Raw genomic sequence first — 55465 nt, forward strand, 5'->3', positions numbered from 1 at the left:
CTTCTTCGTATCCCGGTGTGTTATCTTGTGCATCATTCGGTACTACTGTCACTTTCGCCGGTGTTTCCTCACTTGATCCATCCGGATATGTCACTTTCACCGGAATATCTACTGATGTTCCTGGTGTCGCATCCGCCGGTGGCGTTACTGTTACTGTTCCATTATTTGGATCTACTTCCGCTGTCCAGCCTTCTGGAACACCACCTGTTGGAATCTCATATTGACTTCCTGGTGGTATTGTCGTATCTCCTGTTTGTGGCACTGTTATCGGTACGTTCGGCTTTGTGCGTCCTTCTTCATATCCTGGTTCATGTGTTTCTGTTTGTGGAATTTCAGCAGGAATAGTTATTTCTGCTGCAGACAAATCTGTTCTCATTATCCCATTAGAATATCTATTTGCCATTTGACTTGAAGTAATTAAGAAATTGTATTTATCACTTTTATTTAACCCCAAATCATTTACAGTTGCTTGCCAAGTTTTACCTGCGTATGTTGCCGTTAGTGTGCTAGAAGCAGCATCATAACTAAGAATGACATCGTTTAAACGCTGACCATGAAATTTTCCATCATTGTAATCCGGAGCGTTATCTGCATATTGAATTTTATTAACTGGTTTATCTTTACTGCCTAAAGCATTTGTTCCAACTTGCTGCGTTGTACCATCAGCACCATTTTTAACAAATGTTCCATAGCCTATCTTAACAGCACCAATGTTAGTAAGATTATTTGTTTTATCTTTATCTAAAGGATCCGCTTTACCTCCTACATTATTGTAAGACGTATCGATTTTAAATCCAGCAGCATTTGCCATACCTCTATCTCTCAAAATACCGCCTTGATCTAAGAAATCCTGTCCACTACCTGTTGTAAAGATAAATCCCCATCCATCTGAATCAGTTGTATTCGACTGGTTATTATTTGCTACACGAAGTTTAATCCTAAAATCTTTATCAAAACTTATTTGTTGATCAAACTGCAAAGCACCCTTTGTCCCTGTATTCGGTTTTGTAACAGGATTAATAGCTGTTAACGTACCTGCATTTGGGAATTCTTCTGGATAAGTTTGGTGTACAACGTCACCATATTTTTTGAAATGTTCAGTGCCTGAAACCGTTACCATCTGAGTTGTTGTATCACCAACAGCTCTTAAAGCAGATCTATAGAAAGCATTAGATGGACTCGTACTTAAGTTTAATAATGCCGCTGTTGGTTGTTGATTCATCTTCTCTGCATATGCCTTGAGTTGTGCATAGGTAATTGCTGCTTCAGCTTCCTTTGCTGATAATACATTAAAGTTTTTTGGTAAGTTTTGAGACACTACTTCATCAAATTGCGCATCTCTTGATGTTACATTTTCATTTGTCTCACTAACATAATTACTTTCTACAGAAGTATTTAGAGGACTTTTTGGTGGATTCGTCTCCTCTGTTTCTGTATCAATGACTGTGCCATCCTCATTAGACGTTCCCTGACTTGACACTTTTGTTTCTAATACGTTATCCTTCTCAATAACATTACGCAATTTAGCATCAGTTGTTTTATTATTTTCAGTCACTTTTTCTTCTGCTGATGGTTCCTCAACTTGATTTTCGTCATTGCTATTTTCGATGTTTTTATCTTCTTTTGCTGATTCACCTGATATGTCTTCAGTTGAAGTTAATTCTTCGTTAATGACTTTATTTTCAGAAAATTTTTCTGTATTGTTACTTTCTTGAGTGGTTCTTTGCTCATCATTATTTTGTTCTTCAATGAACGGAGCAGCTTCCACCGTTTTTTCTACATCTGTATTTTGTTCGCTAGATTGTTGCGCCGCTACAGTATTCACTGAAGAATCTTCTTCATCTGAGTTTAATGAATTATTTGTGAACCCTTGTGTTTCTGCTTTTGTCTGTTCATTAATTTCAGATGCATCTGCTTGATTCTGAACACCCAAATACAGCAATGATCCAATTAAGATTGATGCTGTACCCACTGTGAATTTCCTGATGGAATACTTGTTGAGTTTGTTAGGTAAAAAATCAAGTCTTCTTGGCTTTTTAAACTTTTTCATTTCCTGAATTACCTCCTAAATAAGATTGAAACACACTTAAGTTATTGTTGTTAAAGGTATATTTTTATAAAAACAACAATTCCTAAAATATGAATCTTCTACAATTAACATTAACACCAAATCGAATATACCTCAATATAATTATTTTTTATCTTATGTTGTAGTAAATTTATATATTGTTAACTTCATCTTTTTTTGTTTAAAATCTATGGTCTATTTTTTTATTGTATATTACATTTTTATTTTATTTTATAACTGAATATCTTGTATGATTGATTATAATGAAATGCTTATAAACACTTGTCTATACAGATGTTTATAGATTATTTTTAGGTTAGCCTAACTTTTTTGTTTACAAAACCTATATGATGTGTTATCTTAAAATTGTTCAATTCGATAAACGTATATCACATGTCATTCTCTGTAATGGCTTTGCTTTTTCATAGCGATTCATCTGGTCTCAAAGGCATAACTTGAGCCCTATGCGTACACTGTGATGACCGTATGAACGATATGAAGGCTTCTCTGATATTTTCGTTTTATCATTGAACAATTCAATTAAGGCAACGTCGCATTAGCCCTGCACAACTTGTCTTAATTGATGGTGGAACGTAATGTTACTTGATATTTGTTATTGTGCGCACACTCATATCTATGTTTTACATTACAAAGTAACAATGCTGATACCTATCTCAACATTGTTCGCATTTCAATCAAATCCGTTACTTGAAGCCAAGGGTCAAGAATCATACACATATCAGTCATTCCTAAAAAGACTACAGTAAGCAAGCATTCATATTTCCCTTAATAAGTAAAAGCCAAGTTGGACAAGCTCAGCATAGTTGATAGCAGATTGTCACAACGGAAATGTTTATCCTCCATAACTAAAGTAAGATTGAACAGCAGGTATGAATCCTATTAAACAGTTGAAGATTCGCCTATGTTATCCCTCTACTACATAGAGTGAAACGATATCGACTGTAACATGTTAATATATGCCATGATATAAATTAGCCCTTGATATTGTGACATGTATTGGGTAGTTACGTTATACCCCTAAAATTGCGTAACACCTCCAAAATTACAACTTGATTCTATAGTTAAGGTTGTTGGTATAGTGATACACTCCCTTTCATCTATAGCAACATACCGACATCTTGTATCATTTTTACAACTCTAGATAATTAAAAAAATCATCTTAAAATCTTAAAACCTTTAGACCCCTGATGTGCTTCATCTCACATCAGGGGCATTTTTTGTGGTGTGGTGGGTGTCGTGTTGGTTTTGGGCATTGGGTGCGTTGAGCATTGGGTGGGTTGAGCATTGGGTGACACAGACGTTGTTTTAAACCGTTGGCCACGCCCACCATGCTCTCTTTCCTAGGGGCTGACCCTTCAACTAAATTCGGCTTGATTGAAATGAACACCTGGTTGATGCCGAATTGGATTTTGGGAGCAGTACAGAAACCTCATGTGCAACAAAGATTTCGTCGTACTGCCCCCGCAAGGCTGACTCGACTTCTCAAAAGCGAGCGCATTGAGAAGTCAGACAGCTACTGCGATAAACAGGAACCACTATTAAAAAGTAGAAATCATATTTAGATATTTATTTTATCCCTCAGGAGTGTCGCATGGTTGGTTGGTTGCTTGCCTCGGGACTTTTCTCTTTGTGGAACATTTGCTCATTTCACCCTCTGTTACATTCAGTCACCCTACTTGCCGTGAGTGGAGATGAAGGATAGCAAAGCCCCCCGTTTTAATATTCTTCCCTTTAAATTGTGAGACATCATAAAAACAGACGTATGTGAGATTTCTCCCAAACATACGTCTACTTTTGATAAATATGTGATTTAATTACTCATTGATTTGTTTCAACGGTGGCTAATCGTAGTCGCTTATTCGTATCAAGGTGATTCATGAGCTCTTGAAATTTTGATGGTCTAGGTAGGGCATCGTTGTCACCCCTTAGAAAATCACACCACTTTTTAAAATAATATTGGCATATGGTGTTGCCTCATCTGTTCGAATAATTGCTTTCGCATGGCGTGTTTGTTTTTTAAATTTTTCATGTGAAACCATTTCAAGCGTTGGAAAATCATTTTTAACTTTTTGATACAACGCTTCATTTTCCTCTACCATTTCTCGAGCTACAATGGCTTGTTCCACGACCATATGATACATAAGCGCTTCATACACTTCTTGAAATGATGGCGTGCCTTTTTTCAATGCGATATCAATACGTTTGACCCCTTCTGGAATTGGGAGTCCACAATCCGCAATAACAATTTCATCTGTGTGACCTCACCTGCTTAATACACACGAAATTTCACAGTTTAATGTGCCAAATCTATACACCTAATTCACGTTCCAAATCCGCAAAATACGGCATGCCACCTTGTGCACCCATACCTGTTACTGAATAACTTGCTGCTAAGTTGGCAAATTCAATCGCTTTAGTTAACGAATAATCTTTTTGTAATCCGACTGCCAAGGCGCCGTTAAACGTATCTCCTGCACCCGTCGTATCTTTGACCGTTCTTTTGAAACTTGGGACTTTAACGATTTGTTCGCCGTTATGATACATTGCCCCCTCCGAACCAAGTGTCACAATGAGTTTATTTGGATATTGTGCCGTGACTTCTTCAATGGCCTCACCTTTAAATAGATGCGCGCTTTCCGTTTCATTAGGCGTAATATAATGCGCTTGTTCGATGACTTTTGCAGGCACTTCACGATAAGGTGCGGGATTTAAAATAGATACAATATCATGTTGCGCGCAGTAATCTATCACATGCGCGACTGTTTCTGCTGGAATTTCTTGTTGAATCAGCACAATATCTCCCGCTTCCATACGCGCTAAGTACGGCTGAATCCGTTCTGGTGTCACATAACCATTTGCTGATGGCACAACGATTATGCGATTGTCTTGCTGTGATAATGTAATATGAGCTGTTCCAGATGATTCACCTTCAATCACTTCAATGCCATCTATTTGCACACCATTGTCTTTAAAGTTTTGTTGAATTTGCTCACCGAATGTATCTTCACCGACACAACCGATCATATGCACTTGTTCACCGAGACGTGCTGCGGCAACAGCTTGGTTCGCACCTTTGCCCCCAGGTGTTGTAAAGAAGTCCTCACCTAACACTGTCTCACCTTGTTCTGGTACCACCTGTGAAGATACCACTAAATCCATAGACATACTTCCAATGACATAAATTTGACGCATCATTGATTCCTCCTTGTCGTTTCTCTTTCTATTAATGTGACATCTAACAATGTTTTGCGTTCTATGTTGCTTTGTCCTTCAATTTGAGCGATCAATTTTTGAGCTGCGCGTTCACCTAACGTATACGCCGGTTGTCGCACAGTCGTTAATCCAGGCACCAACCATTCCGCTAGTGGCATATCATCATAACCGACAACTTGCACATCTTCCGGTACCCGCTGTCCGTCATAATTGAGCCATTTTAATACACGAAATGCAGCTACATCATGACTACAAATGACACTGTCAATGTCGTTTTCATGAACTAAACTTAAAAATTGTGCCTCAGTCATAGCTAAATCTGATATTTCAAACACTGTACAGCCCGCTTCTTGCAACACTTTGCGTGCCGTTTCATACCGCTGTTGAAATGATTGATAACTTTGATCTTGATACACAATCAACACGCGTTGGCCCTCGCCACGGAGCACCACTTCCGCTTGCAAACGTCCCCCTTGTTGATGATTGGCTTCAACACAAAAGTCATCCTTCGTCACTCGATCGATAAGTACATGCGGTCGCTCGTCACTTTGAAGCTGTTCAAAGGCATGCTCTGTCGACAGTTGAGATGCAATAATACCACTACAATGATTCGCTTTAAAAGTCGCTAAATAATTCAACTCTTTATGCTCATTCATCGCACCATTTCCAATCATAATGTGATAACCGTGCGCCATCGCTGTATCTTCAACGCCACGTGCTACTTGTGTAAAGAAAGGGTTGCTCATATCTGGTAACAGGAGACCGAGCACTTTAGATTGTTTCATATTCAAAGTCCGTGCCACTTCATTCGGTGCATAGTCTAACTGTTGAATCGCGGCTTCAATTTTAGCTTTCGTCGCTGCTTTAACATAGCCACTCCGATTCATCGCCCGAGACACAGTTGCTACCGATACCCCCGCCAAAGCAGCCACTTCTTTAATGGTCGCCATCACACACCTCCTATTATGGAAACGTTTACATATAAATTACCACGAGTTTCACAAACGTGCAATATAAAGTGTTTCATCTCTTGTTAAAACTAGGACTTCCCGCACATTAACGGTAGTATAAAAGTCATTTTCTATTCAAAAATTACTTTATTTTTTCTTTACCACAAGCACACTACTTCGCTGTTTATCACAACAATGCTATATTTGAATTAGCAGAAATATCTTAACAGTATATCCATATTAAAGAAAATAAAAAGGAGAGAATAACAATGGCAGAGTTTACATTAGGCGATCAAATGCCGAACTTTCAATTGAACGCAACAGATGGAACAACATTCGATTTTCACCAATTCCAACAAACGCATCCGAACCAATGGTATTTTGTGATTAATTTCCGTGGCTCTTGGTGCCCTGTTTGTATGGAAGAGCTCGATAGTTTAATTAAAAATGTAGGTTACTTTGAAAAGAAAAATATTCAAATCATTTTAACGTCAAATGATACAGCAGAAAATCTTCGTCAAATGGTTGAGGAAAAACAAGTGCCTTATCCAGTGCTTGTCGATGAAAACAATGATTTTGCGAATACTTACGGGGTTTATAGCCATCCAGATGATTCGATTTATGATGACCACGGGACGCACAATGAACCTGCATATTTCTTAGTTTCTGAAGATAATCGTTTACTTTATCAACAAAAACAAACAAATCCATTTGGCCGCCCAAGCATGATTGAGTTAAGAAAGATTATTCAATATATCCAAAAAAGTTATAAAAAGGCTGAATAGTAGAAAAAGAATCGTTCTATTGGAGATGTGGTTATAACTTTATTAGTAGTGTAAATAAAACTAAGGCGTAACACTTTATTTCATCACTGTATGATCACATTTTTATTCAAAGTTCAACTCCACGTATCATTAAACCACATTGATACTGCGATAATTTACTGAGCATGAAAAGAACCCTTAACTCAAATTTCAGAAGAATGTCATCATCGCATGAACCATTATGCTGAACATTCAACGAGATTTGTAATAAGTTAAGGGTTCAAAACCTCAATCGAAATCATTTTTATTAAATTCGATTAATGAACAAGACGCCGTTAAAATCATTTTGTTAAGCCTTTTCATCTCCGCCACAGTTCACAATGGTCGGCATGAGGCTGATAAATACACAACAGACGCGCTGTTTTATGACGCTCATACTGCCAAATATAACGAATGAATTCCCAACTGATAATATCTGGATTGTCTCCGGTTTGAGGATGTATTTTACTCATCACATAGCGACGGATGACACGCAAAATGCAGCGCCAACGTGAGTCTATGAGCCATATTAACAAATCTGCGCGCGCTAATCTGTCGTCTAATGTGCCTTCATACGTGCCATCCATTATCCATGCATCTGTTTTCACAATTTCAATGACATGTCGTTGCAACACCTCTGCCGGTACAAGCGTGTCGCCCTCCCATGCATAACGATCCAAATGATATGCAGGTATATGAAGCGCCTTTCCCAATTTCGCACACAACGTCGATTTTCCCGAACCCGGCATTCCTAAAATAACGATACGTCGATACATATACATCCCCTCCTTTATTGACATTTACTATTATAAACCATCTTCAACCAATGATACGCCTTCCGATAACATTTTTCATTATTAATAAAATGATTCAACACCGCACAATTCTATAGATTTGTTTCTTGTTTATCGAAAAATTCTGATTTATTTTCTAATAATCCCTTGTATTCTGATAGGAATTAAGGTAATATGTCCATATTAAAAATTGTTGGAGGTACTGTTTATGTCATTATTCTTATTGGAAACTCAAGATTTATCATTCGCAAAAACGCCAGCAGAATTAGAAGAAAAGGTGCAATCTCTTTCTGAACAAGCAGGTCCAGAATTGATTGAAGTACAAGTCACTGAAGATTTATCACACGGTTATTTTATCGTTGAAGGTCATAGCGAAGAAGAAGCGAAACAATTTTTAGAAGATGGGTCTATTCAAGTGAGCCTAGTGAAAGAAGTCCGTCTCGTCGGTAAAGATTTAGACGAAGTGAAACAAGGTGACGTATCTATCGACTATTTAGTGACTTGGAACATTCCAGAAGGTATTACGATGGATCAATATTTAGAACGTAAAAAGAAAAATTCTGTACACTATGAAGAAGTACCTGAAGTCCAATTCCAAAGAACTTATGTTTGCGAAGATATGACAAAATGTGTATGCCTCTATAACGCACCCGATGAAGATTCGGTGCGTCGTGCACGTGAAGCTGTGAATACACCTATTGACGGCATCGAAAAAATTTAACGTCATTATTGTTATGGCGTCAATGCACAACGTCACATTTGGGAGCGAGAAATGAGTAGTCAGTCAGCTATTTGATTTTAGAATATCACATACTGTCGATACCTCTTTCTCGCTCTTTCTTATCATTATAATCCCTAGTATTTTAATAATATTTAAGGAAGGGTGATGCAATGATTGAGATTAAAACGCTACATCATTATTTTGGAGAACACCATGTCATTCAAGACTTTAATTTAACGATACCTAAAGGAAAAATTGTCAGTTTTATCGGCAAAAGTGGTTGCGGTAAGTCGACACTACTCAATATTATCGGTGGCTTTTTAACACCTACCTCGGGTGACGTTGTAATAGATCAAACACGTAAGACAGCACCGTCATCGGATTGTTTAATGTTATTTCAACACCATAACTTGTTGCCTTGGAAGACGATTAACGACAATATTAAGCTCGGTTTAACGAAAGATGTATCAAATGCTGAAATCAATACATATTTATCAACGGTCGGTTTAGCACATCAAGGTACCCAATTCCCTGCCGCGCTCTCAGGTGGAATGCAGCAACGTGTCGCCATTTGTCGTGCACTCATTCATCAACCGCGTGTCGTACTCTTAGACGAACCCCTCGGCGCACTGGATGCTTTTACACGTTACAAATTACAAGATGAACTGATCAAATTGCGGACACATACCGATGCTACACTCATTCTCGTGACGCACGATATCGACGAAGCGCTCTATTTATCTGATGAAATTGTGCTTCTCGGGGATGGGGCTCAAATTCTCAACCAATATACCATTCAGCAATCTCATCCGAGAAATCGCAGTGATGAAGCATTACTATCGATTCGGCGTCAAATTATGGAAGATTTCGCACTCAATCATCATATGGCAGAGCCGGAATATTATTTGTAAAGGAGCGAAATTTATGCAAAAAAGAGCATTGATCTTATTCATTATCGCCCTTTTCATTGTTACAGGATGCACGCCAAATTCTCAAAATCACGTCAATCAAGACAAAAAAGTACTTAAAATTGGTTACCTGCCGATTACACATGCCGCGAATTTGATGATGACGAAAGAAATCAAACAGAATAATCCGAATTATGATATTGAATTAGTGCGTTTTAACAATTGGCCTGACTTAATGGATGCGCTCAATAGTGGACGGATTGATGGCGCTTCTACTTTGATCGAACTCGCAATGAAAGCAAAATCAAAAGGTTCGCCGATCAAAGCCGTGGCACTCGGACATCACGAGGGCAATGTGGTGCTTGGTCAAAACGGCCATGACTTGCATGACTTTAACAACGACAATAATTATATGTTTGCCATTCCACACCGTTATTCCACACATTATTTACTGTTAGAAGAAATGCGCAAACAGCTCCATATCGGCCATGATCATTTTCATTATCACGAAATGGCACCTGCTGAAATGCCTGCCGCACTCAGTGAACAACGGATTGATGGTTATTCTGTCGCAGAACCATTTGGTGCACTTGGTGAACAGCTCGGTAAAGGGCATCTGTTACAACATGGTAGTGATATTATGCCCGATGCGTATTGTTGTGTCCTTGTTCTACAAGAAGATGTCATTCAACACCATCATCAAGCTGCACAACAATTTGTAAGTGACTACAAAAAAGCAGGCTACCAATTAGATGATAAAGCCAAAAGTGTCGACGTTATGTCGAAATACTATAAACAAGATCGCAAAATACTGGAACAATCTGCAAAATGGACGTCTTATGGTGATTTAACAATCCAACAAGAGGGCTATGATAACATTGCACAACTCGTAAAAGCGCATCACTTGTTTGACGCCCCATCATACGACCAATTTGTAGACAACTCATTATATAAGGAAGGGTGATTCACATGACCGCCAAACGATTCAAAAAATATTTACGCCCTTTCTATACATTCGCACTCTTTTTATTACTTTGGCAATGCGTCATTTGGATTGGACATTACCAACCTGTCTTATTACCTGGTCCAGTTCATGTCGCACAAAGTATTGGCAATTTCATCATTACCGGGGAAATATTCCTACACTTAGGCATTAGTTTATATCGCTTTATCGTCGGTTTTCTTATTGCGGTGATGCTCGCTATTCCACTCGGGATTCTTTTAGGGCGCAATCGCATACTTTATCAAGCCATTGAGCCGTTACTTCAGACGATTCGACCGATTTCACCGATTGCATGGTCACCGTTTATCGTCCTTTGGTTCGGTATCGGAAGTTTGCCAGCCATTTTCATTATTTTTATCGCTGCCTTCTTCCCTATCGTCTTCAACACGATTAAAGGTGTACGCACGATTGACAACCATTATTTAAAAATTGCTGACAACTTGAACTTACACGGGTGGTCATTATACCGTGACATCATTTTCCCTGGCGCATTCAAGCACATCATGTCAGGCATTCATGTCGCAGTGGGTACGAGTTGGATTTTCTTAGTATCAGGAGAAATGATCGGCGCGCAATCAGGACTCGGCTTTCTCATTGTCGACTCACGCAACATGTTAAACCTTGAAGATGTGTTATCCGCCATCTTTTTCATCGGTATTTTCGGTTTTCTGATCGACCGTATCATTAGTTATTTAGAAAGTCTGATTTTAAAACGCTTTGGAGAATCTTAATCAATAAAGGAGCTACACTATGACAACGATTGAAACTTTAATTGAACAAGAATTGAACCCTTACTTAGTCGAAATTGATAACGGACAATATTATGCACAGCCATTCATTCAACATTTATTTGAAAACGGCCATTTTTCAAAAGATAATCTAAAACAAAATGCGCAAGTCGTTGAAAAAGTGGCCTATTCATGCCTGACAACAGCGTTTTGTTTATGGTGCCAACTCGCCTTTTCAACGTATTTAAAACAGGCACAACAAGCGGCATTACACGAAGATTTACAACAACAAATTTTATCCGGCCAAGCTTTAGGCGCAACAGGCTTGTCTAACCCGATGAAGTCGTTCAATGCATTAGAAACATTCAACTTAACGCATCACTATGAGAGCGACCAATTGATCGTGAACGGTAAATTGCCAGCAGTAAGTAATATCGGCTATGACCATTATTTCGGTGCTATCTCACAAAATACTAAGACGAATGAACTGGTGATGTTTATTTTACAAGCGAATACAGATGGTCTCACACTTGAAGAAAAAACGAATTTCTTTGGTGTCAATGGTTCAGCCACTTACAGCATTATATTCGACAACGTAGCAGTACCCGAATCACAAATCATTACGAAAGACGCTGAGAAATTTGCGGCAACCATTCGCCCACAATTCGTCGCATTACAGATTCCTATCGCATTAGGATCTATTCAAAGTTCGCTCGATTTAATCGATCAATTTTCAAACGCACAAAACGGCATTAATGCGTATTTGGAATATGATGTTAAAAATTACAAAAAACAGTTTGAAACGTTACGTGAACAATATTATGCGTTATTGGACAAGGCACAAGGTGATTTAAACGATCATTTACTCGAAGTGATTCAATTAAAAAAAGCGTTAGGTTATTTGTTACTTGAAGTGAACCAAGCGTCAATGGTGAATGGTGGTTCCCGTGCCTATTCACCCAAAGCTCCACAAGCGCGTAAGTTGAAAGAAGGCTTTTTCTTTGCGGCACTCACACCAACATTGCGTCATTTAGGAAAACTGGAAGAGACACTTCAGATGACGTAAACAATTCAAACGCGTCACCCAATCAAAAGTGAAATCACCCTTTTACAAAATAATACTTTTCCTCGGGTATGCCTCAGGTCCCCCTCATTTGTTTGACTATCATACAAAAGTGTGGGGGAGTTGAGGCAAGTCTTTTGGAAAATGCAGACCAAAGGAAGTCGTATCCCGTGAAGCAAATATAAGGTTCAGCAATTTGTAATACTCCAGTTTTTGTACAACAATGTATGCATCATTGTGCTCCCTCCCGTCCTTCCAAAACCTCTTATTTAACATGTCGCATACGATGTTCTATACTAAGTACATATCAAACTTACTTCTATTGCCGACAAAAGGTGGTCCTATTTATGCAAGAAAAACTTTGGTCAAAAGACTTTATCTTCATCACTTTGATCAACTTTTTAATGTACATGATTCACTATATGTTGATGGTTACAGTGACAGTCTTTACCATTCATGAATTCCATGCCTCTGAAAGTATCGGTGGTCTCGCATCCGGTATTTTCATTATCGGTATGTTATTGGGACGACTCGCATCCGGACGTATAGTCGATTCGCTCCAACCTCAAAAAGTGCTCGTTTATGGCGTTATTTTTTCAATTATTACAGTGGCACTTTATTTCGTGATTCAAACACTCTCACTATTATTAATTGTGCGGTTTATCCATGGTATCGCATTTGGTTTTTCTTCTACAGCGACAGGTACGATTTCTTCACGTATTGTACCGGAAGCACGTAAGGGTGAAGGTATCGGTTACTATGCTTTAAGTGTGACAACTGCTTCTGCTGTCGGACCGTTTTTCGGTATTTTATTCAACCAATCATTCGGTTTCCGCTCCATTTTTGCACTCAGTTTAGGAGTGATCATTGTCGCATTTGTTCTTGCACTTGCCTTGAAACCATTACCTAAAGTAGAAATATCTACAGAAAGCGAACCATTGAAAGGCATTCGCGCATTTATTCAAAAAGATGCGATTCCCGTCTCTTTCGTCTTAGCTGTCATTGGCGTCGCATATTCAAGTGTCCTGTCATTTTTATCTGTGTATACAGAATCGATAAATTTACCGACTGTCGCGAGTTACTTTTTTATCGTGTATGCAATCACCTCTTTTATCACACGACCTTTTACAGGGAAAATCTTCGACCAACGCGGACACAATGCCATTATGTATCCTGTCATTGCTATCTTCGCGATAGGACTTTTCATATTGAGTAGCGCGCAAAGTACATGGCTCATCACGCTGTCCGCTATATTTATCGGTATGGGTTACGGAACGATTGTGCCAAGCGGTCAAGCTATCGTCGTACAACAAGCACCGCGTCAAAATGTAGGGCTTGCGACATCGACATTTTACATTTTCTTAGACTTCGGTGCAGGTTTCGGTCCATTTTTATTAGGCTATCTCATTTCATCATGGGGCTTCCGTGCACTTTACATTGCGATGGCCGTATTAGCACTTGTCGCACTCGTAATCTATTATTTCGTACACGGACGCCATGTCGCACAACATTCAAAATAAACATCAAAGGACTCGCCATTCAATGGTTGAGTCCTTTTCATTTGGAAGACCGTTTTCTCTTCAATCTTACGTTTCCATTCCTATACCGAATTGCCCAATTGAAAATTTTTTCATCTCCCATGTAAACGACTGAAAACAGTGTGGCCACTCAATTTATCATACTTTAAAAATTGTCTAATCTTTGTCTATTGTCTGAAAATACAAATTTTTTATTTTTACAATCATTGTAACTGTGTTATATTTCATGTAAGGGCTTACATAAAAAGTGTAAAAGGAGGCTCTGCAACATGAAAATGTGTACATGGGCAGCGATTCCGTCACTTGTTAAAACGGGTGATGTGATTGGTTTGGCCGCACTGACCGTTTCCAACTTGCCCGCAGCACTACTCTCATCGTTAATTGAACATTACAATCAACATCACGAACCGACACAATTGACGATGATGATGGCGAATGACATTAGTAGTCGTGGTCTGGCAACCGAATTAGATGACTTTGTTGAGCGGCACATGGTAGACCGTGTCATTATGAGTATTATGACCGCTTCTCCTCGCACAGCTCAAGCGATTAAACATAATGAGTTGGAGGCGTACTTTTTACCTCAAGGGGTTATCGCAACACACTATCGTCAAACGAATGCGATTACGCCAGGTGTCATTACAAAAATTGGTTTGAATACCCATATTGATCCGCGCTATCAAGGTGGGCGCGTCAATGATAAGACGACTGCATCCCTCGTCTCATTTTTGAACATTGATGGCGAAGATTTTTTGCATTATCAATTACCACCATTAGATGTCGCATTACTTCGAGGCACATACGCGGATGAACAAGGCAATATTTACATGGACGAAGAAGCACATCTCGGTGAAAGTTACAGTTTAGCGCTCAATGCAAAGTCCAATGGTGGCACGGTCATCGTACAAGTCAAAGCTATCGTTGATAAAGGTCAACAAAATCCGAACCACGTGTATATTCCTGGATCACTTGTCGATTACGTGTACGTCGTTGAAGATACATCACAGCATCGTCAAGTTGTCCAAACGATGTATCAACCAACGTTATCCGGACAGGCACGCATTGACATCATACCTGAGCCGCCACTCCCGTTCAACGTCCGAAAACTGATGTTGCGACGTGCAGCCCAATTTTTAAGTGTTGGGGACACGATGAGTATCGGTTACGGTATCAACAATGAATTGACAAACCTTCTGCATGAGGAACACGTCAATGATTTGGTTCAGCCGATTATGGACATTGGTATTTTCGGTGGTTTTATAGGTAGTCGTGAACATTTCGGGATGAATTACAATTCCGACGTGCGCATGCGTCACGAATTAACGTGGGACTATATCTACAACGGGGGTGTCTCAATTGCATTAATGAGTTTTGCGGAGGTCGACCAACATGGCAACGTCAACGTCTCCTACTTCGGCAATCGCATGAATGGTTGTGGTGGCTTTATCGATATTAGTCAATCTGTACAAAAGCTGATTTTGACCGGCACACTCATCGCAGGCGCCAAGCTCAGTATAGAAAACCAACAATTGTCCGTAGTAGAAGAAGGTCATACACAAAAGTTTGTTGAGACAGTGAGTAACATTGATTTCAACGCATCGTACGCCAAGTCATTACATCAAGAAGTCTTTTTCGTCACAGACCGCGCTGTATTCGAACTGCAAGAAGACGGCCTCACCTTGATAGAAGTGGCACCAGGGCTAGACATCGAGCAAGATATCATTGCTCAAATGGGCTTTACACCAAAAATTTCACCACAATTAAAAGAGGTAGATCCCACGATGTATCAAGCAAAATGGGGGCAATTACGACAGATGATTCAGTCAAACAGAATAGTATAAACAAGGGGGTATAAAGAGATGAACTTCGATTGGATTAAAACGCGTGCAGATTTTGATGTGGAGAAGCCTGCAGTCATTGATCACCTTAAAGGGACACAATGGTCATACCAACAGCTGAATATTCGTGCAGATCATATGGCACATTATCTGACAAAACAAGGCATTCAAAAAGGCGATGTCGTCGGTGTCCTCGCACCAAATGATGTCGCATTATTGGATTTACTGTTCGCCTGCTTCAAAACGGGAGCTGTTTTCTTACCGATTAACTGGCGTCTCAATCCTAAAGAAATTGCAGCAATTGTCGAGGATTCAACTTTGAAACTATTGTTTTACGCTGAAAAGCATTTAAGTTCACTGAATGAGGTTAACCCAAAATACTTGCATATGGATATTGATTCCGATGCGTATAACCAAATTGTTGACCCCTCACAACATTCTGTATTTAAAGCTATTAACGTAGAGTCAACCGACCTTGCCGCTTTAATTTACACAAGTGGAACAACTGGCGTACCTAAAGGGGTCATGTTTTCGTATGAATCCTTCGTGCATAATGGTGCCAATATTGAACTGACATATAAATTCAACTCAGACTACCTCACTATTATTTCAACTCCGATGTTTCATGTTTTAGGTTTTAACGATACAGTGTTACCGACTCTAATGGCAGGCGGCACGCTCGTCTTACAACGCTATTTTAATGGAGAAGAACTTAACAACATGATTGCGCAATATCACCCAGACTTTCTCATTATGATTCCAACAATGTATTACAGCACACTGACACAAGACAATTTCAATCCAGAACATTTTAGAGCTATGAAATATGTGATTCAAGGAGGATCGCAACCATTACCGAGCATTCAACAAGCATTCAAAAAGCACGGCATCAACATCATTAACGGTTATGGTCTCACTGAAGCACCGCTCGTGTTGGTTAACACGCCAGAAAATGCCCGACAAAAACCTATGAGCATCGGAAAAGCAGTGATGTTTGTCGATGCGAAAGTGTTAGATGATAACAAAAACGAAGTCGGACTTAATGAAATTGGTGAACTAGCCATTCGCGCCAAAAATGTCACACCTGGTTATTGGAATAAACCTGAGGAAACGGCCAAAATTTTTCACAATCAGTATTTACTGACTGGTGACTTAGCTAAAAAAGATGTAGATGGTGACATTTTTATTATCGATCGTAAAAAAGAATTGATTATTACTGGTGGCGAAAATGTTCTTCCATCAGAAGTTGAAAATGCACTCGCGGAGCATCCACTCATTGATCGCTGTGTTGTCGTCGGTTATGAACATCCGAAATACGGCGAGTCTATTGCAGCAGCGATCATTTTAAGAGAGCAACCTGAGGACTATGTTGACCAACTCGACCAACATATGCGTGAGCGATTAGCTGGATACAAAGTGCCACGTATGTATTTACCGGTCACACACATGCCACTTAATTCAACACAAAAACCAGATAAATTAGCTATTACGAAAATAATGAATGACAAAGCACAGCAACAAACATCTGAGCAATAATCAGCTCATCATATCACTATTAGGAGGTTTACTTTTATGACTACAGATAAAAAAACCACATTAAAACAATTGTATCCTGAAGATATTTTAAGCATTGCGAAAGGTTTAACAGACGGTGAAGTGGCATTATTACAGCAACTCAATGACCTATTAGAAAGTAAATATCGTCAAGACATCAACCAACATTGGATCGATGCGACGGTGCCTGAAGACTATTTTCAAGATATTGGAAACTTGAACTATTTTACAAACCCACTTCTTTATCAAGGGCGTGAAGAAGCCAAAACACCGAGCCAATTGTTTCAATTTTTCATGTCATATACGATTGCACGCTTTGATGTTTCTTTAGCGACACTGCTCGGTGTACACCAAGGTCTCGGTCATAATACATTTTTATTCGGGGGCAGTTCAGAACAAGTCGCAAAATACGTGCCTAAACTTCAATCTCATGAATTACGCACATGTTTTGCCTTGACTGAGCCCAATCATGGTTCAGATGTCGCGGGGGGACTTGAAACAGTCGCTGAACGTCATGGTGATGAATGGGTCATTAATGGTGCTAAAAAATGGATTGGTGGTGCGCATGTATCTGATGTCATCCCGGTCTTTGCCGTCAATAAAGAGACAGGGCAACCACATTGCTTCGTAGTTAAACCTGATCAAGAAGGCGTAGAGATTGAGGTCCTTCAACATAAAATCGCACTACGTATCGTGCCAAATGCTGAAATCCGGCTCAATCATGTCAAAGTGAAAGAAGCTGACCGCCTCCAAAATATTACAAGTTTCAAAGACATTGCTAAAATTTTATACTCCACACGTGCCGGCGTTGCTTACATGGCAACAGGTGCACTCGCTGGTACATTACGCGCAACACTCGGTTATGTGAAGGAACGTCAGCAATTTGGAAAATCGATTAGTCAATATCAACTTATCCAAGAAAAACTCGCTATGATTCAAGGTAATTTAACTCACGCGATGTCTATGAGTGCACAACTTGCTCGGATGCAAGAAAATGGTGAATATGATGAAGTAGCGACCTCTACTGCGAAAATGATGAATGCACTCCGCTTACGTGAATCAGTCGCAATGGGTCGTGGCATTACTGGAGGAAACGGAATACTCGCTGGAGAACACGATATTGCACGCTTTTTCTCTGATGCTGAAGCGATCTACACGTATGAAGGCACACATGAAATGAATGCTCTTGTCATCGGCCGTGCACTGACAGGTGTGTCCGCATTTGTATAAAAAAGCAATTATAAGCCAAAAAGCGAACTATGGGAGGAATATATGATGACAATTAGAAAAGTAACAGTCCTCGGTGCAGGGACAATGGGGGCACAACTCGCTGCGCTCCTTGTCAATGCAGGACTCAAAGTAAAACTATTAGATATCGTCATTGATCACAACGACCCGAACAAAATTTCAAAAGCAGCATACGATAAAATCACACATCCGAAAAAACCGTTACTATTTGACCTTGCACTTGCGCCACATCTCACATACGGAAATTTTGAAGCTGACTTAGCTAATGATGATGCGGATCTTTATTTAGAAGCCGTGAAAGAAGATTTAGAAGTTAAACATCAGTTATGGCAACAAGTCGCACAAACTGCAAAACCAGAAGCATTATTTGCGACGAATACGTCTGGGATTCCGATTGAAGCAATTGCTAAAGCGTTTAGTCCAGAAGATAAGAAGCGTTTTTTCGGTCTACATTTCTTCAATCCCCCACGCATTATGAAATTAGTCGAGCTCATTCCAAACGCTGAGACCGACCCGACGCTCATTGACAACGTTCAAACATTCACACAAGAAGTTCTCGGCAAAGGGGTGATCGTTGTCAATGATGTCCCAGGCTTTGTAGCGAATCGTATCGGCACGCAAACGATGAACGATATTATGTATCGCGCAGAGCAACAAGGTTTCTCAATTACAGAAATCGACGCGCTCACAGGTAAAATTATTGGACGTCCGAAAACAGGCACATACGCGTTATCTGACCTTGTCGGCTTAGACATTGCAGTATCAGTCATTCGAGGATTACAACAAGTGCCTGAAGAACAACCCTTCTTCCAAGATGTCAAGCTTGTCGACACGCTCTATGAAGCAGGTGCACTCGGCCGAAAAACAAAACAAGGTTTCTACAAAAAAGCGCGCAAACAAAAACAACGCCTTGTCTATGATGTCGATCAACAAGAATATGTTCCCCTAACACAACCAGAGTTACCTATTCTCACCACTTTTACTAAAGACTTAGCGCACAACTTAGACGTGATATTCAATGCAACAGACAGAGCTGGTCAATTTTTATGGGAAACGCTACGCAATAACTTTTATTATGCAGCACGCAATGTTCCAAAAGCAACCGATGATTTTCAAGACATCGATCGTGCACTTGTTTGGGGATTCAATTGGAAGTTAGGCCCTTTTCAATTATGGGACTTGATGGGATTTGATCGTGTAAAAACGCGCATTGAAGCAGAACTTGGGACTTTACCTGAGTGGATTCAACAAATAGAAGATGGCTTTTATGGAGAGTGTGAAACAATTGATGTCGTTACACCTATTGAGCATCAACTTGATAAAATTCTTTGGCAACGTAAAGACTCACAACTCGCTATCGTGAATGCACATCAACTGTTGCTGAAGCTTAGAAGTTACAATAACGTCATTACTGATGCTTTTAACGATGACTTGGTCGAAGCGATTGATATGTTGGAAAATGAACCTTATTCAAGTATGGTGATTTATGCTGACGGCCCACATTTTAGTGTTGGTGCTAATCTATACGAAATGAAAAAAGCATACGAAACGAATCAAATCGATAAACGGATCGCACCTTCAATTGATCGGTTACATGCAAGTTTCAATCGATTAAAATATAGCGAAAAACCGATTGTCACTGCCATTCATGGTCGTGTACTGGGTGGGGGTTGCGAACTTGCCCTCCACTCTCCATTCATCGTAGCAAGTAGTGAAACATATATGGGCCTTGTTGAAGCAGGGGTCGGTCTATTACCAAGTGGTGGTGGCCTCGCAGAAATGAGTGACCGTATTTTAAAAACAACACATATGATGAACGACAAACAAGCAAGCATGACACAACTTCTTATGACAGTAGGCTTAGCGAAAGTGTCAACCAATGCTTTTGAAGCACAGCGTTATGGCTTCTTACGACCAACAGACACCATTATTTTCAATCAAGAACGCCGTGTCCAAATCGCTTTACAACGTGCACAATACGAGGCAGATGCACATTATATGCCAGCGACTGAAAGACAATATCTTGCACTAGGCAAAGATTTTCTCTCACTCGCCCAAGGACAGCTTGATGCCCAACGCCTCGGCCACTATATCAGCAAACATGATTATGACATTGCGTTACGTATTGCAACAGTTTTATCAGGTGGTGACTTACCACGCAATACGTATATTCAACAACGTTACATTCAACAATTAGAAAAAGTGCATTTCTTAGAACTTATCAAAACTGAAAAAACGTATGACAGAATCACATATATGCTCGAAAATGGAAAACCGTTACGAAACTAATTTAAATAGAGAGGATGATTGGCATGAGAGAAGCTTATATCGTCGCTTATGGCCGTTCTGCAGTCGCTAAAGCAAAAAAAGGTGCGCTTTTTCATGAACGACCAGATGATGTTGCAGCAGAAGTATTAAAAGGGGTCCTCAATCGTATAGATGGCGCATTTCACCCTGATATGGTTGAAGATGTTATAGTCGGTAACGCATTCCCAGAAGGACTACAAGGTCAAAATATTGCAAGAACCATTGCGTTACGTGCTGGCCTTCCTAATAGTGTACCTGGCCAAACCGTTAATCGTTATTGTTCATCTGGATTACAAACGATTGCACTCGCTGCAAACCAAATCATGGCTGGTCAAGGCGATATTCTCGTAGCAGGTGGCATTGAGTTCATGAGTGCTGTACCCATGGGTGGAAATGAACCAACCAACAACCCTACATTACAACAACAAGATGTAGGGGCGTCATATCCAATGGGACTCACTGCTGAAAATGTTGCTGAGACGTACCAAGTAGCAAGAGAAGATCAAGATGCTTATGCTGTTCAAAGTCATCAACGTGCAACAGAAGCCCAGCAAAAAGGGAAATTCACAGATGAAATCATCCCCATTCGTGTCAACAAAGTCAGTTACGATGAGAACGGTCCACGTGTCGATACAGAAATATTTGATACCGATGAGCTAGTGAGACCCGATACGCATATGGAAGCGCTATCACAATTACCGACTGTATTTAAAGCTGATGGTACCGTGACAGCTGGAACATCAGCGCCATTATCAGATGGTGTCGGGTTTGTTGTACTCATGTCTAAAGAAAAAGTAACAGCATTAGGTGTCACGCCTATCGCAAGGTTTGTGGGCTATAAAGCAGTGGGCGTCGATCCAAAGTTGATGGGGATTGGACCTGCTTTTGCGATTCCTGAAGTACTAGATTTAACACATTTAACCATTGACGATATCGATCTCATTGAATTAAATGAGGCTTTTGCATCTCAAACTATCGCCTCTATGCGTGAAGTCGGGTTATCTGAAGAAAAAACGAATGTAAATGGTGGTGCCATTGCTTTAGGACATCCGTTGGGCGCAACAGGTGCTATTTTAACAGCAAGATTGTTGGCTGAAATGAAAAAACGCTCAAATGTGCGCTATGGTATGGTGACGATGTGCATCGGTGTCGGTATGGGCGCAGCTGGTGTTTTCGAACTGGTTTAAAAACTACTTATTAGGAAAGGGACTGGACAACTCTTTGTGTGTTCCAGTCCCTTTTATCGTTTTAAGCTTTGAATATTTGATTAAAGGCCTCTATTGTCGTTTCATTAGCATGATCTTGTTGATATTGTAAGCGTAGTTTAAAATAACGCTTTTTGAGATTGATATCTTTTAAAGCTTGTATTAAAGCACTTGCATCCTTTTCTTTTTCAAATAAATTTTCAGGTGCTGTGAAACGACGATTATGTGCAATGTCACTATAACCTAAAATGAGCATGTTAAAATCAAAGGCCTTTTTGACGGCATTGATAATTTCTCCACCGTTATTAATATCTAAGTAAACATCACATTTACGATAAACTGTTTCGACAGTATCCAATTCAATCGCTTGGTATAAATGCACATTCGCGTAACGCTCAAATGCTGTCAACTTAGATGACATCTCTGTTACCGCACCAATATGAAACTGAGCGAATGGGCAAGATTGTACAATCGCTTCTAGATTTTCAATTTGATCCGAGTTAGTCATAGTTAAAATGTTCATGGTGTAATTATTTTCTGATTGATAGTTGTATAAATAACCACTGTGCGCAATAAATTGACGTTCTTCATCTGTCAATTGTGCATAGATGTTTTCATATTCTTCACGCTCAGGTATTAAAATTCGACAATGACGTGGTGTGTCTTTTTCAAGAATCACACGCATATTGCCAGGAATTTCGCCATAAGATGTTTCCTGCCAGAATAAAATATCATTTCCTGGTATATCTAATTGATACAGTATCAAAAATGGTGTACTCAGCGAATTGATAACAATGTTTTCCAAATTAACATCAATTGCCTTTAGGAAAAACGTATAAAAATCGATACTATCGCTAAAATGATACTGCTCACCTTTCCACGTTAAAATTACACTTGAAGCGACAAAATTTTCATAAATCACTTCGTTGCCTTGTTGATCCAAATAGCGGCGAAAAATCATATTTCCTGTCAAATCGTATACTGTTTGTGCATAACGAAAACCATGTTGATTGTAATGATCAACATACTGAAGTTGGCCTTTTCGATTGAGCCATTCCACATGACTGACAAGGCGACGTTTCTCTGACGGATGAAAATATATCATCGCCCGTCGATCACTCATATCTTTAACCCACGCTTCATCATTGTTCCCTTCAATCTCCCAAAAGCGTGGCACAGGAACTTCGTTAAAATATCGTGCGCGCTGTTTGTCAGGGACTTGATAATTTGCAAAGAATTGATACGGTGAACGAATGCCCTCTGGTAAAAATCCATCATCAACTAAAACAATTGTCTCATCATGGTGACCCGATATCCTTAACGTTTCGTATAGTTCACGTGTATCACTGTTAAAATACTCAAATAAATTAACCATGTAACACCTCTCCTATTAATTCTTTCCATTTTTGTCGCGTATTCTCTATTAAATATGGCGTCGCAATCGCATACGATGTTTCATGAGGGTCAACAGGTCCATCATTGAAAAAGCGAATGATTGCTTGAGCTAAACTGTCAATTATTTTTTCATTACTATCTTCTTTAACTTCTATAGGCACAAGATAACCATTTTTTCCATCTCTAATAAAGGTTGGATTGCCATAATTCACATCAAAGCCAATCATCCCTAAACCTGAACCTACAGCTTCCATAAGGGTAAGGCCAAACCCCTCACTTGTTGAAGCCGCAACAAACAATGGATAATTCTTATAAATATCATCTAGTTTCTGATGTCCCAGCAACCGGATATAATCGTGTGCGCCCAGTTTTTCAATCCAGTTTTCAATGGACTCACGTTCCCCGCCTTCACCATAAATATCAAAAGTGAGTTCAGGTACCTCTTTCTTCGCAATACTCGCAGCACGAACCAGCCAATCAATATGCTTTTCACTTGCTAATCTTGAAGCAGTCACCATGCGATATGCATGTCGCGGTGACGCTGGCTTGTTAAGTTGATTTAAACTCCCTACTGGTACTGTATAAATCGGTGGCTCAGCGTTGAGATATTGCTTGAATTGTTGTGACAATATCTCATTTTGACGTTCTGTAGCAGTAATATAGAAATCAATCTCTTTTACATTTGTAAATTGATATTCATAATAATTGTTCCACAAAATGTGATCCTCGTCCGTCGCATTTTCACTGAAGTGTTCCGCATGCACTACAACGCCTACTTTACTATCCCCTTTATTTTGGAGCATCGCTTGTCCTACTTTAGTTGCACGATCATAAATGACAATATCTTCAGATGTTAGCTTTAAGTTTTGAATAAAGTATGCGACAAATTCCTCTTTTGTATAAAATAGTTGATCTTTAAACGCATAAACATGAGTACCCTCATCAATATACTCTGTGTAAACAACCGAACCATCTTCATTATAATAATGTCTCATGTATAACTTAGCTTTTTGGTCAGCCGGAGCATAATACTCTGAAAAAGTTCGTGTGTAGCTATAATAATCTTTTCGTACCAATTTGTTATTAATCACAAATTCTGCGCAATCCACATAAGGTTCATCTTCATTCTTTAAATAACATGTAATAAAGCTGCCCGGTTGTTCTAAATATAACCATCGCACAGAACCGTCTACTTCTTCACGAACCACTTCTTCATGGATAGAAGACTTTATATCGTCAATTGTATATGTGGTGGGTGCAATTTTAATGTCTGTAAAATATTGATATAGCCATATCACTTCATCATCTTGAAAACCCAAATTGGATGTTAAAGTTTGTATGTTTTCTGAACTCATAAAATCTAAAAATACAAATTTCAAAGGAACATCAAGCCCGCGTAACGCTTCAGCGCGATACTTTTGCGCATATTCTACTCCACTACTTGCCCATCCAATACCGAAATTAATATTATAAATTGTCATGCTCTCATCACCTCTCTAATTTGGAAAATGCACGATTAAATGTCGATCATCTTCTTTTTCCGTTATACTTTGACAAAGGTACTTTACAATGTCTTTTTTAATAGCATCTGTCATCAGTTCAAATGATTCTAATGCGACTTTGTGATACTCGAAAATGGGATTACGCTTACCATTTTGTCTGGTGTTCACACTATTCTTTAACCTTTGTAAATGGTCAACTTGTTTAATCCAATTACTGTCTATCGCTTTTAATATCGCTTTTTGCACAAAGTACGTGTAAAAATAGTCATCTAGATGCTGTCTTTGATATGCTAATTGCTGTTTAAATAATTTGAGAAGATATTGAGTTACCGCGTTAATATCTCTCAGATCTACACCTTCTAGTTGTCCCTTATATTGAAAACTTAAATTTTTATAAATATAGTCCACCCATTCAGAAACAGTGAAATGTGTGTGTTCAAATGCTTCTTCAAAAACTTCTAACGCAAGTTGCTCTAACTGGATCTCTTCCAAGCTTTTAAATTGCAACACACGATTACGCTCTTTATAAACCAGTTCTCTTTGGACACTAATACTTTTTTCATGTTCATTCGAAGTTTCTCTTACTTTGATGCCCTGTTCTTCAGAAAGTCGCTGAGCACGTTTGACAATTTTTCTTACATGCTTTTGGAAAAGACGACTGTTTTGTAACGTATGGGTATCGAATTTTTCTAGTCGCTTTATCCGTGATATCTGATGATCCGACCACCTTTTGACGAGGTAGTCTTCTAAAGAAATATAAATTTGTGTTGTCCCTGGATCACCTTGTCGTCCTGAACGTCCCCGTAACTGACGGTCAATACGACTATTCTCCATATGTTCACTGATAATGACTGCCAACCCGCCTAGCTCAGGAACACCTTCAGCTAATTTGATATCCGTTCCACGACCTGCCATACTTGTTGCTACCGTTACAGCACGCAACTGTCCCGCTTCAGCAATCATTTGCGCTTCTTTCGCAACGTTTTGTGCAATGAGTAGATTATTAGGAATATCGAGTGCAAACAATGCTGCTGAAAAATACTCAGCACTTTCTGCAGTACGGGTAATCAGTAGTACAGGGCGTTGCTCTGTATAAAGCGTTTTCACCCGTTCAATAATCGCTTGGTGTTTATCTTCAATATTTTTAAATACGCGATCAGGATAGTCAATGCGTTGTATCGGGCGATGAGTCGGAATTTGAATGACAACTTTTGAATATAAATCTAAAAACTCTTTTTCACCAAGGTGACTTGTGGCTGACATTCCCGCAAACACATTAAATTGCTTGAACAAGTTTTGAAAAGTAATCGTAGCCATGACACTCATATCCATAGACATTTCTACATTTTCTTTCGCTTCAATAGCTTGATGTAAACCTGATTGTAATTTAGTGCCGTGCATCATTCGCCCGTTAATTCGATCTATCAGTACGACTTCTCCTTGATAAACAAAATAGTCCATATTATTTTCGAATAAAAACTGTGCACGTAAACATAGATTAATGTTACGAACTAAGTCAAAATAAGGCGCATCATAAATATTGTCCACGCCAAAATAAGCGTTTGCTGCTTCAATGCCATCAGCTGTTAACCAAATCTCTTTTTTTGTTTTTTTCATCTTAAAATGACGTTTGTTTTCGAGTGTTTGAACAAATGTATTGACTACCTGAAACAAGTTAGATTGCACACGTGGTGCACCTGAAATGACGAGCGGGGTTTGAGCGGAGTCTAAAATAATTGAATCCACCTCATCAATGATGCCATAGTTCAATGTAGGCAAGAACTTACCTTCACGAGATTCTGCTAAATTATCGATTAAATAATCAAACCCCAAACGCCCTCCTGTTGTATAAATAATGTCATGTTGATAAATGGCTTGTTTTTCACCTTTCTCATATTCATAATCAGGAATATCCACAAACCCTAAAGCAATACTAAGTCCCAACCATTCGAAAAGGGGCTTCATCTCCATGTAATCCCTTTTTGCTAAATAATCATTTGTCGTGATTAAATACGCCCCTTTACCAGTAAGTGCATTTAAATATAATGGCATCGTCGCAGTCAATGTTTTACCTTCACCGGTTTGCATCTCTGCAATATTTCCTTCATGTAATACAATTGCCCCAAGCACTTGAACATCTTTAGGAAACATACCTAAGACACGTCGACTCGCTTCACGTACAAGTGCATAAGCTTCAGGTAAAATGGCTTCAAGTGTCGTCTCTTTTTGTAATAATTGACGCTTAAAAGTTACTGTTTTTTGTTGCAACACATCATCTGGTAGCGTTTGAAATGATTTTTCATATTGCTGAATATGTTTTAAAATACGCTTTAAACGTCTCAACCGCATCTTGTTAATTGTTTTATGCAGTGACTGACTCATTCAATCTGACCTCCATTCAACCTTTGTACATTGAGTCCTCGTAATTGATGACTCTTATTCAATACAGCATCTAACCACTGACACGACTGAGTAACCGTTTCATTGCCCTGATAGATGACTATTGTGCTGTCTTTTGCATCATGGGTATTTGGCGCGTTTTCTTGAGCATTATCTGTATCAGAAGTCACAAAAATCGTTGCTTTGAGATGGTTACCAATCAGTTTCGCCATCTTATTTGAACGTTTATCATAACCAACTAACTGACAGCGATAGCCCTTTGTTTTTTCTTTGATCATTTCAACTAAATGCGTGATTTCATATGTTGATGCTTTAACATCCCACCCTGTCACAAGCATACAATTTTGGATCCCCTTGATTAATTCAGAGTCCAAACCTTCTTTTGGTGCAAAAATCAATGTAGTCCTAGCCACATTGGCATTTGGATTTTGCATACTGCTGATTCTAACCCCATCTTTTCGATGTATTTCAAGCCGAGCTTCTTTAATAGTAATTTGACGGAACAACAATTGTGTTGATGCAGCATTTATCATTTGTATGACATATGAAAACGTATCTTCAGGGACCGTCACATCTGCCTCATGTGTTTTAATAATTTGAAAGCCACATGTGGTGCCATTACGTCTTTTAAAAATCACTTTAAAATAGATACTATTCTCAGGTTGTACATCGTAATCAAAATAAAAATGGTAGGTGCAATTCTTTTTTAGGATAGGTAAGTCTGGAACATTCACGTCTGTTTGAAAGTCTGTCATCATTTTCCATTCATGAATGACAATCCCAGAAGGCATTAAAGCATTTTCAAATAAGGCGCCTGTCGAGGACCATTTCAATTTTGTACCGTACATAAATGTGTCTTTCGTGACATGAGTCCACCGAATATTAAATGGATGTTTATCGCTCATCTCTCACTCTCCCAAACTGACTTTCCATAATCATAAAATAAAAGTGACTGAACCAACTCGTAATCGTAGGGGTATCATCATTATGACGCCCTGGCGTACTTCGACTCATCACTCGCGCACCTTGACGAGATAAAGCTGACAAAAGATTTTGGAATGCATACAAATCGTAATCATCATGTTCCATATAAGAAATCGCAAAGAGTGTCTGGTCGATTTGATTTTGATTCAGTGTGGTCCAAAATTTTTGATTCAGTCGTTCAATGGCTTCATCATCTAAGCCTCTTTCATTTGTCAACAAAATATCAAGCGCGGTACCGAAATCTTCTGGTCGCATTAACCTCATATTTTCAGCTATCCCTCCTATATTGACGAGGGGTTTTCCCACTACAATGGCGGCTGGATTGAGTTGTGCACCATAATAGAGTGCACCAAAAGAACCCATTGAGAGTCCAGACATGATCATTTCATCTTCTTTAAAACCTAACCACTCTAATGTGTCTTGGACGACCTTTTTAATTTGATTCTCAAAGGCATCGTTTCCTAAATAAAATCCACCACCCTCCAATCTCAAATCACTAATCAGTAAAAATGGCGCCTTAAATTTCTCCATCATATAGTAACCTTCAAACCCTTCAGCAGTACGGTAACCACTAAAGTAAACATTTAATGGCGGCTTTAAATCACCTGGATGGAAAAAATGGATGAATTCTCCTCTATCTTCACTACTCCACCTTTGTCCACCTAAGATAAACTGCCCATGTTCCATACGAGACCATCTCTTGTGAATATTACCTACTTTGAGCGTACCTTCCCCTTTTGCTTTTGCAGTCACAAAGATATAGGCATCTTTGTCCATGCTCGGGATGGCAAAAGGCTCTATCAAACGCTCGCCTTCCAACACAAATTCGCGAATTAAGTTGTCCATATTAAGATTTTCATATAAGCGTAATGTATAAGACACTTTGACATGGGGTGATGATGTGTACTCGAGCCATATTTCATTGACTTTGTATCTGTCGTAATAAAGATACATGTTCCAACTCAGAATCGGCGTGTACGTCTCACCAAAATTTCCTTTTAGCACAAGTTGATGCCTTCCCTCATAATACGTCTCTCCTTTAAAAAGTGGGTTGACTTTACAATGAATAGGGTGAATCCGATCCCCATATTGTTTACTAAAAGCAAGTGCCATTAATCGTTTGATACAATCTTCTTCTGAATCATAAGAAAAACAACGAATAAAGCGTGTACGAACAACCTCTTCTGCTTCAAAAAAACTATTCCAAAATCGTTGGTCGACATAAGTGTTGTAGGGTTGACTGACTAATCTGAATGCTTGCATTAACATCTCTGAATAAGGGACCTGAACAAAAACAAAATCAAATTGTTTTTCTTCTTCTACTAACTTTTTTAATTCTTCCAAATCTGATAATGAATCAAGTGGCATAGAGGTCCAACTCACTTCATCTCTGTCTTTAAAATGTGAAGCATAATTCTCCCCACCAATTTGTAGCATTTTATAACGTTGCTTCATGTGTTTCACCTTCTAACCAATCGTCCAACATTTTCAAAATTTCATTCGATTCATATGCCTTAGCAAGCTTCATTGCATACGCATAGGCGTGATTCCAATGTTTTAAGTAGTCTAAAAAATAAGCAATCCCCTCAGTTAAGTCAGCATCATTTGAAATCACATAGCCATTCCTACCGTGTTTGACATAATCTGTTTCCATACGGGAGATTTGTGGTAATCCTGCACCAAGACAACAAATCTGTAAAAATAAATCCGGCTCTTCATTCAAATCTATGACTAGTCTTAATGTCGAAACAGCCTCAGCAACATCGATCTCAAATGGTACAGATTTCAATGAAGCATAAACGATACTGTCACGCTTTCCTTTTTGCGGAAATTCTTGCAACACCTTTGATTCAGTGTGCCGCTCTTTAAAAAAGTTTTGTATTCGATTCACTTCTGCTTGTATCCATTCAGGGACCTGATATTCTTCTCGTCGTGTAAGAAAAACCACACGTATTTGAGGACGACATTCCAGTTCATTGATGAGGTAATTCACAATTGTTACCAATCTTCCTTGGTCTATACCATCAATCCATACTCCTATTAGACTTTCATGTAATTGGTTGCTGACATTCGGAGTGATACGTACATCAAAAGGTGTAATACGAAGCCTTTTCTGGGTCTCCGAGGATAAAATACCGCAATCCGCTATACGTCGCTCATTTTCCATTGTGTCTATTAAACAATATGGACCTTCTTTGATAGACGCCATACCTTCATCAGATAGTGCATTTTCTCTTTGTTGGTAGACTGAAAAGCATAGTCGTTGCGTTGAAAAATGACGTGAAATGATTGGGTTATGTCGGACATCTGATGCTGTAATAATGACATCTTTACTGCTTATTTTGGTTTTGTAATGGTTTATATATTCATCAATAAGCGCTGGCATATTGTCGTAATAGGCATATTTAAAACGATGAGCATAATCCGGATGAATAGTAACACCACCTAATAACAAGTCTTCTTTCATAATCCAGTCGCCATTCGCTGTCATGTAGTAATGCTCCGCGAATTGACCATGAGCATCACATGATAAAAAGCTTGAAAGAAAGCCACGATCGTCAAAGATACAACGATTTTTTTGAACACCCTTTTCAAAAGTTTCAATCCACAAAAGATACCCTTCTTGGCTGAATTGGATTTCTGAATACATATGTGGCCCTGTAAGTGCTCTAATTAAAAATAGTGAATGTACAAATTCTGTACCATTCGGCCAATTAAATTGACGATAATCTATAGGACGCGGTGTTTGATGCGTAAATCCTTGAATTTCATCAAATAATGACCAGTATGTCGCTTCAAATAGTTCCTGCCGATGTAAAAACAAGCGTAAATTTGGTGAATAATTAAGCACCATCATTTCAAATGGAGCTTTATTTTTTAAATGAATGTTCATCAGACTAATTAATTCATCAAACTCATTCACTTTTAACGTTCTATGAAAAGGAAGGGCTTGACTCCTCCACCAATCATCAGTTGTGTACCAAGCAGGTATAAAATGTTTCATAAAATGCTCCTTACCAATATTGATTTAAGAAGGCACCGTATTTATCGAAATATAAATAGGTCCTCATCGTTTCAGTAATATTCATTGCCAAATACACCATAATCATCAGTTGCACAGCAAAATAAATATATTCTGACAAGTCTGGAACCAGCAATGAAATGTACAAAGGCACGCCAATAATAGCTGTAACAATGGTAGTTCCGAACCAACAAAGACGCTTAGCTAAATGATTTAAATAATTTCCTGTATCTGCACCCGGCCTAATTCCAATAAAGTAATTACCATTTTTTAAAAAGTCCTTGGTATTTTGTTTGGTGTTTACGATTAAGCGTGATAACAAATAACCTAAGACGGTTTGAAGAATAAGGTAAATCGTAACACCCATATAATGCCCAAAAGACAACCATTGTAAATGAGGTGTTTTCCCAGTAACCATATTAAAAATAAGATTAATCGTACTCGTTAAAAGCAAAAATACAGATAAACTAATCATGATTGAAATACTTCCACCAGGGTTGATTTTCCATGCTAAATAAGTCGGTTGCCCTGGAGTTGGCATTTCAATAATGTCTCGATAGTGAATGCGATACTCAATCAATTCAGTCAAAAGTAATATAAATAATGCGACAATTATTAATATCACCATTACTACTAGCATCAAAATCTCAATAGATACAATTGGCAAACTTTGCGTAAACATTGATTTAATCACGCTCAACAACACAATAGGCATCGGCCCCGCAATTCCATAGCGCATATTCTGATCTGCAAGCCACATCATTAACATGGCACCTGTAACGAGGATAAGTAGAAGTAATAACTCAGTGAATCTCTCAGCATCTGTATGTCGAACGAATTGATTAATAACAAAATAACCTTGTATGATGCTTAAGCCTAGCGTTAAAAACTTTTCTTTATAATGTTTTTCTGCTCGTGTTTGATGCATGGCTTTTTCCATATTTTTATACGTTATCAAACTGATGATAATCATAGCTGTCAACCACGGTCCTAATCCCAATGAAAATACATTTAATTGATGTATATCTCCACCCATATTAGAAACAGCTAACTTGTAAAAAGCGCTATCGTGTTGACGCATGGCGTTTTCATCAACAATGGTTATTTTACTGCCTAATATGTATATCAATAATATAAGTATTGTGAATGCTATTCTTTTGTAAAAAATCTTGTATTCATATTGATTTATAATTTTTGTGATTCTGTTATTTTTCACTTTAACCCTCTTTTTTCAAACATGGTGTCAAAGAGGCTAACTATCTCTTTGACAAATCATGTTATATAAACATGAAGCTAGCCTCTTTAACCATGCTTAAACTATTTATTATTCATGTGATGATGTTTCTTCATCTTTTTGTTTTCTTGATTTTTTGAGTAAACCAAGGCCTGTAAGTAAAGCACCTACTCCACCCAATAAACCAGTTTGTGTCGTTGATTGACCTGTGTCAGGTAATTTTTCAACTTTATTTGTAGCGTGCTGTTCATCTTTAGAAACTACTTTTTGAACTGTCGCTGAATCGCTTGATGACGAACTTGAAGTAATTTCTGATGGCGTTGATGCCGATGTTGAAAGAGAACTACTCATAGAAGTGCTTACCGAGTTAGGTTCACTTGTTGATGCACTTACTGAAATAGAGTCACTCACTGACACACTGTTTGACACTGATACGCTCATTGAAGCACTTGTTGATGCGCTCACTGACATTGATACACTTATCGATGCTGACTCGCTTGCTTCTGTACTTACAGCTTCGCTTGTTGATGTTGATGCTGACGTACTTGCTGACGTTGACGCACTTGCTGATACAAATTCACTTGCTTCTGTACTTACAGCTTCACTTGTCGATGTCGATGCTGATGTACTTGCCGACGTTGACGCACTTGCTGATGTACTCATTGATCCGTGTACTGACTTCACAACTGATTCAAATTCTGATGGCGTACCATTGTTCGATGCTTTATCTTTCAATGAATCTACTGTTGATACAAATGTGCTTGCACCTTCTCTTGTTGTGCTACCGTTCGATGCTTCACTGCTTAATGAGCTCACTGCTGATACAAACTCACTTGCTTCTGTACTTACAGCTTCGCTTGTTGATGTTGATGCTGACGTACTTGCTGACGTTGACGCACTTGCTGATGTACTCATTGATCCGTGTACTGACTTCACAACTGATTCAAATTCTGATGGCGTACCATTGTTCGACGCTTTATCTTTCAATGAATCTACTGTTGATACAAATGTGCTTGCACCTTCTCTTGTTGTGCTACCGTTCGATGCTTCACTGCTTAATGAGTTCACTGCTGATACAAATTCACTTGCTTCTGTACTTACAGCTTCACTTGTCGATGTCGATGCCGACGTACTTTCTGATGCTGACACACTTGCTGATGTACTCATTGATCCGTGTACTGACTTCACAACTGACGCGAACTCTGATGGTGTACCATTATTCGATGCTTTACCTTTCAACGAATCTACTGTGGATACAAACGTGCTTGCATCTTCTTTCGTTGTGCTTCCGTTAGAAGTTACTTGACTCAACGAGTCTACTGCTGATACAAATTCGCTTGCTTCTGTACTTACAGCTTCACTTGTCGATGTTGATGCTGACGCTGACGTACTTGCTGATACACTCATTGATCCGTGTACTGATTTCACAACTGATTCAAATTCTGATGCTGTATCATTGTTCGATGCTTTATCTTTCAATGAATCTACTGTGGATACGAATGTGCTTGCACCTTCTCTTGTTGTGCTGCCGTTCGATGCTTCACTGCTTAATGAGTTCACTGCTGATACAAACTCGCTTGCTTCTGTGCTTACTGCATCACTTGTTGATGTCGATGCTGATGTTGACGCACTTGCTGATACACTCATTGATCCGTGTACTGACTTCACAACTGATTCAAATTCTGATGGTGTACCATTGTTTGATGCTTTATCTTTCAGTGAATCTACCGTTGATACAAACGTGCTTGCACCTTCTCTTGTTGTGCTGCCATTCGATGCTTCACTGCTTAATGAGCTCACTGCTGATACAAATTCACTTGCTTCTGTGCTTACAGCTTCGCTTGTCGATGTCGATGCTGATGTACTTTCTGATGCTGACACACTCACTGATGCGTGTGTTGATTTCACTGCTGACGCAAACTCTGATGGTGTACCATTATTTGATGCTTTGTCTTTCAACGAATCTACTGTGGATACAAATGTACTCGCATCTTCTTTCGTTGTGCTTCCGTTAGAAGTTGCTTGACTCAACGAGTCTACTGCTGATACAAATTCGCTTGCTTCTGTGCTTACTGCATCACTTGTTGATGTCGACGCTGATGTTGACGCACTTGCTGATACACTCATTGATCCGTGTACTGACTTCACAACTGATTCAAATTCTGATGCTGTACCATTGTTTGATGCTTTATCTTTCAGTGAATCTACCGTTGATACAAACGTGCTTACACCTTCTCTTGTTGTGCTGCCATTCGATGCTTCACTGCTTAATGAGCTCACTGCTGATACAAATTCACTTGCTTCTGTGCTTACAGCTTCTCTTGTCGATGTTGATGCCGACGTTGACGCACTTGCTGATGTACTCATTGATCCGTGTACTGACTTCACAACTGATTCAAATTCTGATGCTGTATCATTGTTCGACGCTTTATCTTTCAGTGAATCTACCGTTGATACGAATGTGCTTGCACCTTCTCTTGTTGTGCTACCGTTCGATGCTTCACTGCTTAATGAGTTCACTGCTGATACAAACTCACTTGCTTCTGTACTTACAGCTTCACTTGTTGATGTCGACGCTGACGTACTTGCCGACGTTGACGCACTTGCTGATGTACTCATTGATCCGTGTACTGACTTCACAACTGATTCAAATTCTGATGGTGTACCATTGTTTGATGCTTTATCTTTCAGTGAATCTACCGTTGATACAAACGTGCTTGCACCTTCTCTTGTTGTGCTGCCATTCGATGCTTCACTGCTTAATGAGCTCACTGCTGATACAAATTCGCTTGCTTCTGTACTTACAGCTTCACTTGTCGATGTTGATGCTGACGCTGACGTACTTGCTGATGTACTCATTGATCCGTGTACTGACTTCACAACTGATTCAAATTCTGATGGCGTACCATTGTTCGACGCTTTATCTTTCAGTGAATCTACCGTTGATACAAACGTGCTTGCACCTTCTCTTGTTGTGCTGCCATTCGATGCTTCACTGCTTAATGAGTTCACTGCTGATACAAATTCGCTTGCTTCTGTACTTACAGCTTCACTTGTCGATGTTGATGCTGACGCTGACGTACTTGCTGATGTACTCATTGATCCGTGTACTGACTTCACAACTGACGCGAACTCTGATGGTGTACCATTATTCGATGCTTTACCTTTCAACGAATCTACTGTGGATACAAACGTGCTTGCATCTTCTTTCGTTGTGCTTCCGTTAGAAGTTACTTGACTCAACGAGTCTACTGCTGATACAAATTCGCTTGCTTCTGTACTTACAGCTTCACTTGTTGATGTTGATGCTGATGTACTTTCTGATGCTGACACACTCACTGATGCGTGTGTTGATTTCACTGCTGACGCAAACTCTGATGGTGTACCATTATTTGATGCTTTGTCTTTCAATGAATCTACTGTGGATACAAATGTACTCGCATCTTCTTTCGTTGTGCTTCCGTTAGAAGTTACTTGACTCAATGAGTCTACTGCTGATACAAACTCGCTTGCTTCTGTACTTACAGCTTCACTTGTCGATGTTGATGCTGATGTACTTTCTGATGCTGACACACTCACTGATGCGTGTGTTGATTTCACTGCTGACGCAAACTCTGATGGTGTACCATTATTTGATGCTTTGTCTTTCAATGAATCTACCGTTGATACAAACGTGCTTGCATCTTCTTTCGTTGTGCTTCCGTTAGAAGTTACTTGACTCAACGAGTCTACTGCTGATACAAATTCGCTTGCTTCTGTACTTACAGCTTCGCTTGTTGATGTTGATGCACTCACAGACTCTGACTCAGAAATAGTTTTTGACAGACTCGTAGATTTTGAAGTCGATGCACTTTGTGATTTCTCATGACTCATTGAAAGTGATTGTGAATCTGATACAGAAGCAGAGTCACTCAATGATGCTTCCTCAACTTTTGAAGTTGATGTACTTTGAGAAGCTTCTGTTGATTGATGAGTAGATGCTGATTGACTGTTCAAGATACTTGTTGATAGAGAATCCTTTACAGACGTACTTTCAGATGTACTCACTGAAGCTGATGTGCTTGCTTCACTTTCTGATTCACTTAATGAAACAGATAATGAGTTCGAAATACTATCAGATTTTGCGATACTTGTTGATTCTGATTCACTCGCTGATTGACTATATGCAATAGATTCGCTTTCCGAAATTGACGTCGAGTCACTGTCTGACACCGAATGTTGTTCAGATGTCTCTTGACTAATAGACACTGAGTTACTATCAGAGTCACTTTCTGAATGCGATATTGATTCCGATAAGGACTGTGATGTCTTATCTGATACACTTAAAGATTGCGATACACTTACTGAACCTTCAGATTGCATTACTGATAATGAATCGCTCGTTGATTGTGCTTCACTCATTTGTACCGAACGTTTAGACGATGTGTAACCTGAACGATTTGCGCTAATTGAGATTGATTCAGATGTCGACGTTGATGCCGAGTCGCTTTCTGACTTCACTTTAGACGTTGATGTCGACTCACTCACTGATACACGCGTTGATTGTTCTTTACTAGTCGATATTGACAACGATTCATATGTTGATATGCTTGTTGACTTCGATTCACTCGCAATGACTTTAGATTTCGAGTTAGAGATAGATGTCGATGCTGATGCACGCTTCGAAGCATTTGTACTTGTATTCACTGAAGCTTTTTCTGATGCATGTGTTGATTTCAATGCACTTGCTGATTGTGATTGATACACCGACAGAGATGCTGATGCACTTTCTGAATCTTCAACACTTGTTGATGCTGAATCGCTTAATGACTCATTTTCTTCTAATAATTGACTTGCTGAAGCACTTTCTGAATGATTTCTCGGTTTTCCATGAGTTGCTTCAGATACGCTGAGTGACGTTGAAATAGATTCTGACGTACTTGCTGATGCTTTACTACTTGTGCTTGCTGATTGGCTTACCGAAGCATTAGACTCACTTAATAGCTGTGATTCAGAGGCTTCAGATTTTGCAACGCTCATAGATGCACTACGCGATGCTTTTGCACTCTCTACAAAAGACTCTTGCATAGATGAGATATTTGATTCTTCGTTACTTACTGATACTGACTCTGATTGAGACTCAGATTTGCTTGTTGAAGCCGATGCACTCATTTCTTGAGATACTTCAACCGATGCTGTCGATTCAGATTGAGAATGACTGTTGGCATGCTCTTCGCTTGTCGAAGTAGACATACTACTTGATGCCTTAGTACTGATCGATGCGGAATCACTCATAGAATACAGCATAGAGTCTTCATCACTGATTGACGTCGAAATCGATATAGATGTTGAATCACTTTCTGACTGATCAATAAGTGACATACTTTGAGATACTGACTCTGACAATGATCGACGCATAGAAGCGCTTGTTGATTTTGAATCTCTTGACACTCGTGAGTTGCTCGCTGATTCAGATACCGATTGTGATTGACTATCTACTTTTGATTGAGACGTAGATAGCGATTCAGATACCTTAGCAGCACTTTCTGATTTCATAGCCGATACTGACGCACTTGTTGAAATGCGTTGTGATTGTGATGTTTGCTCTGATTGTGATAATTCTGCTGATTGTTGTTGTGATAGTGAATGACTATCTGATTGTAATGTTGATGTGTGCTCAGAAACGCTAATTGATTCAGAGTCTATTAACGCACTATCTGATTCTGATAATGACGTTGACACTGATGCCGAAGCACGACTTGAATCTCCACTACTTAATGATGCAGAAGTGCTTTCTGATACATGCTTATCATGTAACGCGCTTGCTGAAAGTGATGATGATTTCGAAGTTGACGCGGACGTACTACTAGAAACTTCGCCACTAATTGATGCAGAATCACTTAATGATGCATTTTCAGAAGCAAATTGACTTACTGATCCGGATGTATCTCTATCATTAGATGCACTTAAATCATTTTCAGAATGTGTGACAGATGTCACTTCGCTTACAGAAGTACTTGCTGATGTACTAAGTGAAGCTGAGCTACTTAACGACGCATTAGTTGAATTTGAGCCACTTGTTGATGTAGACTCAGACTTTTCAATCGATGTGGATGTTGAAGCAGATAAACTACTTGATTGACTCGCACTGATTGAAAGTGATGCAACATTTACTAATTCTGTCGATCCCTTCGCTGTACTATCTTTATCCACACTTGTTGATTGGCTCAATGAAACCGACGTACTATCTGATACCGATGTCGATGTTGACGCACTGTCTGAATCACTCGTTGATGTACTTGTCGACTTACTTAATGACGCGGAATCACTATCTGATACAGATGTTGATGTCGATGCACTGTCTGAATCACTTGTCGATGTACTTGTTGATTTACTTAACGATGCGGACGTACTGTCTGATACCGACGTTGATGTCGATGCGCTATCTGAGTCACTTGTCGATGTACTTGTCGACTTGCTCAATGATGCTGACGCACTATCTGAGTCACTTGTTGACATGCTTGTCGACTTGCTTAGTGATGCGGAGTCGCTATCTGATACTGATGTTGATTTTGATGCACTATCTGAGTCGCTTGTTGACGTACTTGTCGACTTACTTAATGATGCGGACGTACTATCTGAGTCACTTGTTGACGTGCTTGTCGACTTGCTTAATGAAGCGGAATCGCTATCTGATACTGATGTTGATTTTGACGCACTATCTGAATCGCTTGTTGACGTACTTGTCGACTTGCTTAGTGATGCTGATGTACTATCTGAATCACTTGTCGATGTACTTGTCGACTTGCTTAATGATGCTGAATCGCTATCTGACACTGACGTTGATTTTGACGCACTGTCTGAGTCACTTGTTGATGTACTAGTCGACTTACTCAATGAAGCTGAATCGCTATCTGATACTGATGTTGATTTTGATGCACTATCTGAATCACTTGTCGATGTACTTGTCGATTTGCTTAATGATGCTGAATCGCTATCTGATACTGATGTTGATGTTGACACGCTATCTGATACTGACGTTGATTTTGATGCACTATCCGAATCACTTGTTGATGTACTTGTCGACTTGCTTAATGAAACTGATGTGCTGTCTGATACCGATGTCGATGTTGACGCACTATCTGAGTCGCTTGTTGACGAACTTGTCGACTTGCTTAGTGATGCTGATGTACTGTCTGAATCGCTTGTTGATGTACTTGTCGACTTACTTAATGACGCGGAATCACTATCTGATACTGATGTTGATGTTGATACGCTATCTGAGTCACTTGTTGACGTACTTGTTGATTTGCTTAATGAAGCTGAATCGCTATCTGACACAGATGTTGATTTTGACGCACTGTCTGAGTCACTTGTTGACGTACTTGTCGATTTACTCAACGATGCGGAGTCGCTATCTGATACTGATGTTGATGTTGACACGCTATCTGAATCGCTCGTTGACGTGCTTGTCGATTTACTCAACGAAGCTGAGTCACTATCTGACACTGATGTCGATTTTGATGCACTATCTGAGTCGCTTGTTGACGTGCTTGTCGACTTGCTCAATGATGCTGACGCACTATCTGAGTCACTTGTTGACATGCTTGTCGACTTGCTTAATGATGCGGAGTCGCTATCTGATACTGATGTTGATTTTGATGCACTATCTGAGTCGCTTGTTGACGTACTTGTCGACTTACTTAATGATGCGGACGTACTATCTGAGTCACTTGTTGACGTGCTTGTCGACTTGCTTAATGACGCGGAATCGCTATCTGATACAGATGTTGATGTCGATGCGCTATCTGAATCACTTGTTGACGTGCTTGTCGACTTACTCAATGAAGCTGAATCGCTATCTGACACTGATGTTGATGTCGATGCGCTATCTGAATCACTTGTCGATGTACTTGTTGATTTACTTAACGATGCGGACGTACTGTCTGATACCGATGTTGACGCACTATCTGAGTCACTTGTCGATGTACTTGTTGATTTACTTAATGATGCGGAATCGCTATCTGACACTGACGTTGATTTTGACGCGCTGTCTGAATCGCTTGTTGACGTACTTGTCGACTTGCTTAATGACGCGGAATCACTATCTGATACAGATGTTGATTTTGACGCACTATCTGAGTCGCTTGTTGACGTACTTGTTGACTTACTTAGTGATGCTGATGTACTGTCTGAATCACTCGTTGATGTACTTGTCGACTTGCTTAATGATGCTGAGTCACTATCTGATACTGATGTTGATGTCGATGCGCTATCTGAGTCACTTGTCGATGTACTTGTCGACTTACTCAATGAAGCTGAGTCGCTATCTGATACTGATGTTGATGTCGATGCGCTATCTGAGTCACTCGTTGACGTACTTATCGACTTGCTTAATGACGCGGAATCACTATCTGATACTGACGTTGATGTCGATGCACTATCTGAGTCACTTGTTGACGTGCTTGTCGATTTACTTAATGATGCGGAATCGCTATCTGACACTGACGTTGATTTTGACGCGCTGTCTGAATCGCTTGTTGACGTGCTTGTCGACTTACTCAATGAAGCGGAATCGCTATCTGACACTGATGTTGATGTCGATGCGCTATCTGAGTCACTCGTTGACATGCTTGTCGACTTGCTTAGTGATGTTGACGTACTGTCTGATACCGACGTTGATTTTGATGCGCTATCTGAGTCACTCGTTAACGTACTTGTCGACTTGCTTAATGAAGCGGAATCGCTATCTGATACTGATGTTGATGTTGACGCACTGTCTGAATCACTCGTTGATGTACTTGTCGACTTACTTAATGACGCGGAATCACTATCTGATACAGATGTTGATGTCGATGCACTATCTGAGTCACTTGTTGACGTACTTGTCGACTTGCTTAATGAAGCTGAATCGCTATCTGATACTGACGTTGATTTTGACGCACTATCTGAGTCGCTTGTTGACGTACTTGTTGACTTGCTTAATGATGCTGAGTCACTATCTGATACAGATGTTGATGTCGATGCGCTATCTGAGTCACTTGTCGATGTACTTGTCGACTTACTCAATGAAGCTGAGTCGCTATCTGATACTGATGTTGATGTCGATGCGCTATCTGAGTCACTTGTCGATGTACTTGTCGACTTACTCAATGAAGCTGAGTCGCTATCTGATACTGATGTTGATGTCGATGCGCTATCTGAGTCACTCGTTGACGTACTTGTCGATTTACTCAATGATGCTGAATCGCTATCTGACACTGATGTTGATGTTGACACGCTATCTGATACTGACGTTGATTTTGATGCACTATCTGAATCACTTGTCGATGTACTTGTCGACTTGCTTAATGATGCTGAATCGCTATCTGATACTGACGTTGATGTTGACGCACTATCTGAATCACTTGTTGACGTGCTTGCCGACTTACTTAACGACGCGGATGTGCTATCTGATGCTGACGTTGACGTCGATGCACTGTCTGAATCACTCGTTGATGTACTTATCGATTTACTTAGTGAAGTAGACGTACTGTCTGAATCACTTGTTGACGTGCTTGTCGACTTACTCAACGATGCGGAGTCACTATCTGATACTGACGTTGATTTTGACGCACTATCTGAATCGCTTGTTGATGTACTTGTCGACTTACTTAATGAAGCTGAATCGCTATCTGACACTGATGTTGATTTTGACGCACTGTCCGAATCACTTGTTGACGTGCTTGTCGATTTACTCAACGATGCGGAGTCGCTATCTGATACTGATGTTGATGTCGATGCGCTATCTGAATCACTTGTCGATGTGCTTGTCGACTTACTCAATGATGCAGACGTACTGTCCGATACTGATGTCGATGTTGACGCACTGTCTGAATCGCTTGTTGATGTACTTGTCGACTTACTTAATGATGTTGACGTACTGTCTGATACCGACGTTGATTTTGATGCACTGTCTGAATCGCTTGTTGACGTACTTGTCGACTTACTTAACGACGCGGATGTGCTATCTGATGCTGACGTTGACGTCGATGCACTATCCGAATCACTTGTTGATGTACTTGTCGACTTGCTTAATGATACGGACGTACTATCTGATACCGACGTTGATGTTGACGCACTATCTGAATCGCTCGTTGACGTACTTGTCGACTTACTCAACGATGCGGAGTCGCTATCTGATACAGATGTTGATTTTGACGCACTGTCTGAGTCACTTGTTGACGTACTTGTCGACTTGCTTAGTGATGCTGATGTACTGTCTGAATCACTCGTTGATGTACTTGTCGACTTGCTTAATGAAGCTGAGTCGCTATCTGATACTGATGTTGATTTTGACGCACTATCCGAATCACTTGTTGATGTACTTGTTGACTTACTTAATGATGTAGACGTACTGTCTGAATCGCTTGTCGATGTACTTGTTGACTTGCTTAATGATGTTGATGCGCTATCTGAGTCACTTGTTGACGTACTTGTTGATTTGCTTAATGAAGCTGAATCGCTATCTGACACAGATGTTGATTTTGACGCACTGTCTGAGTCACTTGTTGACGTACTTGTCGACTTGCTTAGTGATGCTGATGTACTATCTGAATCACTTGTCGATGTACTTGTCGACTTGCTTAATGATGCTGAATCGCTATCTGATACTGATGTTGATTTTGACGCACTATCTGAATCGCTTGTTGACGTACTTGTCGACTTGCTTAGTGATGCGGACGTACTGTCTGAATCGCTTGTTGATGTACTAGTCGACTTACTCAATGAAGCTGAATCGCTATCTGATACTGATGTTGATTTTGATGCACTATCTGAATCACTTGTTGACGTGCTTGTCGATTTACTCAATGATGCGGACGTACTGTCTGATACTGACGTTGACGTCGATGCACTATCCGAATCACTTGTTGATGTGCTTGTCGATTTACTCAATGATGCTGAATCGCTATCTGATACTGATGTTGATTTTGACGCACTATCTGAATCGCTTGTTGACGTACTTGTCGACTTGCTTAGTGATGCGGACGTACTGTCTGATACTGACGTTGATTTTGACGCACTATCTGAATCACTTGTCGATGTACTTGTCGACTTACTCAATGAAGTAGACGTGCTGTCTGAGTCACTCGTTGACGTACTTGCCGACTTGCTTAATGATGCTGACGTGCTATCTGATACCGACGTTGATTTTGACGCACTGTCCGAATCACTCGTTGATGTGCTTGTCGATTTACTCAACGATGCGGAGTCGCTATCTGATACTGATGTTGATTTTGACGCACTATCTGAATCGCTTGTTGATGTGCTTGTCGATTTGCTTAATGAAGCTGAATCGCTATCTGACACAGATGTTGATTTTGACGCACTGTCTGAATCACTTGTTGACGTGCTTGTCGATTTACTCAACGATGCGGAGTCGCTATCTGATACTGATGTTGATGTCGATGCGCTATCTGAGTCGCTCGTTGATGTACTTGTTGACTTGCTCAATGATGCTGACGCGCTGTCTGAATCGCTTGTTGATGTACTAGTCGACTTACTCAATGAAGCTGAATCGCTATCTGATACAGATGTTGATTTTGACGCGCTATCTGAGTCACTTGTTGACGTACTTGTTGATTTACTCAATGATGCCGATTCGCTCGCTGCCACCGATTGGCTTCTTGAAATCGATTGCGATTTTGCTACACTTGCTGAACGACTTAATGACGTCGATTTCTCTGCACTCACTGAGTTACTGAGCGATGTGCTCTTCGACTTACTTAACGATGCCGACTCACTCGCTGCCACCGATTGGCTTCTTGAAATCGATTGCGATTTTGCCACACTTGCTGATCGACTTAATGACGTCGATTTCTCTGCACTCACTGAGTTACTGAGCGATGTGCTCTTCGACTTACTTAACGATGCCGACTCACTCGCTGCTACTGATTGGCTTCTTGAAATCGATTGCGATTTTGCTACACTTGCTGAACGACTTAATGATGTCGATTTCTCTGCACTCACTGAGTTGCTTAACGATGTGCTCTTCGACTTACTTAACGATGCCGATTCGCTCGCTGCCACCGATTGGCTTCTTGAAATCGATTGCGATTTCGCCACACTAGCTGATTGGCTCTGCGCAATTGACTTTTTAACTGATAATGACTTTGACTTTCTTACCGAAATAGCATGTGACCTTTTCGCCGAATTAGATTTTCTTACCGAAAGTGAATGTGACTTTCTTACTGAAGCCGCTTTTGACTTTTTAATCCAGTTAGACCTTTTCACCGAAAGCGAGTGTGATTTTGCTGCACTTTCAGAATTACTCATCGATATTGACTGCTTTTTAGACAATGATATTGATAGACTCTCTGATTCACTCGCTGCTACAGATTGGCTATTCGCAATCGACTGACTTCTTGAAATCGACTGTGATTCCGCTACACTTGCTGATCGGCTATGTGCAATCGACTGACTTCTTGAAATCGACTGTGATTTTGCCACACTTGCTGATCGACTCTGCGCAATTGACTGACTTCTTGAAATCGACTGTGATTTTGCCACACTTGCTGATCGACTCTGCGCAATTGACTGACTTCTTGAAATCGACTGTGATTTTGCCACACTTGCTGATCGACTGTGTGCGATCGACTGCCTTCTTGAAATCGACTGTGATTTTGCCACACTTGCTGATCGACTGTGTGCGATCGACTGCCTTCTTGAAATCGACTGTGATTTTGCTACACTTGCTGATCGACTGTGTGCGATCGACTGCCTTCTTGAAATCGACTGTGATTTTGCTACACTTGCTGATCGGCTGTGTGCAATCGACTGACTTCTTGAGATCGATTGTGATTTTGCTACACTTGCTGATCGGCTGTGTGCGATCGACTGACTTCTTGAGATCGATTGTGATTTCGCCACAGATTGACTTCTCGAGATGGATTGCGATTTTGCTACACTTGCCGAATGACTTGCGGCTACAATAGATTCACTCTCAGATATGGACTGTGATCTTCTAATAGACTCCGATTGTACGAGCGATGTGGATCTCGATTCACTCGCCTTCACCTCAGAAATAGAGTTCGAAACTGAGGCTCTACCTTCATTAGTTTGAATATATTTGTAATATGGGTCATAGTCTCGAATCCATACATTTTCAAAGTAGTCTGTCATACCGCCGACACCATCTTGTTGACCTACAGGGTGAAATTCCCAATTAAATCTTCCTGTTGGGTTAACAATTGGAACTGTAATTTCAGCAGTTACACCATAACCTGCTTCCCCATGTTTTGGTGACAATACAGCAGGTTGCCAATAATAACCATTATTATGATCTCCAGAAACCGGCTTGACATTAGAGCCAACAGCCCAGCCGCCATAATTTTCTATTGTTACCCCTTGTCTAACTGTTGGTTTACCGAATGCCGATCCTAATTTAAGTTGACCACGACCAGGACCTGCGTCCCAGCCATTTTTAATACCATATCGTTTCTGTCCTGCCCACCTAGGTTTTTCAACATTAGACGTGTTTGGATCATCTTGACTCAATGTATAGCGGATCTTCATTTCTTTGCCATTACTTGTAACGACAACTTTGTAGAAAATATTATATTTAATTCTACCTCTACCTCTGAAGCTTCCTTGCCCTGTGTAGACTTTTGTCGTTGGTGTTGTTCTTGATCTTGGTACATAGTAAGCCGCTCTAAATCCTGTATAACCTGAGCTCAAATCTGCTGAACGCATCGTATGTTCTTCATGAAGTTTGATGTTTTGATTTTGAGATAACTTCGAAAGGTTTTTTGACAATTCCCCTTCTTTAGTTTCCTTCAATGATGTATTTGAAGTCGACGTTTGGCTCTCAATAGATAGGCTCGTAAGACTTTGTGCAGTGTGTGGTGTTGATTGCTCGTGGTTGGAAGAGCCATTTACCTCTTGACTTGTTGACTGATGATTATCTGATTGACTATCTTGAGTTTTAGTATGAGAATCTTTTGATGTTGATTCTGATTCCTCTACTGAAGTTGATATTGATTTGGAAGTTGACGTTGAAAGACTTGTTGACTCTGATGTTTGATGCTCAGATAATGAGATACTTTCAGAATCGTGTTTACTTTCACTTTCTGTTATTGGGTTCGTTGATTGATCTGACGATGTAGACTTTTCAATAACAATTGATGTTTGATCGCCAATAGTTTGACTTTTGGTTGCCAGTTCAGAAGTTATAGGTGCATCCGACGCCGCAAATGCTTGTTGGTCATGCAACATATTAACTGTGAACATTCCACCCGCAAAAGCAGTTGTTCTTAATGCATTTTTCTTCAACTGTTCCCCAAATTGTGTCGTTACTTCTCCATTTTCATCCTTTACAATGTCATGGCTTAAAAAAGATAAGCCTAATGCTTTTAATAACTGAAATTCTTTAATTCCAGCTTTAACCCAGTTTTTACCTGACTTGTAAAGTTTCACTCTTGCTTTTTCTTCACTTAAACTTTTCTTAAATTCCCTAAATTTTCTTGTCATTGCAAAACTCCCATATGATAAATTTCAAAAGATAAAAATTCCACCACTGCATTAATAGATAATAATACGATTCTAAGCGTTAGGCAACTTAATTTTAATCATTATACTGTTAGTTATATAACGCATTTCATTATTAGAATTTACTTATATTAAATTATGTTTTTATTTTGTTATTGGGATTTTTGCATTGATGTAAAAAATAGCAAAATCGAAAAGAAAAGATAGCTTAAATCAAGGGAGGTTTTTTTAAAAAGCATAAATAAAAGCACATGTAGCACTACCGTTAAGTTTTATATTTAACAAATTTAATATTTACGATAATATTTTTGTTATAACAAATAAACATAAAAATATTTATTCTTCAGATCACTAAGTCAGTGTCATTCCATATATAATGGGCATTTCATGAACTTTATACTGTTGAACAACAAGTGTAAGACGACACCTTTATGACATAAATAAAAGTGATGCATTGATTTGACTTTCACCTTCTTTAATATAAATTAAAAAACTCGTAATTTATTTATTAAAAATTATTGCTTCACCCCTTTAACACGGGTTATTATTATTATAGTAATGCGAAGTATGATTGTTCATTTTGTTTACAATCTTTACAAAGTGGTATCAATTCTGTCACAATTCAAGCGCTTCATTTTTGTTAGTATAGAAAATGTACTATAATAATTAAGAAGTGATGCAAAGGACTTGATTTCCTATCATATTCCGCAATATACAACAAACGAAAGGTGATTATGTATGCCAACTCAATCAGAACCTAAAGACATTGTCATTATTGGTGCCGGTGTGCTAAGTACGACTTTCGCTTCAATGATTAAAGATTTAGAACCAGAATGGAATCTTAAATTATATGAACGCCTAGACAGTCCAGGTGTAGAAAGTTCAAACGAGCGTCATAATGCTGGTACTGGCCATGCTGCACTTTGTGAATTGAACTATACAGTGAAACAACCTGATGGCTCAATTGACATCGAAAAAGCAAAAGAAATCAATGAAGAATTCGAAATCTCAAAACAATTTTGGAGTCATCTTGTTAAAAGTAAAAACATTGATACACCAAGAGATTTCATCAATCCTCTTCCACACATTAGCTTCGTACGCGGGAAGAATAACGTTCAATTCTTAAAAGATCGTTATAATAAAATGAAAGATTTCCCAATGTTCGACAATATTGAATATACAGAAGATATTGAAGTGATGAGAAAATGGATGCCGTTGATGATGCAAGGTCGTAGTGCTAGCGACATCATGGCTGCAAGTAAAATCGACGAAGGTACTGATGTTAACTTCGGTGAATTAACTCGTAAGATGGCTAAAAGTATCGAAGCGCATAAAAATGCAGATGTACATTATAACCATGAAGTTAGAGACTTCAACCGTCGTAAAGATGGTAAATGGGAAGTTACAGTGGTCAACCGCAATACAGGTGAGTCACATGTACAACTTGCAGACTATATCTTCATCGGTGCTGGTGGCGGTGCGATTCCGTTGTTACAAAAAACAGGTATTCCTGAAAGTAAACATTTAGGTGGTTTCCCAATTACAGGACAATTCTTAATGTGTACAAACCCAGATGTTATCGAAGAACATGGTGTGAAAGTATACGGTAAAGAGCCACCTGGTACACCACCAATGACTGTACCTCACTTAGATACACGTTATATCAACGGCCGTAAAGCATTATTATTCGGACCTTTCGCAAGCATCGGTCCTAAATTCTTGAAAAATGGTTCGAACTTAGATTTATTCAAATCTGTAAAACCATACAATATTACTACTTTACTTGCCGCTGCGGTGAAAAACTTACCGTTAATTAAATACTCAATCGATCAAATCTTAATGACTAAAGAAGGTTGTATGAACCACTTACGTACATTCTACCCTGAAGCTAAAGATCAAGATTGGGAATTATATACTGCTGGTAAACGTGTACAAGTGATTAAAGATACTGAAGAATACGGTAAAGGTTACATCCAATTCGGTACAGAAGTGGTAAACTCACAAGACCATACTGTTATTGCTTTATTAGGTGAATCACCAGGAGCTTCTACATCAGTGTCTGTGGCACTTGAAGTATTAGAACGCAACTTTGCTGAATACGTACCTGAATGGACACCTAAATTACAAGAAATGATTCCTTCTTATGGTAAATCATTAATTGAAGATGTTGATTTAATGAGAAAAATACGTCAACAAACTTCAAAAGACTTAGAATTAAACTACTACGAGTAAAGGAGTTGCTATCATGAAAAAATTATTAGTCGTTGCAACTGTACTCACTGCAGCTTTCGTTGCTTTAAAACGTTATCAAGAACACGTCAACAAAGCACCTAATATTGAATATTAAAGCATGCAAAAAGCCCGACATCTCTATTATAGAGATATCGGGCTTTTTCAAAATATCTTGCCAAACTGGACTGATGCGCCATATGAACTGATGTCAGCGTCGTTATTCAACATCACTCAACATATATACTAAGAAGTAAACTGTCACACTTAACGATAGAAGCTTCAACAATAGAGTAGTAACAACGCTTTAACCGAAATAATGTCACTTTTAAAAACATACACTCCATTGCTTTCTCAGACATTCACGGTATTGTAAAACACGATTTTTAAATCATGGCCTTGTTCTTATTCACTTTTAATCATGTTGTTTCAATATAACTCACTATCAATGCTTTCACAGCACTTATTTACATATCGCTCACTCATAATATGACCAAGCAGAAAAAATATAAACTTCTCTTTTTTCATCATCAACCGTATACACAACTCTATGTTGATGATTCAGACGCCTTGAATATCGAGCTGAATGCTTCGGTTGTAGCTTCTCAAAAGATTGACTAGCTTCATAAGGGTTAACCTTTAAAACTTCAATAATTTTTGAAAATTGCTCTTTAAGAAGTGACTTTTTAATTTTTTTCAAGTCATTTTTGGCTGAATTCTTAATTAAGACAGAATAATTACCCATTACAAATTATCCCAATCTATATCGTCAATATTGGTATAACCACTATCATCTTTTTCACGTGCTCTTACTTTATCCATAGTACCAGTGTATTCGAGAAATAACGTTTCTTGAATACCATCCCAGTCTTCCTGACTAACAATAACTGCATTGTTTTCACTTTTAGAACCACTTATTATAATAGGCTCATGATTATCATTAACTTGTTTTAACAACTCGTAAAACTCTTTTCTAGCATTTGTAGGCGTTTTAATAATCATTAACATCTCTTCCTTTACTAGTATAGTCATATCATTTGCGTACGTTTTTACGTACGCAAATGATATGACTTTCTCAATTCTGATTAAAAATACAAACAACATATGACCTATGTTTAAAGTATTTCATTTCAAGTTTACGTATGACTATTTCACAAATCATCAACCCTATTGTATGGAACCTTTCTTCACTGCGCTATACTTCTTCTTTACGTACTAAATCTTCTACTAAACGATGATAAAAGTTTTGTAACTCCGCACCGCTTCGTCGCCAATCCAGTACATCTTTACCAGTAAAGTCAGTATGGTCCCATCCCTTTAATGTTGGCGTGACTTGCCAGATCCCCTTAACAGCTGGCGCAGTAAAATCGACAAACTCAAACGCTTCATCTTCAGGGTGCTGTGATGAAATAACTGAAACGAGGCCATCATTCTCTCTCCAAGCGGGGTTCTCTGTCATACCGATTAAGTCACCAGTCAAGACGTGCGCAATATTCATGTAAGGATGTGCAATTTGTGTACCAAAAATCGTTTCATATGTGGCAGAGCCTGTATACGTCTTGTAATAAATATTAGGATTCAAATCTGTACGTGCGTTAAGTTTTTTCGCTCCTTCACGAGTTAAATCGTACAATGCCGTATCTTGAGATGTAAAAAGAGGGCTTTTGCTAGCACGTTTTGCATATTCAGCGTAGGTTTCCCCTTCACGTTGCTCTAATCCCCAATGCTTTAAGCCATAATCTATAGTCTGTCCTGTACGCCCTGCAAATACATTGTACTCATATAGCAAGCGTTTAATGATTTCTGTATTACCTAAATCATCTGACGCAACAGTCCCATCATGTGGCGTCGCAATTGTCGTAATCGAAGTAATTCTATTATCTTGATTGCCTTGGAAAAGTTCACTGATTGTGCCACCGTACTCTTTTTGGTACGCCATTTCTTCTAAATCTCCGTTACGCAATAATTGTTCTAAAAGGCGAATTGTTTGTCCGCCCATACTATGACCTACTAAATGTATTTTTTGATCTGAGTGCCAATTAGGTAAAATACCTTCATATGTTTTACCGTAACGTTGATGACCGTATTTTGCTGCGTGCGCCGCCCCGTAGTCAACGATACCGCCTTTAATATAAGCGTATAATTCAGCAGCACGTGCCCAGTTACTTCCAAATGCACTTACGCTCGCTTCAAATACGTTATAACCCGCATGACGCAGTTCTTCAATCATTTTGTATTTTGTCCCGCCCCAATAATTCGAACCTTTCGGCGCATTATCACCTACTAAGCCAGAAAAGCCATGAACAAAAATGATTGGATCTTTATGCTTCCACTTGTTTTCAACAGCCGATTTATCAAGTTTTGTTATAGTCGGTGCTGAAGTTGCTTGTGTTTCACTGTGTGTCGTTAGACGCGGTGAGGGGGTGTTTATTTTTGAATCTGGTACAACGCCTTTATTCCTTTTATCAGCGTCTGTCGGTGCAACGTCTTCTGTTGATGCCTCTACCACTTTAGGAGCCTGTTTAACCTCTCTCGTAATATACTTGTCTTTATGTTGTTGTTCTACTACCGAAAAATCTGACTGTGGTCGTTGTGCATGTTTTGTTTGTTCTTTTGCTTCTTTATTGTCATTTTCAATAGCTGAAAACTCAGAATCTAACTCTGGCTTTTGTGTTAATTGAGTATGGCTATCTTCTGTTTTTACAGGCGTGGCTTCGTTAGATTGATCTTTAGGAACTCGCGGTGATGGTGGAACTGTACCATATATTTTTTCATTGTCGAGTTCTTTAGATACAGTTGTTGTATCTGAAGAGCGTGTATATGTATGAAGGTGGTCAACAGAAGCTTTTTTTGTCGTTTCTCGTTCATGATTTACAACAGTCGGAGCATCATGACGCGTGGGTTCATCTCCATCTTTCTGTTGGTAGAGTGATAATTCCTGTTGTTTGGCTACAACTCCTACGTCTTGAGATGCACTTCTTTCTGCTGCTTTTCCGTCGTGCCCTGCGAACATCAACAACCCCGATGCAATTAAAATCGATGAAACACCCATTGGTCGTTTTCTCAGTGCAAAAGTGTTACGTTTATTAATTTTATGCAATTGTATTCCCCCTTGAAATTTAATGGTGACACTCCCAATATAACAAATCCATCTGTATATAGTTAAAGTTTCTCCTAACTGTATTATTTCTATGCTTAACTGTAAATCTATTTTATATTTTAAATTTTAGATTTGGCATTATAATTTAATTTACACAAAAGCTCCAGTCCTATATATTTAATAATTAGTTAATAGTAATTGTAAGTGTGAAACTATAAAATGTAAGGATAAATTGATTTTATTTCATTGGAGGAACACCATGGCTTTTATTATTTTATTGATTTTCTTTATCATTCGTCTTTTTAGCCTTGCTATTTCTATCAAACATTCAAAACAACTTGTACAACAAGGGGCACAGGCATACGGCGAAAAGAATTCGAAATGGTTGGCCATCACACATATTTTAATTTATGTTGGTGCGGCAATCGAAACATTATTGAACCATGATACATGGAGCATAGTAAATACTGTAGGTCTAATCATCATTGTACTGGCTTACCTCGTTTTATTCCATGTCATTAAAACACTAGGACCGATTTGGACTTTGAAGTTGTATATTTTACCAGACCACCCTATCATTCGCTCTGGTTTATACCGCGTCACTAAACATCCGAACTACTACTTGAATATTATCCCTGAATTAATTGGTGTTCTGTTACTTACACATGCGACATACACAGCTATCTTATTAATTCCATACGCTTACTTCTTATTCGTTCGTATTCGTCAAGAAGAAAAGCTGATGTCACTCTAAAACAAGAGCACATGTTGAAAGCTTTCTTTTTTCATTTCGACATGTGCTGTTCTTTTCTGTTGCCTTCACTAATTACAACAACTTACATAGACTTGAGTCATACCATATTTTGACTATTATATACTTCCTATTTCTCCAATTCCTGTATCAATTGTCCCCTTTCTCGACGTGATCCATCAATTACTTGTACCAACGATATAAGCTAGGTCTACTTTCCTTTCAAAGTGCAAAAAAGACCTAGAACGATGACGCTCTAAGTCTCTTGAATCAATATTGTTTTGATTTACCACCTTTTACTTTTCCGTTGATGCTTATTCTTCACTTTCTAAACGTGGAATAACAATATCCATATCGAAATACTTTTTCAAAAAGTGTCTATAATTGTTAGATGTGACAGGTGTTTTGTGTTTCCCTTTTTTGTCTGTCACTGTTAAGTTGCTTTGAGACATCGTCACACGTCCTGTCGAAGTAGGTTTTGTCACAATTAAGTGATTCACAAATGGAGAATCTGGATGATGTTGATTGTATTCAAGTTTATCATCAAAGTCAGATAATGATCTGGGCTCAGTACTTGCTACAAATGATGTTTCCCAATGATCATCTTCATATTTTTGTATTTTAATGTCATCATCCACTCTCAATGCTCGATATACGCCGCTTTTATCTTCTACGGTCTCACTTCCATCATCAGTGACACGCATCGCTTTGACTGGGGATGCCCCACCAAAACCGACATCTGCAATATACATCTCTCCATCGATCATCACACCAAGCGATAGATGCGCACCCGCAATACTGCGACCTCCGTCTGGTGTATGCACAGTTGCAGAAAGGTATTGCGTTTCATAACCTTTAGCCTCTATATAAGCAGCAAAAAACGTATTCAATTCATAACAAAAGCCGCCACGACTTTGCTCAACAATTTTTTCAAATAATTCATTTAAATCAGTAGAAATTTCCACACCATTTTGAACAGATATATTCTCAAACGGGATATGATGCATAAATTGATACATATATTCATTTAACGCTTCAACACGATTGACCGACAGCTTTTGCGCATCTATCTCTATTTTTTGATCTACTTTTTGTATATTCATCATCATCCTCCTACTCGTTCTTATGTGTCTGTTATTTATATTCCCTTTTTGATGAACATGCATTCATGCTTTAACCACCTCAATATCAACGCATTGATTCAAGAAAAAATGTCACGTTAGGCACAACGTATCCATCATCAATCACACTGCACCTTAAAAAGGGGGGGCGAGCAAGCGACGCGCGATAGAATTCTCTTTTTTCTGTGTCCGTATTCTTGACGAAGATCTAATACTCTTTATAAAATTAATGGTGGCGGAAGAGGCAGAGCTATTAGAAGAATTGGAGAATTCACACGCGACTATATAATAGCTAAAGGCATAGATCATGCTGGCGAAATCTATAAAGCCGCTAAAAAAGCTTATAATGCATAATGTAATAAGAATATTATTTACTTAACTATACGCACTTCTAAAATTGAATTACTTTAACTTTAGGAGTGCTTTTTAAATCATTCTATTCTTCGTTGTGATCATAAAGTATAATTAATTTTATTGTTTATTTTTCATTAAAAACTAGGGGGCTAATAATGAATGATAGAAAAAAAGAAATATTAATTTTTGCCTTACTATTACTTTTTAGTAGTAGTATTAGTATTTGGTCTTTCATTACAGAATCTTTTGCAACATTTGTTATTATGGGGCTTTTTGCAATTCGCATGATTTACGACATTATTAAGACAATATTCAACAAGAATGATAATACATATTAAGCATAAATATTTTGAAATTAAATACAATAATTACAAATATTTTCATCTCTTTAAAAAAAGAACTACTTATACTAACTTTTTTCATTCGTATACATCATCAACAGTTTGAGGTACTCTCCATTGTTTGAAAAAAACGTGCAAGACTGCTGAGTTGTAAAGTTGCAAACAAAAGTATGTCTTTTAACTTTAAGAGTAACCACTGCTTAACGCATTAACTGTAAGACTTGCGGGGGCAGTACAGAAATCTTTGTTATACATGAGATTTCCGTACTGCTCCCAAAATCCACTAACACCCCAACAAATGTAACAGTTTTTTCAAGCGTTAGTGAGTTGGAGGGGCCCGATTAGACCACAGCCCTAGGAAAGCACAGCGTGGTTGTGTAATCAAAGACTATGAACTACCATGTATCAATCATATTAAACATACTAATAACAAAAATCGAGTAGGAGAATAGCCATTAATTGACTACTCGTCCTCTCACACCACCGAGCGTACGGTTCCGTACTCGGCGGTTCAATATCTTGCGTAAGCCAACTCTGCAAGCTGGGCTAATGGTATTAATCCCCA

At 39.1% G+C, this 55465-nt stretch carries 32 protein-coding genes and 1 pseudogene; 16 read left to right on the forward strand and 17 right to left on the reverse strand.

Translation table 11 applies throughout. The features are described from left to right. The 4 genes and pseudogenes from BJK46_RS09895 to BJK46_RS09910 all read right to left on the reverse strand — a co-directional run. Nucleotides 1-2050: YPDG domain-containing protein (locus BJK46_RS09895; RefSeq protein WP_142671672.1), on the reverse strand; the 2050-nt coding region annotated here is incomplete at its 3' end. 1964 nt (nt 2051-4014) lie between these two features. After that, a pseudogene (gene rbsD, locus BJK46_RS09900) lies at nt 4015-4404 on the reverse strand (D-ribose pyranase). Beyond that, complete coding sequence (gene rbsK, locus BJK46_RS09905) at nt 4397-5281, reverse strand: ribokinase (protein ID WP_041614892.1); 885 nt, start codon at nt 5279-5281, stop codon at nt 4397-4399. The pseudogene rbsD and the gene rbsK overlap by 8 nt, the downstream one beginning before the upstream one ends. Continuing rightward, entirely contained in the window at nt 5281-6252 is a 972-nt protein-coding gene (locus tag BJK46_RS09910) for a LacI family DNA-binding transcriptional regulator (protein WP_014612839.1), read from the reverse strand. The genes rbsK and BJK46_RS09910 overlap by 1 nt, the downstream gene beginning before the upstream one ends. 269 nt (nt 6253-6521) lie before the next feature. Here BJK46_RS09910 and BJK46_RS09915 point away from each other — a divergent pair, with 269 nt between their 5' ends. Beyond that, nucleotides 6522-7037: a peroxiredoxin family protein gene (locus BJK46_RS09915; RefSeq protein WP_014612838.1), complete on the forward strand. Its 516-nt coding sequence runs from the start codon at nt 6522-6524 to the stop codon at nt 7035-7037. A gap of 338 nt (nt 7038-7375) precedes the next feature. Here BJK46_RS09915 and BJK46_RS09920 read toward each other — a convergent pair whose 3' ends face one another. Beyond that, the gene (locus BJK46_RS09920; RefSeq protein ID WP_063279034.1) at nt 7376-7831 is read right to left on the reverse strand and encodes a P-loop NTPase family protein; all 456 of its coding nucleotides are present in this window, start codon (nt 7829-7831) and stop codon (nt 7376-7378) included. Between the two features lie 226 nt (nt 7832-8057). Here BJK46_RS09920 and BJK46_RS09925 point away from each other — a divergent pair, with 226 nt between their 5' ends. The 11 genes from BJK46_RS09925 (at nt 8058) to BJK46_RS09975 (ending at nt 21944) form a co-directional block, all read left to right on the forward strand. Beyond that, nucleotides 8058-8570 (forward strand): DUF4242 domain-containing protein, encoded by a 513-nt coding sequence (locus tag BJK46_RS09925; protein ID WP_014612836.1) that lies wholly within the window; start codon nt 8058-8060, stop codon nt 8568-8570. A gap of 170 nt (nt 8571-8740) precedes the next feature. Beyond that, nucleotides 8741-9481 (forward strand): ABC transporter ATP-binding protein, encoded by a 741-nt coding sequence (locus tag BJK46_RS09930; protein ID WP_063279033.1) that lies wholly within the window; start codon nt 8741-8743, stop codon nt 9479-9481. Between the two features lie 13 nt (nt 9482-9494). Beyond that, nucleotides 9495-10442 (forward strand): ABC transporter substrate-binding protein, encoded by a 948-nt coding sequence (locus BJK46_RS09935; protein WP_014612834.1) that lies wholly within the window; start codon nt 9495-9497, stop codon nt 10440-10442. 5 nt (nt 10443-10447) lie between these two features. Next, complete coding sequence (locus BJK46_RS09940; RefSeq protein ID WP_015729730.1) at nt 10448-11212, forward strand: ABC transporter permease; 765 nt, start codon at nt 10448-10450, stop codon at nt 11210-11212. Between the two features lie 19 nt (nt 11213-11231). After that, nucleotides 11232-12275 (forward strand): acyl-CoA dehydrogenase family protein, encoded by a 1044-nt coding sequence (locus tag BJK46_RS09945; RefSeq protein WP_063279032.1) that lies wholly within the window; start codon nt 11232-11234, stop codon nt 12273-12275. A 344-nt stretch (nt 12276-12619) separates the two neighbouring features. Then, complete coding sequence (locus BJK46_RS09950; protein ID WP_103263447.1) at nt 12620-13792, forward strand: MFS transporter; 1173 nt, start codon at nt 12620-12622, stop codon at nt 13790-13792. A 287-nt stretch (nt 13793-14079) separates the two neighbouring features. Next, on the forward strand, nt 14080-15651 hold the full coding sequence (gene fadX, locus BJK46_RS09955) for a fatty acid degradation protein FadX (RefSeq protein ID WP_014612830.1): 1572 nt from the start codon (nt 14080-14082) through the stop codon (nt 15649-15651). Between the two features lie 18 nt (nt 15652-15669). Next, on the forward strand, nt 15670-17184 hold the full coding sequence (fadD, locus tag BJK46_RS09960; RefSeq protein WP_015729735.1) for a long-chain-fatty-acid--CoA ligase FadD: 1515 nt from the start codon (nt 15670-15672) through the stop codon (nt 17182-17184). A 36-nt stretch (nt 17185-17220) separates the two neighbouring features. Further along, nucleotides 17221-18432, forward strand: coding sequence for an acyl-CoA dehydrogenase FadE (gene fadE / locus BJK46_RS09965; protein WP_103263448.1), 1212 nt, complete (start codon nt 17221-17223; stop codon nt 18430-18432). Nucleotides 18433-18477: 45 nt separating this feature from the next. Beyond that, entirely contained in the window at nt 18478-20739 is a 2262-nt protein-coding gene (fadB, locus tag BJK46_RS09970) for a 3-hydroxyacyl-CoA dehydrogenase/crotonase FadB (protein WP_103263449.1), read from the forward strand. Nucleotides 20740-20762: 23 nt separating this feature from the next. Continuing rightward, nucleotides 20763-21944, forward strand: coding sequence for a thiolase family protein (locus BJK46_RS09975; protein ID WP_014612826.1), 1182 nt, complete (start codon nt 20763-20765; stop codon nt 21942-21944). 61 nt (nt 21945-22005) lie between these two features. Here BJK46_RS09975 and gtfB read toward each other — a convergent pair whose 3' ends face one another. From gtfB to BJK46_RS12500, 8 genes are all read right to left on the reverse strand, one after another. Then, entirely contained in the window at nt 22006-23337 is a 1332-nt protein-coding gene (gene gtfB, locus BJK46_RS09980; protein ID WP_020220167.1) for an accessory Sec system glycosylation chaperone GtfB, read from the reverse strand. Then, on the reverse strand, nt 23330-24838 hold the full coding sequence (gtfA, locus tag BJK46_RS09985) for an accessory Sec system glycosyltransferase GtfA (protein WP_100006606.1): 1509 nt from the start codon (nt 24836-24838) through the stop codon (nt 23330-23332). The genes gtfB and gtfA overlap by 8 nt, the downstream gene beginning before the upstream one ends. 15 nt (nt 24839-24853) lie before the next feature. Beyond that, a complete protein-coding gene (gene secA2, locus BJK46_RS09990; RefSeq protein ID WP_063279027.1) occupies nt 24854-27241 on the reverse strand; it encodes an accessory Sec system translocase SecA2 in 2388 nt (795 codons plus the stop codon). Next, nucleotides 27238-28164, reverse strand: coding sequence for an accessory Sec system protein Asp3 (gene asp3, locus BJK46_RS09995; protein ID WP_063279026.1), 927 nt, complete (start codon nt 28162-28164; stop codon nt 27238-27240). Before asp3 ends, secA2 begins: the two co-directional genes overlap by 4 nt. Continuing rightward, the gene (gene asp2 / locus BJK46_RS10000) at nt 28154-29698 is read right to left on the reverse strand and encodes an accessory Sec system protein Asp2 (RefSeq protein WP_103263450.1); all 1545 of its coding nucleotides are present in this window, start codon (nt 29696-29698) and stop codon (nt 28154-28156) included. The genes asp3 and asp2 overlap by 11 nt, the downstream gene beginning before the upstream one ends. Continuing rightward, nucleotides 29682-31247 (reverse strand): accessory Sec system protein Asp1, encoded by a 1566-nt coding sequence (gene asp1 / locus BJK46_RS10005; protein ID WP_096636627.1) that lies wholly within the window; start codon nt 31245-31247, stop codon nt 29682-29684. The genes asp2 and asp1 overlap by 17 nt, the downstream gene beginning before the upstream one ends. 10 nt (nt 31248-31257) lie before the next feature. Beyond that, nucleotides 31258-32466, reverse strand: coding sequence for an accessory Sec system protein translocase subunit SecY2 (gene secY2 / locus BJK46_RS10010; protein ID WP_037544107.1), 1209 nt, complete (start codon nt 32464-32466; stop codon nt 31258-31260). 123 nt (nt 32467-32589) lie between these two features. Continuing rightward, nucleotides 32590-46986, reverse strand: coding sequence for a KxYKxGKxW signal peptide domain-containing protein (locus BJK46_RS12500; RefSeq protein WP_112424792.1), 14397 nt, complete (start codon nt 46984-46986; stop codon nt 32590-32592). Between the two features lie 756 nt (nt 46987-47742). Here BJK46_RS12500 and lqo point away from each other — a divergent pair. Both lqo and BJK46_RS10025 read left to right on the forward strand, forming a co-directional pair. Further along, nucleotides 47743-49236 carry an L-lactate dehydrogenase (quinone) gene (lqo, locus tag BJK46_RS10020; RefSeq protein WP_014612817.1) on the forward strand — a complete coding sequence of 498 codons (1494 nt, stop codon included), beginning with the start codon at nt 47743-47745 and terminating at the stop codon, nt 49234-49236. Between the two features lie 13 nt (nt 49237-49249). Further along, nucleotides 49250-49351, forward strand: a complete 102-nt coding sequence (locus BJK46_RS10025; protein WP_019169745.1) for an SE2200 family small protein — start codon at nt 49250-49252, stop codon at nt 49349-49351. Nucleotides 49352-49711: 360 nt separating this feature from the next. On the opposite strand, the gene BJK46_RS10030 is transcribed toward BJK46_RS10025, so the two are convergent. From BJK46_RS10030 to lip, 3 genes are all read right to left on the reverse strand, one after another. Next, the gene (locus tag BJK46_RS10030) at nt 49712-49978 is read right to left on the reverse strand and encodes a Txe/YoeB family addiction module toxin (RefSeq protein ID WP_015729746.1); all 267 of its coding nucleotides are present in this window, start codon (nt 49976-49978) and stop codon (nt 49712-49714) included. Beyond that, nucleotides 49978-50235 carry a type II toxin-antitoxin system Phd/YefM family antitoxin gene (locus BJK46_RS10035; RefSeq protein ID WP_015729747.1) on the reverse strand — a complete coding sequence of 86 codons (258 nt, stop codon included), beginning with the start codon at nt 50233-50235 and terminating at the stop codon, nt 49978-49980. The genes BJK46_RS10030 and BJK46_RS10035 overlap by 1 nt, the downstream gene beginning before the upstream one ends. Nucleotides 50236-50428: 193 nt before the next feature. Continuing rightward, complete coding sequence (gene lip, locus BJK46_RS10040) at nt 50429-52333, reverse strand: YSIRK-targeted triacylglycerol lipase (protein ID WP_015729748.1); 1905 nt, start codon at nt 52331-52333, stop codon at nt 50429-50431. Between the two features lie 259 nt (nt 52334-52592). On the opposite strand from lip, the gene BJK46_RS10045 reads away from it, so the two are divergent. Continuing rightward, nucleotides 52593-53087: an isoprenylcysteine carboxylmethyltransferase family protein gene (locus BJK46_RS10045; protein ID WP_015729749.1), complete on the forward strand. Its 495-nt coding sequence runs from the start codon at nt 52593-52595 to the stop codon at nt 53085-53087. Nucleotides 53088-53398: 311 nt separating this feature from the next. On the opposite strand, the gene BJK46_RS10050 is transcribed toward BJK46_RS10045, so the two are convergent. Continuing rightward, nucleotides 53399-54187 carry an arylamine N-acetyltransferase family protein gene (locus BJK46_RS10050; protein ID WP_063284837.1) on the reverse strand — a complete coding sequence of 263 codons (789 nt, stop codon included), beginning with the start codon at nt 54185-54187 and terminating at the stop codon, nt 53399-53401. 527 nt (nt 54188-54714) lie between these two features. Here BJK46_RS10050 and BJK46_RS10055 point away from each other — a divergent pair. Next, nucleotides 54715-54897 (forward strand): hypothetical protein, encoded by a 183-nt coding sequence (locus BJK46_RS10055; RefSeq protein WP_096536006.1) that lies wholly within the window; start codon nt 54715-54717, stop codon nt 54895-54897. Nucleotides 54898-55465: the final 568 nt, after the last annotated feature.

The organism is Staphylococcus pseudintermedius, from assembly GCF_001792775.2.
GTDB lineage: Bacteria > Bacillota > Bacilli > Staphylococcales > Staphylococcaceae > Staphylococcus > Staphylococcus pseudintermedius.

Excerpts from the sequence above, each read along its gene's own strand:
- BJK46_RS09915 (WP_014612838.1), top strand. The coding sequence starts at position 6,522 with ATGGCAGAGTTTACATTAGGCGATCAAATGCCGAACTTTCAATTGAAC.
- rbsK (WP_041614892.1), bottom strand. The coding sequence starts at position 5,281 with ATGCGTCAAATTTATGTCATTGGAAGTATGTCTATGGATTTAGTGGTA.
- BJK46_RS10025 (WP_019169745.1), top strand. The coding sequence starts at position 49,250 with ATGAAAAAATTATTAGTCGTTGCAACTGTACTCACTGCAGCTTTCGTT.
- BJK46_RS09940 (WP_015729730.1), top strand. The coding sequence starts at position 10,448 with ATGACCGCCAAACGATTCAAAAAATATTTACGCCCTTTCTATACATTC.
- asp3 (WP_063279026.1), bottom strand. The coding sequence starts at position 28,164 with ATGAGCGATAAACATCCATTTAATATTCGGTGGACTCATGTCACGAAA.
- fadE (WP_103263448.1), top strand. The coding sequence starts at position 17,221 with ATGACTACAGATAAAAAAACCACATTAAAACAATTGTATCCTGAAGAT.
- BJK46_RS09950 (WP_103263447.1), top strand. The coding sequence starts at position 12,620 with ATGCAAGAAAAACTTTGGTCAAAAGACTTTATCTTCATCACTTTGATC.
- lqo (WP_014612817.1), top strand. The coding sequence starts at position 47,743 with ATGCCAACTCAATCAGAACCTAAAGACATTGTCATTATTGGTGCCGGT.
- BJK46_RS10035 (WP_015729747.1), bottom strand. The coding sequence starts at position 50,235 with ATGATTATTAAAACGCCTACAAATGCTAGAAAAGAGTTTTACGAGTTG.
- secA2 (WP_063279027.1), bottom strand. The coding sequence starts at position 27,241 with ATGAGTCAGTCACTGCATAAAACAATTAACAAGATGCGGTTGAGACGT.
- BJK46_RS09920 (WP_063279034.1), bottom strand. The coding sequence starts at position 7,831 with ATGTATCGACGTATCGTTATTTTAGGAATGCCGGGTTCGGGAAAATCG.
- BJK46_RS09975 (WP_014612826.1), top strand. The coding sequence starts at position 20,763 with ATGAGAGAAGCTTATATCGTCGCTTATGGCCGTTCTGCAGTCGCTAAA.
- BJK46_RS12500 (WP_112424792.1), bottom strand. The coding sequence starts at position 46,986 with ATGACAAGAAAATTTAGGGAATTTAAGAAAAGTTTAAGTGAAGAAAAA.
- BJK46_RS10050 (WP_063284837.1), bottom strand. The coding sequence starts at position 54,187 with ATGAATATACAAAAAGTAGATCAAAAAATAGAGATAGATGCGCAAAAG.
- BJK46_RS09925 (WP_014612836.1), top strand. The coding sequence starts at position 8,058 with ATGTCATTATTCTTATTGGAAACTCAAGATTTATCATTCGCAAAAACG.
- fadB (WP_103263449.1), top strand. The coding sequence starts at position 18,478 with ATGACAATTAGAAAAGTAACAGTCCTCGGTGCAGGGACAATGGGGGCA.
- BJK46_RS09935 (WP_014612834.1), top strand. The coding sequence starts at position 9,495 with ATGCAAAAAAGAGCATTGATCTTATTCATTATCGCCCTTTTCATTGTT.
- BJK46_RS10055 (WP_096536006.1), top strand. The coding sequence starts at position 54,715 with ATGAATGATAGAAAAAAAGAAATATTAATTTTTGCCTTACTATTACTT.
- fadD (WP_015729735.1), top strand. The coding sequence starts at position 15,670 with ATGAACTTCGATTGGATTAAAACGCGTGCAGATTTTGATGTGGAGAAG.
- BJK46_RS09945 (WP_063279032.1), top strand. The coding sequence starts at position 11,232 with ATGACAACGATTGAAACTTTAATTGAACAAGAATTGAACCCTTACTTA.
- BJK46_RS10045 (WP_015729749.1), top strand. The coding sequence starts at position 52,593 with ATGGCTTTTATTATTTTATTGATTTTCTTTATCATTCGTCTTTTTAGC.
- asp1 (WP_096636627.1), bottom strand. The coding sequence starts at position 31,247 with ATGAAACATTTTATACCTGCTTGGTACACAACTGATGATTGGTGGAGG.
- fadX (WP_014612830.1), top strand. The coding sequence starts at position 14,080 with ATGAAAATGTGTACATGGGCAGCGATTCCGTCACTTGTTAAAACGGGT.
- BJK46_RS09930 (WP_063279033.1), top strand. The coding sequence starts at position 8,741 with ATGATTGAGATTAAAACGCTACATCATTATTTTGGAGAACACCATGTC.
- BJK46_RS10030 (WP_015729746.1), bottom strand. The coding sequence starts at position 49,978 with ATGGGTAATTATTCTGTCTTAATTAAGAATTCAGCCAAAAATGACTTG.
- asp2 (WP_103263450.1), bottom strand. The coding sequence starts at position 29,698 with ATGAAGCAACGTTATAAAATGCTACAAATTGGTGGGGAGAATTATGCT.
- gtfB (WP_020220167.1), bottom strand. The coding sequence starts at position 23,337 with ATGGTTAATTTATTTGAGTATTTTAACAGTGATACACGTGAACTATAC.
- BJK46_RS09910 (WP_014612839.1), bottom strand. The coding sequence starts at position 6,252 with ATGGCGACCATTAAAGAAGTGGCTGCTTTGGCGGGGGTATCGGTAGCA.
- gtfA (WP_100006606.1), bottom strand. The coding sequence starts at position 24,838 with ATGACAATTTATAATATTAATTTCGGTATTGGATGGGCAAGTAGTGGA.